The organism is Providencia sp. CIM-Carb-044, from assembly GCF_033901115.1.
Lineage (GTDB): Bacteria > Pseudomonadota > Gammaproteobacteria > Enterobacterales > Enterobacteriaceae > Providencia > Providencia hangzhouensis.
On sequence record NZ_JAXADV010000003.1, the window covers coordinates 364,453 to 422,123 of the forward strand.

General features: G+C 39.8%; 51 protein-coding genes (2 of these 51 only partly in view). 20 read left to right on the forward strand and 31 right to left on the reverse strand.

What is annotated here, in order from left to right; translation table 11 throughout:
* Positions 1-615, forward strand: the 3' portion of a protein-coding gene (locus tag SJ312_RS08170) for an FUSC family protein (RefSeq protein ID WP_004262118.1). The gene continues 354 nt to the left of window position 1, outside the view; only the last 615 of its 969 coding nucleotides appear in the window; its start codon lies off the left edge, out of view; it ends in the stop codon at positions 613-615.
* A 139-nt stretch (positions 616-754) separates the two neighbouring features.
* Positions 755-1,396, forward strand: coding sequence for an NAD(P)-dependent oxidoreductase (locus SJ312_RS08175; RefSeq protein WP_110592173.1), 642 nt, complete (start codon positions 755-757; stop codon positions 1,394-1,396).
* A 79-nt stretch (positions 1,397-1,475) separates the two neighbouring features.
* Here SJ312_RS08175 and iolB read toward each other — a convergent pair whose 3' ends face one another.
* The 9 genes from iolB to SJ312_RS08220 all read right to left on the reverse strand — a co-directional run bounded on the left by iolB (position 1,476) and on the right by SJ312_RS08220 (position 14,066).
* Complete coding sequence (gene iolB / locus SJ312_RS08180) at positions 1,476-2,306, reverse strand: 5-deoxy-glucuronate isomerase (RefSeq protein ID WP_110592174.1); 831 nt, start codon at positions 2,304-2,306, stop codon at positions 1,476-1,478.
* 143 nt (positions 2,307-2,449) lie between these two features.
* Complete coding sequence (gene iolE, locus SJ312_RS08185) at positions 2,450-3,343, reverse strand: myo-inosose-2 dehydratase (protein WP_004262122.1); 894 nt, start codon at positions 3,341-3,343, stop codon at positions 2,450-2,452.
* Positions 3,344-3,373: 30 nt separating this feature from the next.
* Positions 3,374-5,278 carry a bifunctional 5-dehydro-2-deoxygluconokinase/5-dehydro-2-deoxyphosphogluconate aldolase gene (locus tag SJ312_RS08190; protein WP_110592175.1) on the reverse strand — a complete coding sequence of 635 codons (1,905 nt, stop codon included), beginning with the start codon at positions 5,276-5,278 and terminating at the stop codon, positions 3,374-3,376.
* A 25-nt stretch (positions 5,279-5,303) separates the two neighbouring features.
* Positions 5,304-6,437, reverse strand: coding sequence for a Gfo/Idh/MocA family protein (locus SJ312_RS08195; RefSeq protein ID WP_110592176.1), 1,134 nt, complete (start codon positions 6,435-6,437; stop codon positions 5,304-5,306).
* Positions 6,438-6,751: 314 nt separating this feature from the next.
* A complete protein-coding gene (locus tag SJ312_RS08200) occupies positions 6,752-7,180 on the reverse strand; it encodes a PTS sugar transporter subunit IIA (protein ID WP_004262128.1) in 429 nt (142 codons plus the stop codon).
* A gap of 54 nt (positions 7,181-7,234) precedes the next feature.
* Positions 7,235-8,641 carry a sugar porter family MFS transporter gene (locus tag SJ312_RS08205; protein ID WP_004913304.1) on the reverse strand — a complete coding sequence of 469 codons (1,407 nt, stop codon included), beginning with the start codon at positions 8,639-8,641 and terminating at the stop codon, positions 7,235-7,237.
* A 393-nt stretch (positions 8,642-9,034) separates the two neighbouring features.
* On the reverse strand, positions 9,035-10,021 hold the full coding sequence (iolG, locus tag SJ312_RS08210) for an inositol 2-dehydrogenase (RefSeq protein ID WP_004262138.1): 987 nt from the start codon (positions 10,019-10,021) through the stop codon (positions 9,035-9,037).
* 583 nt (positions 10,022-10,604) lie between these two features.
* On the reverse strand, positions 10,605-12,542 hold the full coding sequence (iolD, locus tag SJ312_RS08215; protein ID WP_175427114.1) for a 3D-(3,5/4)-trihydroxycyclohexane-1,2-dione acylhydrolase (decyclizing): 1,938 nt from the start codon (positions 12,540-12,542) through the stop codon (positions 10,605-10,607).
* Between the two features lie 12 nt (positions 12,543-12,554).
* On the reverse strand, positions 12,555-14,066 hold the full coding sequence (locus SJ312_RS08220; RefSeq protein ID WP_165879851.1) for a CoA-acylating methylmalonate-semialdehyde dehydrogenase: 1,512 nt from the start codon (positions 14,064-14,066) through the stop codon (positions 12,555-12,557).
* Positions 14,067-14,459: 393 nt separating this feature from the next.
* Between SJ312_RS08220 and SJ312_RS08225 the strand changes: the two genes are divergently transcribed.
* Together SJ312_RS08225 and SJ312_RS08230 are read left to right on the forward strand one after the other, a co-directional pair.
* Positions 14,460-15,296, forward strand: coding sequence for a MurR/RpiR family transcriptional regulator (locus SJ312_RS08225; protein ID WP_036958475.1), 837 nt, complete (start codon positions 14,460-14,462; stop codon positions 15,294-15,296).
* Positions 15,297-15,733: 437 nt separating this feature from the next.
* Entirely contained in the window at positions 15,734-16,516 is a 783-nt protein-coding gene (locus SJ312_RS08230; RefSeq protein ID WP_319867390.1) for a hypothetical protein, read from the forward strand.
* A gap of 110 nt (positions 16,517-16,626) precedes the next feature.
* Here the strand turns inward: SJ312_RS08230 and SJ312_RS08235 are convergent, their stop codons facing one another.
* Positions 16,627-16,881, reverse strand: a complete 255-nt coding sequence (locus tag SJ312_RS08235) for a helix-turn-helix domain-containing protein (RefSeq protein ID WP_004262164.1) — start codon at positions 16,879-16,881, stop codon at positions 16,627-16,629.
* A gap of 899 nt (positions 16,882-17,780) precedes the next feature.
* Between SJ312_RS08235 and SJ312_RS08240 the strand changes: the two genes are divergently transcribed.
* Positions 17,781-18,665, forward strand: coding sequence for a helix-turn-helix domain-containing protein (locus SJ312_RS08240; protein WP_137018922.1), 885 nt, complete (start codon positions 17,781-17,783; stop codon positions 18,663-18,665).
* A gap of 49 nt (positions 18,666-18,714) precedes the next feature.
* Here SJ312_RS08240 and SJ312_RS08245 read toward each other — a convergent pair whose 3' ends face one another.
* The 16 genes from SJ312_RS08245 to napF form a co-directional block, all read right to left on the reverse strand.
* Entirely contained in the window at positions 18,715-20,748 is a 2,034-nt protein-coding gene (locus tag SJ312_RS08245; protein ID WP_319867394.1) for a TonB-dependent copper receptor, read from the reverse strand.
* Between the two features lie 182 nt (positions 20,749-20,930).
* Positions 20,931-21,356, reverse strand: a complete 426-nt coding sequence (locus SJ312_RS08250) for a DUF2946 domain-containing protein (RefSeq protein WP_110592179.1) — start codon at positions 21,354-21,356, stop codon at positions 20,931-20,933.
* Positions 21,357-21,593: 237 nt separating this feature from the next.
* Entirely contained in the window at positions 21,594-22,337 is a 744-nt protein-coding gene (locus tag SJ312_RS08255; protein ID WP_165880954.1) for a hypothetical protein, read from the reverse strand.
* A 154-nt stretch (positions 22,338-22,491) separates the two neighbouring features.
* The gene (locus SJ312_RS08260; RefSeq protein WP_094961338.1) at positions 22,492-23,562 is read right to left on the reverse strand and encodes a cytochrome c-type biogenesis protein CcmH; all 1,071 of its coding nucleotides are present in this window, start codon (positions 23,560-23,562) and stop codon (positions 22,492-22,494) included.
* Complete coding sequence (dsbE, locus tag SJ312_RS08265; RefSeq protein WP_004262204.1) at positions 23,559-24,116, reverse strand: thiol:disulfide interchange protein DsbE; 558 nt, start codon at positions 24,114-24,116, stop codon at positions 23,559-23,561. The genes SJ312_RS08260 and dsbE overlap by 4 nt, the downstream gene beginning before the upstream one ends.
* A complete protein-coding gene (locus tag SJ312_RS08270) occupies positions 24,113-26,044 on the reverse strand; it encodes a heme lyase CcmF/NrfE family subunit (protein ID WP_094961337.1) in 1,932 nt (643 codons plus the stop codon). The genes dsbE and SJ312_RS08270 overlap by 4 nt, the downstream gene beginning before the upstream one ends.
* Positions 26,041-26,532 (reverse strand): cytochrome c maturation protein CcmE, encoded by a 492-nt coding sequence (ccmE, locus tag SJ312_RS08275; RefSeq protein WP_036958480.1) that lies wholly within the window; start codon positions 26,530-26,532, stop codon positions 26,041-26,043. Before ccmE ends, SJ312_RS08270 begins: the two co-directional genes overlap by 4 nt.
* Positions 26,529-26,741 (reverse strand): heme exporter protein CcmD, encoded by a 213-nt coding sequence (gene ccmD, locus SJ312_RS08280; protein WP_004262214.1) that lies wholly within the window; start codon positions 26,739-26,741, stop codon positions 26,529-26,531. The genes ccmE and ccmD overlap by 4 nt, the downstream gene beginning before the upstream one ends.
* Positions 26,738-27,478 (reverse strand): heme ABC transporter permease, encoded by a 741-nt coding sequence (locus tag SJ312_RS08285; protein ID WP_004262222.1) that lies wholly within the window; start codon positions 27,476-27,478, stop codon positions 26,738-26,740. The genes ccmD and SJ312_RS08285 overlap by 4 nt, the downstream gene beginning before the upstream one ends.
* A 197-nt stretch (positions 27,479-27,675) precedes the next feature.
* Positions 27,676-28,314, reverse strand: coding sequence for a cytochrome c-type protein NapC (gene napC, locus SJ312_RS08290; protein WP_094961336.1), 639 nt, complete (start codon positions 28,312-28,314; stop codon positions 27,676-27,678).
* Positions 28,315-28,323: 9 nt separating this feature from the next.
* On the reverse strand, positions 28,324-28,773 hold the full coding sequence (napB, locus tag SJ312_RS08295) for a nitrate reductase cytochrome c-type subunit (RefSeq protein ID WP_094961335.1): 450 nt from the start codon (positions 28,771-28,773) through the stop codon (positions 28,324-28,326).
* Positions 28,770-29,633, reverse strand: a complete 864-nt coding sequence (gene napH, locus SJ312_RS08300) for a quinol dehydrogenase ferredoxin subunit NapH (RefSeq protein WP_004262229.1) — start codon at positions 29,631-29,633, stop codon at positions 28,770-28,772. Before napH ends, napB begins: the two co-directional genes overlap by 4 nt.
* Positions 29,620-30,330, reverse strand: coding sequence for a ferredoxin-type protein NapG (gene napG, locus SJ312_RS08305; protein ID WP_004262231.1), 711 nt, complete (start codon positions 30,328-30,330; stop codon positions 29,620-29,622). The genes napH and napG overlap by 14 nt, the downstream gene beginning before the upstream one ends.
* Positions 30,331-30,336: 6 nt before the next feature.
* Positions 30,337-32,823 (reverse strand): nitrate reductase catalytic subunit NapA, encoded by a 2,487-nt coding sequence (gene napA / locus SJ312_RS08310; protein WP_036958481.1) that lies wholly within the window; start codon positions 32,821-32,823, stop codon positions 30,337-30,339.
* Complete coding sequence (gene napD / locus SJ312_RS08315; RefSeq protein ID WP_036958482.1) at positions 32,804-33,082, reverse strand: chaperone NapD; 279 nt, start codon at positions 33,080-33,082, stop codon at positions 32,804-32,806. The genes napA and napD overlap by 20 nt, the downstream gene beginning before the upstream one ends.
* Positions 33,072-33,563 carry a ferredoxin-type protein NapF gene (gene napF, locus SJ312_RS08320; protein ID WP_319867401.1) on the reverse strand — a complete coding sequence of 164 codons (492 nt, stop codon included), beginning with the start codon at positions 33,561-33,563 and terminating at the stop codon, positions 33,072-33,074. The genes napD and napF overlap by 11 nt, the downstream gene beginning before the upstream one ends.
* Before the next feature lie 806 nt (positions 33,564-34,369).
* On the opposite strand from napF, the gene nrfA reads away from it, so the two are divergent.
* From nrfA to yegD, 8 genes are all read left to right on the forward strand, one after another.
* Positions 34,370-35,803, forward strand: a complete 1,434-nt coding sequence (gene nrfA / locus SJ312_RS08325) for an ammonia-forming nitrite reductase cytochrome c552 subunit (protein WP_004262239.1) — start codon at positions 34,370-34,372, stop codon at positions 35,801-35,803.
* A gap of 47 nt (positions 35,804-35,850) precedes the next feature.
* Positions 35,851-36,420, forward strand: a complete 570-nt coding sequence (gene nrfB, locus SJ312_RS08330) for a cytochrome c nitrite reductase pentaheme subunit (protein WP_004262246.1) — start codon at positions 35,851-35,853, stop codon at positions 36,418-36,420.
* Positions 36,417-37,088, forward strand: a complete 672-nt coding sequence (nrfC, locus tag SJ312_RS08335; protein WP_094961333.1) for a cytochrome c nitrite reductase Fe-S protein — start codon at positions 36,417-36,419, stop codon at positions 37,086-37,088. Before nrfB ends, nrfC begins: the two co-directional genes overlap by 4 nt.
* Positions 37,085-38,041: a cytochrome c nitrite reductase subunit NrfD gene (gene nrfD, locus SJ312_RS08340; RefSeq protein WP_110592182.1), complete on the forward strand. Its 957-nt coding sequence runs from the start codon at positions 37,085-37,087 to the stop codon at positions 38,039-38,041. Before nrfC ends, nrfD begins: the two co-directional genes overlap by 4 nt.
* A 24-nt stretch (positions 38,042-38,065) precedes the next feature.
* Positions 38,066-39,940, forward strand: coding sequence for a heme lyase CcmF/NrfE family subunit (locus tag SJ312_RS08345; protein WP_110592183.1), 1,875 nt, complete (start codon positions 38,066-38,068; stop codon positions 39,938-39,940).
* Positions 39,933-40,979: a heme lyase NrfEFG subunit NrfF gene (nrfF, locus tag SJ312_RS08350; protein ID WP_004262269.1), complete on the forward strand. Its 1,047-nt coding sequence runs from the start codon at positions 39,933-39,935 to the stop codon at positions 40,977-40,979. The genes SJ312_RS08345 and nrfF overlap by 8 nt, the downstream gene beginning before the upstream one ends.
* 329 nt (positions 40,980-41,308) lie before the next feature.
* A complete protein-coding gene (locus tag SJ312_RS08355; RefSeq protein WP_004262270.1) occupies positions 41,309-41,707 on the forward strand; it encodes a hypothetical protein in 399 nt (132 codons plus the stop codon).
* Positions 41,708-42,029: 322 nt separating this feature from the next.
* The gene (yegD, locus tag SJ312_RS08360; RefSeq protein WP_004262271.1) at positions 42,030-43,382 is read left to right on the forward strand and encodes a molecular chaperone; all 1,353 of its coding nucleotides are present in this window, start codon (positions 42,030-42,032) and stop codon (positions 43,380-43,382) included.
* Between the two features lie 68 nt (positions 43,383-43,450).
* On the opposite strand, the gene SJ312_RS08365 is transcribed toward yegD, so the two are convergent.
* On the reverse strand, positions 43,451-43,930 hold the full coding sequence (locus SJ312_RS08365) for a DUF4822 domain-containing protein (protein WP_319867402.1): 480 nt from the start codon (positions 43,928-43,930) through the stop codon (positions 43,451-43,453).
* 185 nt (positions 43,931-44,115) lie between these two features.
* Entirely contained in the window at positions 44,116-44,970 is an 855-nt protein-coding gene (locus tag SJ312_RS08370; protein WP_004262273.1) for a LysR family transcriptional regulator, read from the reverse strand.
* Between the two features lie 109 nt (positions 44,971-45,079).
* Between SJ312_RS08370 and SJ312_RS08375 the strand changes: the two genes are divergently transcribed.
* The 6 genes from SJ312_RS08375 to dmsD all read left to right on the forward strand — a co-directional run bounded on the left by SJ312_RS08375 (position 45,080) and on the right by dmsD (position 51,827).
* Positions 45,080-45,550 (forward strand): multidrug/biocide efflux PACE transporter, encoded by a 471-nt coding sequence (locus tag SJ312_RS08375; protein ID WP_004262274.1) that lies wholly within the window; start codon positions 45,080-45,082, stop codon positions 45,548-45,550.
* Positions 45,551-45,952: 402 nt separating this feature from the next.
* Positions 45,953-46,696 (forward strand): energy transducer TonB, encoded by a 744-nt coding sequence (locus SJ312_RS08380; protein WP_319867405.1) that lies wholly within the window; start codon positions 45,953-45,955, stop codon positions 46,694-46,696.
* A 476-nt stretch (positions 46,697-47,172) separates the two neighbouring features.
* Positions 47,173-49,599 carry a selenate/tellurate reductase subunit YnfF gene (ynfF, locus tag SJ312_RS08385; protein ID WP_413776547.1) on the forward strand — a complete coding sequence of 809 codons (2,427 nt, stop codon included), beginning with the start codon at positions 47,173-47,175 and terminating at the stop codon, positions 49,597-49,599.
* Positions 49,600-49,609: 10 nt separating this feature from the next.
* The gene (locus tag SJ312_RS08390; protein WP_096863216.1) at positions 49,610-50,227 is read left to right on the forward strand and encodes a DMSO/selenate family reductase complex B subunit; all 618 of its coding nucleotides are present in this window, start codon (positions 49,610-49,612) and stop codon (positions 50,225-50,227) included.
* A gap of 1 nt (position 50,228) precedes the next feature.
* Positions 50,229-51,086, forward strand: a complete 858-nt coding sequence (locus SJ312_RS08395; protein WP_096863217.1) for a DmsC/YnfH family molybdoenzyme membrane anchor subunit — start codon at positions 50,229-50,231, stop codon at positions 51,084-51,086.
* A gap of 123 nt (positions 51,087-51,209) precedes the next feature.
* The gene (dmsD, locus tag SJ312_RS08400; protein ID WP_164455248.1) at positions 51,210-51,827 is read left to right on the forward strand and encodes a Tat proofreading chaperone DmsD; all 618 of its coding nucleotides are present in this window, start codon (positions 51,210-51,212) and stop codon (positions 51,825-51,827) included.
* Between the two features lie 144 nt (positions 51,828-51,971).
* Here the strand turns inward: dmsD and SJ312_RS08405 are convergent, their stop codons facing one another.
* The 3 genes from SJ312_RS08405 to SJ312_RS08415 all read right to left on the reverse strand — a co-directional run bounded on the left by SJ312_RS08405 (position 51,972) and on the right by SJ312_RS08415 (position 55,935).
* A complete protein-coding gene (locus SJ312_RS08405) occupies positions 51,972-53,114 on the reverse strand; it encodes a PLP-dependent aspartate aminotransferase family protein (RefSeq protein ID WP_319867407.1) in 1,143 nt (380 codons plus the stop codon).
* A gap of 210 nt (positions 53,115-53,324) precedes the next feature.
* Positions 53,325-54,749 (reverse strand): Na+/H+ antiporter NhaC family protein, encoded by a 1,425-nt coding sequence (locus SJ312_RS08410; protein WP_319867409.1) that lies wholly within the window; start codon positions 54,747-54,749, stop codon positions 53,325-53,327.
* A gap of 40 nt (positions 54,750-54,789) precedes the next feature.
* Positions 54,790-55,935 carry a trans-sulfuration enzyme family protein gene (locus SJ312_RS08415; protein WP_319867410.1) on the reverse strand — a complete coding sequence of 382 codons (1,146 nt, stop codon included), beginning with the start codon at positions 55,933-55,935 and terminating at the stop codon, positions 54,790-54,792.
* A 1,185-nt stretch (positions 55,936-57,120) separates the two neighbouring features.
* On the opposite strand from SJ312_RS08415, the gene SJ312_RS08420 reads away from it, so the two are divergent.
* Positions 57,121-57,671: the start of a M20 family metallopeptidase gene (locus SJ312_RS08420; RefSeq protein ID WP_153673169.1), read on the forward strand. The gene runs 580 nt beyond the window's last position; the window shows 551 of its 1,131 coding nt (coding positions 1-551); it begins with the start codon at positions 57,121-57,123; its stop codon lies off the right edge, out of view.

The following is a 57,671-nucleotide window of genomic DNA, read 5'->3' on the forward strand; positions in this document are numbered from 1 at the left end:
ATTTTACCTGATATATCCAAAAGCTTAGCGTTAGGGTTTATTATTGGTAGTGGAGTAACGTTAATTACGTATTATGTCCTTAGCCATAAAATGACACGCCATAGTGTAATAACGAGCGCTTTAGTTGAACAAAATTTGTTTACGTTGAGAAAAAATATTATCCCACGCTCAATGATTTATGCTTTGGGGCTATTACTCGCGCTCGCTATTCCTCGCAGTATAGATCTAGGGCACTTTTATTGGACATTACTGACCTTCGTTTTTGTATTGCATCCAAAATCACAAAGTATCGTTAAAATTACTTTGCAGAGGGTCTTAGGCAGTCTTATTTCTGTCTTATTATTGTATTTTTTATTCAATTTACCCTTTATGCCGTATATCGGTTTAATTGCAGTCGTGGTGTTCGCCTTTTTAATGCCGATGAGCTTTCATCACGGATATACGTTTATGACGTTTGTCGTGACAAGCTTAATTTTGTCCATTCTTGAGCTCGTTATATATTGGCGTCACCCAACCTATGAATTATTGTTTGACCGCGTTCTTGAAACCGCCTTAGGAGGAACCATCGCCATTATGACGAGTATTATTTTAAAGTTATTTAGAGAAACGAAATAAAATTAAGCATATTCCCCAATAAGAACGTTTGTTCTATACTCAAAAAGAACACATTGGGAAAACAAGTCTTAGTCCTAAAGCCTAGCCCTATCAGTATCATTATTCTTGAGTGAGGCACTCAAGCAAAGAGGAACTGAAGATGAAAATATCGATTATTGGCGCAACGGGTTTTGTCGGCAGAGCATTAGTCGCTGAAGCGTTGCTTCGGCACCACCAAGTGACGGCTATTTCTCGTCATAGTAATCAATTATTTCAGCACGCTCTTTTAATCACCGCCGCTGGTGATATTACAGATATCCCATGGTTAACCTCTCGGCTTAAAGGACAGGATGTCATCATCAGCGCGTTTAATGGTGGCTGGCAAAATCCGAATTTGTATCAAGATACCGTGGCAGGAAACCAGGCCATTTTACAAGCAGTACAAAAATCGATGGTAAAACGATTTATTGTGGTCGGTGGTGCAGGAAGCCTAAAAATTGCTTCAGGTATTGATTTAATTGATTCCCCCGATTTTCCTGCCGAAATAAAACCAGGCGCTCAAGCAATGAGGGAATTTAAGAACCAATTACAATCCATTGATTCATTGGATTGGACCTACATTTCCCCAGCCGCAATACTCGAGGAAGGAGAAAGAACAGAAACCTTCCGTCTTGGAGGCGAACAATTGCTGATGAATGGCAACGTTCCTGCGAAAATATCAGTTGAAGATTTTGCGGTAGCTATACTTGATGAGGTAAATAATAGGCAGTTCATTCGCCAACAATTTACTGCAGCATATTAAGTTTAATCGAAAAAAAGCCGGTAAATATTTACCGGCAAAGATAGATAACAGAACTTAATTCACATATTTCTGCTTTAACTTACTTTTCACTATGTTTCGCTGCATAGATTTCACTATTCACCCAGTTATGGTCTTTTTCCCATGTAAATAACCACTTACGGGTTGGCCCTGCCATCACATTAAGGTAATAGTTATCATAACCAGCCACTGTCGCCATTGGGTGATACCCTTTTGGTACCATAACGACATCTTTGTTATACACCGCCATACATTCATCTAACTCGCGATCATCCGTGTAAACGCGCTGCATACAGAAACCTTGGGAAGGATTTAAACGATGATAATAGGTTTCTTCTAGATAAGTTTCATTGGGTTCATTATCGGTATCATGTTTATGGCTTGGATAAGAGCTAGTACAGCCTTCATCTGTAAAGACCTCCACGACTAATAAGCTATCAGCGGCTTTATCATCTGGCAAAATATTATGCACATAGCGTTTGTTATAACCATGGCCACGTTGTTCCGCACCAATATCATCAGGGCCAATTAAACGAGTTGGGTAAGTTCCTTTTCCTTTTGCCCTGCAAACTGCCAATTCAAGGTCGGTATCCGCCATGACCTCAGCAAACTCTTGCGCTGTAACATACACCGCATACGGCTTTTTACGCTCGAAAGGATCCATACGATCGCCAATATTTTCAAACGCTTGATTCGGTGTTTTAATTGTCGCTTTACCCGCCACCAGTACTAAGCACATTTCATTTTCAGAGGCAGGCAAGGAGACAGACTCGCCTTGTTTTAATTCATAAACATCAAAGTGAACATATCCCCAGTTAGCGATTTTCGGAGTGATATGCTGAGTTCGCTTATGTGCATCTGGAGCATGGTATTTCGACAATAATTTTGACATAACTTTCCTCTGACACTTTTTAGGTTCTAGATATGTAATTCTTTTCAGTTACTAACCGTTTCATCAATTAAACAGTTCAGTTTGTGGCTAGAGTCAGCAAACAAAGCTAACAATGCCACAGACTGAAATATGACGACGACGATTTAGATTAAGCCCGCATCCTTAGCAAATTTAGACAAATTGTTGTAACCCAATGTGGCATAAGTCAATGGATGTGCAATCGCAGGGTCTTGCTCTGCTTCGACCACTAACCAGCCATTTTCATATTGGCTATTTTTCAATACTTTAAACACTTCTGGATAGTTAACGCACCCATCACCGGGTACCGTGAACACCCCTGCTAATACTGCATTTAAGAAACTGGTTTTACGGTTTTTAACATCTTTTAGAACATCTGCACGGACATCTTTGCAATGCACATGATTGATACGTTTTGCCCAGCGTTTTGCCACTTCAACTGGGTCTGCACCGGCAAAGGTTAAATGCCCTGTATCCAGTAATAAACCGACCTCATCCCCTGTATGTTTCATTAAATTATCCACATCTTCTGCGGACTCGATCACTGTCCCCATATGATGATGATAGGCAATCTTAACCCCTTGAGATAAAGTATATTTTGCGAATTCGGTCAATTTTTTACCGTATTCTTCCCATTGATCAGCTGGGAACAATGGGCGCATATGAACAGGTTTGTTTTGATCGCCATGAATACAGTGAGTCACTTCCGCGAAAACCATCACTTTAGCGCCTAAATCACGTAGCAATGCTAAGTGCTCTTGTACCGCTTCAATTTCTTCTTCCACACTGCGAGATAATAATTCTCCCGAATACCAGCCTGAAACCAATTGTAAGTCATGCTGCTTTAAGATCGGCCCTAAGATTTCCGCTTTACGTGGAAATTTATTACCTAGCTCAAAACCAGCGAAACCCGCTTGACGACCTTCAGTTAAACATGTTTCTAGAGACGTTTCTGCCCCTAAAGTGGGTAAATCATCATTCGTCCATGTCAACGGGTTGATACCAAGTTGGATTGCCATGATGAAGCTCCTGTGTAGGTAAAAGTAATATTATTTACGCTGACGCCATAAGGCTATCAGGTTTAAGTAATTGGTTTTGATTTTCTGCACCAGCTCATCGTCATTGATTTCACCTTTCATCCACTCCAACGAAGGCTTACCAAATAAAGTGCGGCCAACAGCAAATCCTTTGACGATTGATTTCCCAGCGGCTGCGTTGAAGCCTGCTTGTAGCTCAGCTTGTGGTGCGTCAAGTCCTAAGAGCACGACACCGCGGCAATAAGGGTCACGTTCTTGAATTAATTGATCAACTGCATCCCAGTTTTGCGCTTGTAGTGGTGGTAATTTCCACCAATCTGGTTTTATACCTAAGTTATAGAAGCGTTTGATTGCGCGTAAATACAGCTCATCGTTGCGTTCCATATCTGCGGGCAATATCACCTCGAGCAACAATTCATGCCCTGATTGGCAGCAAGCGCTATACACTTCTTGAACCGTTTTTTCTTGCTCTAAGCGCAGTGGATGGTTGTCTTCTGGGTGAAAAAATACCAAACATTTGACAATATGCTCTTTTGGCCAGCTAATCAGCTGAGAGCCAATATTCCCATGCTCTAAGCATAATGGTCTTGACGCAGGTAGCTCAATTGGGCGGCCTATCCACCAACCACGGCCGGTTACATCATTCAATACGTCTTGGCCAAATGTACTATCACAGAGTAACCCTGCTTTCCCCTGCAGATTTGCCTCTTCGGCCACTTCACTACTAGCGCGGTAAATCAATTTTTTCAGGGTTGGAATGCAAGAGATATCAACCCCTGCGAGGCGTGCCATATCAACAAATTGAATGCGGTGGTCAAATGCCATAACACAAAGTTCATTCCATTGTGTGCTACGTGAAGTCACACGGTGCAAATGGTTAAGCATCGGGTCAAGATCTGGGCGTGGAACTGCAGCTGCACGCTCAAGGTAATTATCCAACTCGATTTTTGTTGGCATTGCAGGCGCACAGCCATGGCGCGAAACCACTAGAGCCCCACAAGCATTCGCATAAGCGCAGGCTTTTTCCCAACCATCGCCGTTTAGATAACCGCGAAGTAGGCCAGACATAAATGCATCACCGGCACCTAATACGTTGAGAACTTCAACTCTCACACCATGAACGGTGATCCCTTCGTCCAACGTTTCTGGGATCTCACCACTAAATACCGAGCAGCCAAGAGAGCCGCGTTTACACACCAGTTCCGCATCCGTTAATTGGCGAATGTTCTTAAGTGCTTGTACGGTATCCGTCGTCCCGCCTGCAATATGAAATTCTTCTTCTGTACCGACAATCAAATCGAACATCGATAATACGTCTTGCAGTTGTTGCGTGACACTATCGGAAGCAATAAAACGCGTTTCACCATCACCCAAAGAGGTCAGTCCCCATAAGACCGGGCGATAATCAATATCAATGGCTGTTTTGACATTATTACGTTTAGCATATTCCAACGCTTTTAGTACTGCCGCGCGAGTTTTCGGGTTAGATAAATGCGTTCCTGTAATTGCCAAGCAGCGTGCAGATGCAATATATTCTTCAGAGAAATCGTCTGGCGTAATCGCCATATCTGCGCAGTTATCACGATAGAAAATTAATGGGAAAGTATCCTGATCTTTAATCCCTAAGATAACTAAGGCCGTTAATCTGTCTTTGTCTGTAATAAGATGGCTAGTATCACAGCCTACACGCTGTAACTCCTCACGTAAAAAGCGCCCCATGTGTTCATCCCCCACACGGGCAAGCATTGATGATTTCAATCCTTGTATTGCAGTGCCGAATGCAACGTTTCCTGAAGAGCCGCCTAAATATTTGGCAAACGAGCTCACATCTTCTAAACGAGAACCTATCTGTTGTCCGTACAGGTCAACGGCAATACGGCCCATACAGATAACATCTAACTTCTTCTGCTTATCCATTAATTACCCCTTAACTACAACAGAATTAATTGATTTCTTTAACGTTAACCCAACGTTGTTCGTCATATGAACGTGCTATCGCGTCTAATATTCGTGATACTTTCCAGCCTTCTTCAAAATCAGGCCACATTGGCTGCCCTGTTGCAACGCCATCAATTAAATCACGCACTTCAACTGTTTTTTGGTCATTGAAGCCAATACCATGACCTGCAGCATTACAAAATGGTGCATAATCCGGGTGTTCTGGTCCAACAAAAATTGTTTTAAAACCTTGGCGGTTGCTAGGTTCATCATGGCGATAGAGCTTTAGCTCTGCCATTCTTTCTTGAGTGAAAGACAACGTTCCTTTGGTGCCGGTCACCACATAGGTTAGCCCCATTTTACGGCCAGCTGCGATTCGTGAAGTTTCAATGACGCCCATTGCGCCACCAGCAAAACGTACCATGGCATGCGCTTGGTCTTCATTTTCAACCGTAACCATAACGGTTGAACCCGTTTTTTCAGGGCGCTGTTTAATCACAATTTCCATATCACCACAGACGGTTTCAATATCCCCTACTAGGAATTGCGCCATATTAATAATGTGTGCAGACAAGTCCCCCAAAGCACCTAACCCTGCCTTTTCTTTAAAGCAATGCCAGTGAATTGGGGCGCTAGGCTCAGCCATATAATCTTCATTATGAGTGCCATAAAAATGGATAACTTCCCCGATTTCGCCATTTGCAATGATTTCTTTGGCTAGCTGCGAAGTTGGGTTTTTCATATAGTTAAAACCCACTAACGTTAAGACGCCGGCTTGTTTAGCCGCTTCGACCATTTCTTTGGCATCTTCAGAATTGAGTGCTAATGGTTTTTCACAATAAACATGTTTACCATGCTTAATTGCCTCCATTGCCATTTCTTTGTGCAGGAAATTAGGCGAGCAAATATCCACTACATCAATATTTGGATCTGCAACTAATTTGCGCCAGTCATCCGTTGCACGATTAAAACCCATTTCCTGAGCTCGGGTTTGTGCTAGCTCAGCGGTAATTTCTGCAATCATTTCGCGAACCAATTTCCCCTGCAATGGAAAAACGGTTGGTGCTTGTGCATAAGCAATGGCATGAGCTCGTCCTATATAGCCAGTACCTATCATCCCGATACGGATCTCTTTCATCTGTTCTACCTCTCGCTCATTTCTTGTAGTGCAATAGCTGGCCCAATATTCGTTCCAGATTTTATTTCAATAATGATGTTATACGGAACATTCGTTTCATTTTCAATATTATTAGAAACATTAATTTCATTATGTGATCTAACGTTAATTTTTAGTGTAATTAATTAATTTATAAGAAAATAAATATTAAATTTAAAGAAAGGAAAAATAATAGAGTCGTGATGAGATGGAATAAAATGAAATAGAATAACTAAAAATGAAATTTATTGAGTATGGGATCTGGCAAGATCCCATACTCTCTTCAGAACTAAAAATTAACGATGAAGAATACTTAAAAACTCTTCTTTACTTGAGGTCAGAGACAGTGCATTGGCAATAAATTCGTCACTAAAAATCAACGCAATTTCCCTAAGTACATCAATATGTTCCCTTGATTTTGCAATCACGCCTATGGCAATAAACATCACATTGGTTCTGTCCCAAATAACACCGTCAGGAAATTGAAAAATTTCAACACCGGTATGCAAGATAATATCATTGGCGGACTTAGGTAGATGTGGCAACGTGATGCCATTCCCCAAGAATGTTGATATCTGTTGCTCCCTTTCCGTTAAGAAATGTACACAATCCCTATCAACATAACCTTTATTTTTAAATTCCGTACCAACCATTTTGAGTACTTCAGCTTTATTTCTTGCCTGACAACCTAAATGCAAATTACTTGTGGTTAGTTGTTCTATCATATCCAACCCTCGATTAAGTTAATTAGGTATATTCACACCACCAATAAGTAATAATTACATTGATGAGAGCTCTTCTTCTAATTGCTCTAATGATTTGTTTGATGTTTCTGGCAATAACTTCACGACAAAAACGATAGCTAAGTAGTTTATTACCGCAAAAATTAAGAATACCGGACCTAAACCAAGTTCTGCTTGTAATACAGGGAATAAATAACTCACAATCGCATTCATAATCCACATAAAGAAGACCGAGATCCCCATGGATAACCCGCGAATTTTAAGTGGGAATAGCTCAGCAAGTACCACCCACGTTAAAAAGCCCATCGTTCCTTGCATAACCCCAACAAACACCGCGCCAAGTAACCAAATTAATGTTGCTTTAACATCCCCGGTTAAAAAGTAGTCTGTAGCTGCAATTAATAAGTGTAACGATGCCATTAGCGCAAAACCACCAACAATCAGTGTCTTACGTTTAAATCGGTCAACAAGGAATAACACCCCTATCACCATACCACCAACAGAAAAAACACCATTTAATACGTTGAAAACTAAAGATGTTTGCTCAGAAAAACCCGCTGTTTTGAGAATTTCTGTGCCATAATACATAATAACGTTAACCCCAGTTGTTTGCTGTAATGCCGCCCACACCATCCCAATTAAAACCAATTTAAAAATCCAAGGTGTATTAAAAATTAACGCTAAATTTTGTTTATTGGCATTCGGATGACGTTTAGCTTCCGCAGCTTCAACATCTAATAACGTCACGATATCTTCATATTCTTGAATTGCACGTTTTTCAGGACGAATTTGCTTCAGTATTTTCAAGGCTTCTTCACGACGGTTTTTACTCATTAACCAACGTGGGCTTTCAGGCGCTTTCCACATACCAAATAGCAAACACAACGCTGGCACGGCTTGTACTAACAGCATATAACGCCAAACATCAGGAAGATGGCCCCAAATTGAACCGATAATCGCATTAATAGCAAATGCTGCTAGCTGCCCGATAACAATAGCAACTTCATTTAACCCAGTGAGTTTCCCCCGCATTTCAGTCGGAGCCACTTCAGAAATAAATGTCGGTGCCGTCACAGAGGCACCACCCACCGCAAAGCCCAATATAAACCGAGCAATAAGAAGAACTTCAATATTTGGGGCTGCCGCAGATAAAAATGCCCCAAATAAAAACAGAAATGAGAGGTAAAGCAAATAAGTACGGCGCCCGACAAAGTCTGCTACACGTCCACCACAAACACTGCCTAGTGCTGCGCCCACTAATAGGACACTCATTACCAGCCCTTCTGTGGTTGGCGTTAAGCCCATGTTTTCTTTCAGTGATGAAAATGCACCGTTAATGACACCAGTATCATAACCAAATAGTAATCCACCAAAGGTTGCAACCAAGGTTATTTGGTGCAACCTTTTTCTCTGTTGTTGATTGAGATTCATGATTAATGACATATTATTACCTTATTATTTGAATCATTATGTCTTACCAAAAAAACAATTTTTCAATATTTAAATAAATGTTTAATGTTAAATATTAAATAATGAAATAAGTTTCTGGCACTCTGGTTTGAATCGCTACTTTGCTAGCTTTAGGCCTGATCGATAAACTCTTTGAAAATAGATTTCGCAAATTTAAAACGATGAATACATCAGTTAAATTAAAGAAAGTAAGATTATAAAAAGCCTCAATTAATCTCGGAATATTGAAAGCCTAAAGAGTATTAAATAAAATGTAATATCAGTATTTTATATACTCATTAATAAATGAATATATTTACTATTGCGGCCAAAAATTAATTTTTAACCGCAAGTCTATAATCAAGTTAAATAGTATTACCGCATTAATTACAATTTAACTTCTTTACCTGTTTTGAGTGACTCCAGTGCTTTGTCTGCAAGATATAAAGCCAATTCACCATCGGTCCCTGTCGTTTCAGATTCCGCACGGCCTGCTAAGATATCAACAAAATGCTGCCACTCTGCTTGGTATGCTTCGTGGTAACGTTGTAAGAAGAAATACTCTGGCTTGGCCGATAAGCACCCAACTTCACTTAACAGCGCAACACTATTCTCTTTAATATTACCAGCCGTTAATAATCCTTTTTCACCATGTAATTCAATGCGTTGGTCATAGCCATAACCTGAACGACGGCTGTTAGAGATGGTCGCCATTGCGCCTGATGGGAATTTTAAGATAATAAACGCGGTATCAATATCACCGGCTTGGCCGATCGCAGGGTCAACAACATTGCTGCCTTGTGCGTAGACAGAGCAAGGCTCCTCGCCAATCATAAAGCGCGCCATATCAAAGTCATGAATAGTCATATCTCTGAACATACCACCGGAGACTTTAACATATTCTGCAGGTGGTGGTGACGGGTCACGAGATGTGATAATTAAAGATTCTGCTTTACCAATCGCGCCTTGTTGGAATAAATTTTTCAAGTGGCGAAATTGAGGATCATAGCGACGGTTAAAACCAATAAACAGTGGAACGTTATGTTCTTTTACGCTTTTTAAACACTGCTTCACACGCTCAAGGTCGAGGTGAACAGGTTTTTCACAGAAAATCACTTTTTTATGTTTGGCTGCTAGTTCGATTAGATCAGCGTGAGTATCTGTGGCTGAAGCGATTAAAACACCCTGTATATTAGGGTCTTGCATTGCTTCTTCTGTTGTCTGAACTTTGGCTTGGTATTTTTCAGCCAAGGCAACCGCATTGGGTTGGTAAGGGTCGATGACAGAGTAAAGTTTGGTTTCTTTATGGCCGGCAATATTAACAGCATGAACCTGTCCGATACGTCCTGCGCCGAATAGTGCTATGTTGAACATTCAAATGCTCCTTGATACCTTAAATCCACTATTTGGATATTACGGAATATACCAAATAAAACGTTCATTTCAATTTATAATTTTTTGAAAATTATATTTTTGGGCTCTAGATAACAAATGTTATATTAAAGTGTATTTTTAGTGTTATTCAGATCACAAATTGACAATGCAAGCGAATAGCATTTAACAATAAAGTCTGTGTTTGTCGGCATATTAAATTTCCATAACTTCTTTTTTTGTTCTTTCCCTACCTCGCAATAAAACATATATTTCAATAAATAAATTTTTAAACTATAAAAACCATAAAAAAAACCCAGCCAAAGCTGGGTATATAATCCAAAATGATTCGAGTTGTATTGGCGATGAGCGTAACGCTATCCCCATTTAACTTGAAGTATGACGAATATAGAACGGCAAGTGATAACCACTATGCAAATAAAAACCAAAGCAATCCCTGCTAAGTTTCCAGTAACTACCCTACTTAGTTACACATCTGACTCATTAAGAAAACGAAAAACATTCCTCGACGGTAAAACACCGTCGAGTTATTTTGACACTATAAGGCACTAGCGCAATATGTTGATTAATAAAGACGAACTTTATTTTCAACCATCTGTTTAATTTTTTCAGCGGAAGCAACTATTTGAGGCTTTTTAGAAACTTGTGCCGTGCCTGTGCGCCACCAAGCTTCATAACCATCGGTCATTGTTTTCGGAAGTACTTTAATATCAATCAATACACAGCCCGAATGGGACTTCGCGTCTTTCAGTGCGGCAATCAATTGTTCCTCATCATGTACCCGATAACTTTTACAGCCATAGCTTTCTGCGTTTTTAGCAAAATCGACCTTCACTAACGGCCCATCCATCAACCCCGTCTGTGGGTTTCGATGTCGGTTCTCTGTACCAAAACTTCCCATGCCTTGGCTCATCTGCAGGTTATTAATACAACCAAATCCCGCGTTATCAAACAATAAGATGGTGATCTTAATGTTCTCTTGAATCGCGGTTTGTAATTCACTGTGTAGCATTAAATAAGAACCATCTCCGACCATCGCATAAACTGGTTGTTTCGGCGCTGCAATTTTAGCACCAACAGCGGCGGCAATTTCGTACCCCATGCATGAATAACCATATTCAAGATGATAAGTATCTCGCTGTTTTGGTAGCCAAATACGTTGTAAATCTCCCGGTAATGAACCTGCTGCCCCCACAATAATGGCATCGTCTTCCATGTATTGCTGCATCAAGCCTAGCACCCGTGTTTGTGCCAGTTCTGTACCTAGCGTTTTACGGTATTCTTCAAGTTTATCATCAAGATGGCCTGCAATTTCAGGGACAAAATCTAATGGCCGATACTGTATACTAAACAAGCGCTCCAGCTCATTTTTCCACTGTTGTTTAGACTGCTGAATTTCATCCCCCCACTGAGCTTCATAGTGAGAATCTTTCAGCTTTATATCCAGTGCTTGAAGTGCTTCTTTGGCATCTGCAACCACTTTCAAAGCATCTAACTTACTTGCATCGAATTCCGCAACATTGATATTTAAGAAGGTTACATTTGGATGACTAAATAAAGATTTAGATGCGGTGGTAAAATCCGTAAAGCGGGTGCCAACACCAATAACTAAATCAGCCTCTTTAGCTAACAAGTTTGCGGCTAACCCACCTGTAGTGCCAATTCCACCCATATTCAAGGGATGACTAGCAACGACGGCACTTTTACCCGCTTGGGTTTCGCCAAATGGAATACGGTAATCTTCAGCAAACTGTAAAAATGCCTCGTGAGCTTCGGAATAACGTACCCCACCACCACAGATGAGTAATGGTTTTTTCTTACTGCGGATCAGATGAACGGCTTCTTCGATACTCACCGTTGTCGGTGGTCTACGTTCAATACGATGGATGCGTTTTTGGAAAAAATAATCGGGGTAATCCCACGCCTCGCCTTGAACATCTTGAGGTAGGCAAATGGTTACCGCGCCAGTATCCGCAGGATCCGTTAACACCCGCATTGCATTAACCATGGCTGCCATTAGCTGTTCAGGCCGTGAAATCCTATCCCAATAGCGTGAGACAGGTCGAAAACAATCATTCGTGCTTATTGTTCCGTCGCCATACTGTTCAACTTGCTGCAAAACGGGATCTGGCTGACGTGTTGCAAAAGTATCGCCAGGTAGTAATAACAGTGGGATGCGATTCGCCGTAGCTGTTGCGGCAGCTGTGATCATATTCGCAGCACCTGGGCCAACAGAGGACGTAACCGCAAAAATTTGTTTACGTTTTTTTTGTTTGGCAAAGCCTGTCGCAATATGTGCCATGCCTTGCTCGTTGCAACCTTGATAAACACGTAGATGCCCAGGCGCCTCTTCGAGCGCCTGACCTAAACCCACAACGTTACCATGGCCAAAAATCGTAAATACTCCCTGAATAAACGGATACTGCTCACCATCAACATCAACATATTGTTGGTTTAGAAATTTAACCAACGCTTGAGCTGTCGTCATTTTCTGCTTATTCATACGGGTCTCCATTTATTCCATGGTAGGCATTGTGAAACTACTTTCATGGTGTTCTAAGCGAACACTTGCAGGCCAACGGCTAGTGACTGTTTTCATGCGAGTATAGAAGCGAACACCATCATTTCCATGTACATTTAATGGACCAAAAATAGAACGTTTCCAACCACCAAAACTGTGGAATGCCATCGGTACTGGAATCGGTATGTTGATCCCAACCATTCCAGCTTGGACATTTTCTTGGAATTCACGAGCCGTTTCACCATCACGGGTGAAAATAGCCGTTCCATTTCCATATTCATGTTGGTTAATTAGTTTCAAACCCGTTTCGAAGTCTGGAACACGCACTACGGCTAAGACAGGCCCAAAAATTTCTTCTTTATAAATGTCCATCTCAGGAGTGACATTATCAAATAATGTTGGTCCTACAAAATAACCATTTTCGAAGCCTTTCACTTTAAAATCACGGCCATCAACTAATAACGTCGCACCTTGTTTTTCACCGCTAGTAATATAGTCACAGATTTTAGCTTTGTGCTGTACTGAAATGACGGGACCCATATCATTTTCTTTGCCTTGCGTAATACCTGGCCCGACGGACATTTTAGCAATTTGACCTTTCAGGTTAGCAATGAGCGCATCTGCTGTTTCATCACCGACGGCTAAGACTACAGATAATGCCATACAACGTTCGCCCGCTGCACCAAATGCCGCGCCCATAATGGCATTAGCCGCCTGCCCCATGTCCGCATCCGGCATTAAGATACAATGGTTTTTAGCACCACCGAGTGCTTGACAGCGTTTGCCATGAGCAGATGCCGTCGTGTAAATATATTCAGCAATAGGTGTTGAGCCAACAAAACTAACGGCTTGGACTTCTGGCGCAGTTAAGAGCACATCGACAGATTCTTTGTCCCCTTGAACAACGTTAAATACGCCATCAGGTAAACCTGCTTCTTTTAATAATTTAGCTAATCCTAATGCTAAAGAAGGGTCTTTTTCTGATGGTTTTAAAACAAAGGTATTGCCTGTTGCAATAGCCACTGGGAACATCCACATCGGTACCATTGCTGGGAAATTAAATGGTGTAATTCCCGCACATACCCCCAGAGGTTGCATTAATGAGTGGCTATCAACACCGGTAGCAACATTGGCTGAGTGCTCACCTTTTTGTAAGTGAGGGATACCACATGCAAATTCAACGACTTCCAAACCACGAGTTAATTCACCTACCGCATCAGAAAAAACTTTACCATGTTCTCTTGAAATTAAACGAGCCAGTTCATCCATATTCTCTTCCAGCAATGCTTTAAATTTGAATAAGATCCGGGAACGTTTCAAAGGGGAAAGTTTTGACCATTTAGGGAATGCTTTATTCGCAATCTCAATTGCTTTTTTTGTTTCATCGGCACTGCTAAGTACAACCTGAGCAATTTGCTCACCCGTTGCTGGGTTGAATACCGGTGCAAAACGCCCACTTTTGCTGGATACTATCTCACCACCAATGAAATTATGAATCTGTTCCATGTTGCCTCTCTTTAGCTGACAGAGTTACCTTGTTACTCAATGTATATGAAATATTTGTTTCATTTACAACTAAATTTGAAATAACATTCAATTTATGTGATCTAGACAAAGTTTTTATGAAATTTTTAATCGCGGCTAAAAAACACCTATTTTAAACTTATGTCCATCACTTATTTATTGGCTATTTTTCCTTTGTATTGGGCTAAACATGGCTTTCTTTCCATCAAGAAAATAAGAGAACAAATTGATGTAAGCTGTTCAATTTATTATCCCAAATTCAAATTATTTTAAGATCCTAAAAAAAGAAAATTTTTAAATATGAACTAAGTGTTTCAAAAAGATTCGACTAACGCCGTAAAACAACTACAATTAGAGCCAAATTCTGGAGGTTATATGTCAAGTGCATCAAATTTAAATGAGTTTCAAGAGCAAGTTCGCTCAAGGTATGACGAATTAAGTAAACGGCTACAGCAAGTAGCACGCTATGTGTTAGATAATACGAATAGTGTCGCATTTGATACAGTTGCCGTCATTGCGAAAGAGGCTAAGGTTCCGCCTTCGACTCTAATCCGCTTTGCAAATGCGTTTAATTTCAGTGGGTTTAATGAAATGAAACAATTGTTTCGTATGAACCTCGTTGAAGAAACGGCCAGCTACACAGATAGAGCCCGCATGTTTCGTGAAATGGACGGCTCCCAAGAACTGGGAGATGACCCTTCCCAAATTTTGAAGGAGTTCGCTCATTCTAACGCCCAAGCTTTACAACAAATGGCAGCCAGAACCCCTGCTGAAGATATCGAAAAAGCCGTATCGTTATTAGCAAATGCACAAAATATCTATATTATCGGTTTGCGTCGCTCATTCAGCGTTGCAACGTATTTAAGTTACGCTCTTAGCCATTTAGAATGTCGCCCAGTACTTATTGATGGGCTTGGCGGAATGTTCAAGGAACAGATCAGCAGGATCAGTGAAAATGACGTCGTTATTTCAATCAGTTTCACGCCTTACGCTTCGGAAACTGTCATGGTAAGTGAGAAGGCGGCCCAAGCAGGTGCGCAGCAAATCGTTATTACTGACAGCCAAATTAGCCCTTTGGCAAGTTTTAGCGATGTTTGTTTTGTTATCAAAGAAGCCCAAGTAGATGCATTTCGTTCGCAATCAGCCACCTTATGTTTAGCACAATCACTGACCGTTGCATTAGCCTACCGTCAGGGCAGCAGCTTAGTCTAAGATATATGGCTCTGTAATTAAACACCTCCATTAATTCAGAGCCTCTTCCAGTCCTTTCTCTAATTAACGTAGACGTCATTATTAAAAACTAATTAAGTTTCATTTTTTTCTTTAATTTGTGAGTCTCATCAGAAAATACAAATTCTAAAAAGACAATGAAATGAAATTATTATTTCACCCTGCTATGTTGGGATTATATCTCGTGTTAGATAAAACCAAGAATAAGGGCAAATACACACTTTCTTTATTTACTCGGCCACCTTCGTTTACTTGAAGAGCAGCATTCTGTCACGTCACTTAATCGCTCTGGTATTGGTTTAATCGGCACTGCACCTTATAACCAACTTTATATAAATGCGATAAAATGCTGCGCTCATCATAGTGAGCTAAAGTCAATTTGCCATTTGTCTCCATATCTACCTTCTATGACTTACTTTATGTGTCAAAAGAAAAAGATAGAAGAGTTGATCAATAATGATGGCGTTGACTGCATTATAATGACATCCACTTGCAGTGATGAGTTACTAAGATTTGCAATTCAGACTGCGGTATCTGCCGGAAAAGATATCCTATTGAATGATATCCCCAACTTTAGTGAAAACGAATTGAAGGAGGTATTAAAGCAAGCAATGCGCCATGATGTATTGATTGATTATAACCAACCTCTTAGCTTTGATAACCAGTTCAATCAAATAAAAGCGTCTTTAATGTCTAAACGTGGTACCGAAACAGGGTTATTGCGTATCACAGCGCACCGAATAATAGAAACTGAAAATCAATTACCATTCAATATACTACGAAACACCATCACAAAAAACATAGAATTATTGTTATCCTTGATGCCTGATTTTGTCCTTTCATCCCCCGCTATTCAATACTCACATCCCTTTACTAAAAGAACCGATGGCGATGTATTGATGATTAATTTACGCCAAGAAAACGGTTTATTGGTTTCATTTGAAATCTTTTTCAATACGGGGAAGATTTTAGACAAACTGTCATTAAAACAATATAATAACCGATATGAGATAAAGGAAAAACTCTCTTTTAATGAAACATATCAAGAGATTAATCAAAATAATTTTATTGTAGAGCAACTCGACCAATTTGTTTTAAGACTCGGTAGCAACACAAAACTAGCCAAAATTAATCAATGGAGTCGCGCCAATAAACTAACAGCTATAGTAATAAAACAGCTAAATACTTATGGATATATTTGATTATTACGAAATATAAAGATAATTCTGATAGTAACAGTTAATATTATTATGCTCACGAATGATATAACAATACTATACCGCTTAATGTTACATTCTAAAATTACTTATAATCAGTGTATTGAACTACATGTACCACTATTCACATTGACAACGCCATATAAAAAAGAAGCGGGATCAACATTAAAAAGATAAGCAAATTGAAATAGTGAATCGACATCAATACAACTTTCTCCAGTCTCAAATCGACTCATTTCTTCTTCTGTTACACCAATTAAACTCGCCATTCGTTCTATCGATATCTTATGGTTTTCTCGTTGTTTTCGGATTTTTATCCCTAGCATTTTAGCAATGTTTTCCTTCCCCATAATAACCTCTATTAAATATTAAAATGAATATTATTAACCGGTGCGTAAACTATCACCAACCATAAATTTATAAATTGACTTATAATAATAAAACTCTAACTAAACAAGTCATTTAAAGACAATCCATTAATGAATTAAAAAATCAACAACCATATAAAATACTGATATGTATGGCTATATCGCTTTCTTTTTAACTGTGATTCTGATCACGTTATTTTTATAACCTAAATAGGTATAGAAAACTACACTGTAATAAGCCAACGACTTCAAAATTACATTTTCAATTTAACCAAAATTCTAACTTACATTTTCAATTTAATAAAATTATCTTGACTGATTTAATGTTATAACCTTAAGAAATTCGTGACAATTTGTATTCATGCGTATCAATAAGTTTCCAGAACATAATTATAATAAAGAAATTTTTTTTCAATCATAAAAAAAGGCGCTTTTTTTTATTTATTAGTCGAATAACAACATTAAATTTAGGTATTAAATATAAAAATTTTCATATTAGTCTATAAAGCTAAATCACCTTTTCATATTAGTGCCTTACATTAACCTGCTCTTATTCTGAATATCTAAAATTAATTATCACACCTGGCTATTTTCGGTAAAAAAATTCACTCCACTGCATTTATGCCATGTTCATTACCTTCAGTCTATACCACAATACGTAAAAATTAGACAAATTATGTAAACGCTAGATAGGTGTACTCAAGCAATCTACCTATGTTTCCACCGCCCAATACTTACTTAACTTCACATCTTTTTAATAAAATTGTCAGTTAGCATGGTATCCTATTACGAGCACCTATGAGTACTTACAATTCATAACATTGCTATATTATATGGCTTGCTATTTTGTTGGTAAGTAAAAGAGACCTGAAAGGATAATCATGCTACAAGAAATTGTTATCAGGGAAATCATTCTCTGGATAGAACAAAATTTAGAATCTCGCCTATCCCTAGATACTGTTGCCGATAAATCAGGATACACCAAATGGCACTTTCAGCGCCTGTTTAAGAACCAAACAGGGCTCGCACTTGGTTCCTATATCCGAGCAAGGCGCCTTTCTTGTTCTGCTGTCGCACTACGGCTAACAAATGACAGCATAATGGATATTTCTCTGAGGTACCGTTTTGACTCACAACAAACTTTTTGCCGTGCGTTTAAAAAACAATTTAATCTGACCCCTTCTGAATACAGAAAACGACAGGGTTGGAAAATTGAAGGGTTTTGCTTACCTCTACGAGAGAATAAAGAGCTCAGTGTTCAAGTTAAATTGACTCAATTGCCAGCCATCAATTTACTCGGAACTAAACATCGTTACACTAAAGATATTAATGAGTGGAACCTAAAAACGGATGAGCTACGCCGACACTATTGGATGGATTTCTTCAATAAAAACCATTATGTCACACAGCATTTATACGCCATTCACGGTGTTGATCAAAGTACTAATGCAGAAGGCCATTTCCTATATACCACGGCTCTAGATGAACAAGATGTTGATATTGCACTTCCGCAAACAACCAACTTACAGTTACCCGCAGGAAATTATTTAGAAATCAAGATCACCAGTAGCCTTCATGGTATAGATTACAATGATATTATTTATACTGCTTATGGGAAAGTACTTGCTGAAATGGATATCGTCCGTGGTAAAGGGCCTGATATAGAGCAATATGTCCTAAAATCCAAACCCACTTATGAAGCATTCATTAATGATTCACGCAATTTCATCCAAGAGCTAAATTACTATATTCCTGTTATTATTTAACGACTAGCAGCACCCCATACGAATACTGTATGGGATGCTAGCCTAACAATTAAAAACTCACATTAATTTTTGCCCAGAAATTTCTCCCTGGTTCATTCACTGGTACATTGGATGAATAACCAAAACCGCTATTTCCAGCTAAATTAAGGTGCTCGCTATAGGTTTTATCAAAAAGGTTATCAACGCCTGCGCTTAATTTCATATTTTCATTAATTTTATACGCTGTATTTAATGAAAATATTGTGAAACCTGCACTCTTGCTAAAATCTTTCCCCACCACATTACCATCATTAATCGCAACACGATTTTGACGGCTAACAACGCGTACTAAACCTGTCGTAGTCCAATCACCTTTTTCCCACGATAAGCCAAATCGGCTTTCCAATGGTGGCATTTGCGGTAACGCTTTGCCATCTGTACGATTTTCTCCCCAAGAGTAAGCAAGACTTGCATCGGCTTTCCATTCATCACTGAGTTTCTGTGCTATACCGAGCTCTCCGCCCATAATTAATGCGTCAACATTTTCAACTTGGCTCATTCGCGGGTTTGTCGCGCTATAACGGAAGAGAATAAAATCATCAACACGTCCCACATACGCAGAAACCCATGCATTGGTGTCTTCATGGCTATATTTAGCACCAATATCTAACTGAGTCGTTTTTTCTGTTTTTAGCTTATCAAACACATTATTGCTACCATCTGGTCCGAGTTTAGGCGAAAACAACTCCCAATAATCAGGAAAACGTTCTGTATAGCCGACACCAGCATATACCATAACAGGTGTACCAGATAAAGAATGCTCATAACGCGCAAAGCCCGCTGGCATCACCGTATTACGCCCTGAAGAGCCTACGCCTGTACTATTTTCAACTATCACACGATCTAAACGAGTCCCGCTAACAACTTTACCTTGCTCAGTCGCATGCCAAGTTAGCTCACTAAAAACACCATAATCTTGGAATTGTGCATCTTTTTTCCAGCTATTATTATTGTTTTTACGATGTTTATTGGTCTGCATGTCAGCCCCTGCACGCAGTTCATAGTCTTTCCATAACCATGTTCCCATGGTACGGCCGCCCATGGTTTCACGGTCAACTCGCATTTTCATTGGCATATTCATCATACCGTGGCCTCTATGCCCCATATGCCCGCCCCCCATTCCACCGCCTGATGGAGTACGAAGCGAGTAATTATCCATAATATGATCGGCGTAATTGTAGTAAACATTTGCTTCAACTTTATCTAAAACATCACCGATATTACTCTTTTCAAAGCGTAAGCCTAAGCTTTCACGTTTAAACTGAGAGCCATCCATTCCCCTCCCTGCATAACGAGCTTCGCCGTCGCCTTTACCAGCGGTTAATTCTAATAATGTATATTCATCTGGCGTCCAGCCGATAGCAATATCAGCGTTCCACTTATCCCATTTAGAGGGAACCTTATCACCATTGCCATCTTTATAATCATTTGAACGTGATTTATTACCAATAACACGAACATAACCCGTTTCATTACCTAAGCTAATATCAGCATTACCATCCCAGCGCTCATTAGATGCCGTTAAGGCACTTGCGTTGCCTTTAATACCTGCTTCAGTAAATAGCGGTTTTTCGCGCTCAAACCGGATTGTTCCTGCTGAATTCCCAGGCCCCCATAAAACAGTTTGTGGCCCTTTAATCATATTTAATACATCAAAGTTTTCCGGTGAAATATAAGAAGTCGGTGCATCCATACGAGAAGGGCATGCACCCAACATTTCACTATCATTGGTTAAAATACGCAAACGAGACCCAAACATGCCACGAAAAACCGGATCTCCGTTAGTTCCACCGTTACGTATCTGTGAAAAGCCTGGGATCGTTTTAAGGTAATCAGAACCATCACTCGCAGGGACGGGCTGCCTTGGTGTTTTAGGGGATGTCGTAATAGTCAATGGTGAATCGACTGGCGCAGTAACAATCATCACTGAGCTATTTGAGATTGGACTTTGGTTGATTTCAGTTTTAGCGACTGTAGGTGCTGTAAAAATCGCACTAATAACCAGCGTTGCAATAGGAGCCACTTTAAAAACGTGTGTGTTCATTTTTTACCTGTTTCTTAGAATATAGGTACGCTGCTTTCGCCTCTTAGCTTGCAAATGCATTTTCAGCCCCCGTGGGTGAACCTCTTAAAAATCAAAGAAATTCAAGATGAACGAAAACGCTTTACACAATAAAGGCAAAAATAGCAATTAAATTAATTTGTAAGATTTATCATGCTAAGACATCAGTAAATAGGCGGGGCTCTAGCGAGATGTAATGACCATGGTCTAAATAACCAAATGTGAACGTAGCGCTCAAAAGGAACAAATAGAGTCAGCGTGGCGAGTTGTCGAATAACCGCAGCAATAAATAAGATAAGAAATGGAAAGTGGACCAATAACTGACAGTAACCACATGCAATGTCTTCCATCGGAGACTGCCCCATCCCCGTCATTAACATATGATTCATTGGTGTAGAAACGTCACAATTTTCAGGCATTGGCATACTATGATGCGAATGCATCGATTGGTCCGACATCTCACTTTGTATATTTGCACAAGTGTTCATATGCACCATGGATTTAGAAACCAGTGGAGCAATAAACAGCATAACAATGGCAAGCAAAGCAAGATAAGCGGATAGCTGTTTGATAAAAGGGCGCAGGTGCAACGTTTTTCCGTTATCTCAGTACGAATTGTATAGCGCGAAATTGTATCTTATTTGGAGGGTAGATGTTATTAATTTTCACCATTAATGTTAAGCAGGACCTACCTCTACATGTAATGAACTAAAAAACAAACAATTACCAATAAAAATCAATCTATTGATTAAATCCCTACCCTTGCGACAATAGACTGAAATTAAAGCAAATAATAAGCTAATTATTTATCTATAAACCATCTAGACCTAACGATTTAGGTGAGACCATTTTGTGTTAGCCACTATTTTAATTATCTCTTCTTTAATTGGAATTAATATGAGTTTATCCAATTCAATCCAAACCGTTTTGGTAAATTGAAATCGGTTATCTGGTGTAAAACCGCTCAATTTGTTCTGTTGATATTTCTCCTTTTCTTTATCGCTGACGCCTTGTCTGAACTCTTCATAGGCAACCATGAATTGTTTTGTTTCCTTACCATCTAGCCCTTTTTTGAAGGTTACCAAAATTTTATAGCTGAGTTTTTCTCTGAGAAAACTTTTAGTCGTATCGGATAGTGATTGATATGCAGCAATTTTGTCGTCTTTTGCTTTTTGAATATATTGTAGACTTCTTGGTGTCTGATTTATTTGGTAATTTGGTTGAGTTCTCGCTAACACACCCTTTTTAACTGGCGTTCTGTGGACGCGATCTAGATTGCTTGGTTCCGAATTCGAACGATTTAATACCAATGCCCCTGATATATTTTTTTGATGAATCTTTGAAGGTTCTGAATAGGCATGCCTTAACGTAGGTAGCCGAATGGGAATTTTTGACCCTGTCAGGTCAATCTGTTTTTTTTGTTTAATATTATCAACAAATCGACCTAGTTTTTGCTGCTGATTCACAAGCTCAGCTTTAACTTCCTTATCTAATGTGAGTCGATTCAAATTTGAAATGATTGGATGAGGGATATTCGTTAGATGAGAATTACGCATTATTTGAGTTGACATATTGCTTCTTTTTATCTAGTTATAAACTCAAACTATATTAAAAGAATTGATATCAGCTATCTTTAACAAACCGAAGTAATCAAAATCGTGGATTGTAATATGAAAGGGAGTGTTATACAGGCGAACACCAGTATAACACTATCAGTGAAAAAACTTACTTATCGGAAGGCTGCCCTTTCTTTTCGTGTACCATCATCAGAGCCTGTTCAACACTACGCTCGATAATAGGACGACGTTGGTCATTCTCAGGCAGTAGTTTTAACATCATTTGCCAAGCCGAGATGGCCTCTGCATAACGCTCTTGCTCAAATGCATTGAATGCAAAAATGCTTAATGCTTTCACATTGGTACGGTCTTCAGCAATCAGCTTTTTAAGTAGCTCTGCACCTTGACGGTTATCTTCTGGGTCAGAAGAGCGTGTCAAAACTTCCGCATACCCCATCACTACATTTTCATTTTTAGGGGCTAGGCGATAAGCACGGCCATAGGCATCGGTTGCCATAGTCGCATTCCCCAACACCATACCAATACGGCCTAGCATTTCCCACGCTTCTACATTTTGCGGGTCTTCCTGGAGGCGAGTACGTAGACCTAAAGCGAGGTGTTCCATTTCCGCATTATTGAGTGGTGGCTCAGACGGGTCTAGCGCTCTGTCTAACAAAGCGGGAGCTTGTTGATAGGCATTATTCCAATCTGCCACTTTCTCGTAGCTACCTACCTGATAATAAGCCCCCCCCGCAACACCTAATGCAATGATAAACCCGGGTAAATAAACCCAGTTGCTAGTGCGAGAGGCCTCAGGTAATGCTTCCTCATCGCCCTGCTCAACCTGTTTTAATCTAACGCGTTTTTTAGAACGGGCAAAGATGATCCAGCCGCCTACCGCTATCGCAACAAACGGTAACCCCCACAGTACAATCGTTAGCGGCGTCAGTGGTGGGTTATAAGTGACGAAGTAACCATAACGTGCAACCATGTAATCAACGATTTCATCACGGTTTTTGCCTTCTTTCATTAACTCATACACTTTTTGGCGCAAGTCCAGTGCAATCATTGAATTAGAATCCGCAATGCTGTTGTTCTGGCATTTAGGGCAACGTAGCTCTTCGGTTAATTTACGAAATTGCTGCTCTTGCTGTTCATTATCGAAAGTAAAGACTTCTGTCGATGCATATGTCACCGTTGCACTTAACGCTAACATCAATAAACCCAATAAATACCTCATTGGTTCGCCTCCTGATTATAGCGCTCCCAAAGGGGTTTAAATTCTTTTTCCCAGACGCGCTCGTCCATTGCCCCTGCGTGACGATAACGGATCACACCATTACCATCAATTAAGAACGTTTCAGGTGCACCATATACCCCTAAATCAAGGCCTAACATACCTTCACCATCAAATAAGCTTAAGGCATAAGGGTTGCCTAACTCACGCAACCACACAATGGCTTTATCCCGTTTATCTTTATAGTTCAACCCAACCACACGAACACCCTGTGCAGACAACTTATTCAAATATTGATGTTCTGCACGGCATGTAGGGCACCATGTTGCCCAAACATTCAACAAGATAGGTTGCCCTTGTGTTAATACATCGGATTCGTAGTGCTGACCGGGGTTTTCTAGCGATTCAAGGCGAAAAACGGGCACTGGCTTACCAATTAAAGCGGATTCTAATAAACGAGGATCATCCCCTTCTGCATTACGCATCAATTGCCATAACAGGACCGCAGCGATTCCTGCAAAAATAATAAAAGGAATTAAGAAGACTTTGCGGTTCATGCTGTTTCCCCTTGTAATTTACGGCGACGATAACGTGGGTCAAACAAGCAAAATAACGCACCAATAGCCATTAATACGCCACCAGACCAGATCCAACGAACAAATGGTTTATAATACAAACGCATAGTCCACGTATCTTTAGCGACTTCCTCACCCAATGCAGCATATAAATCGCGAGTAAAACCACCATCAATCGCCGCTTCGGTCATAACAGCTCGGCTAACGCTATAAAAACGTTTTTCTGGCATTAAAACACCGATGACTTTGTCTTTCTCTTTCACTGAAATACTGCCAATGACACCTTGGTAGTTAGGGCCATCAGCCTCTCGTACGCCATTAAATACAAAGGTATAAGCACGAATTGAAATGCTATCACCCGGCTTCATTTTCACATCACGCTCAATACTGTAATTTTGGCTAAAGGCAATACCGACGATGGTTACCGCCAAACCTAAATGCGCCAGTACCATTCCCCAGTAACTTGGCGTGAGCTTGATTTTCTTACTGATGCGGACTCGCATTTCTGCGAAGGCAAGAATTGCTATCCAGCACGCCATCATTAAGCCGACAACCGTCAACGCTTCTACCCTATCTTCCATCAGTAATGGTAGGGCAAAAGAAAGAATAACGGTTAATACCGTTGCAATGATTAATAACTTTTTGATAGCCGCAGGGCGGTCACGTCCCCAACGCACAAGTGGCCCAATTCCTAGTAACAAGGCAAATGGCACCATCAACGCGATAAACATGGTATTAAAGAACGGTTCACCAATGGAAATCGTACCCAGGCCAATTTGTTTATGGACTAACGGTAGCAATGTACCGAGTAACACAACTAGCATCGCTGCTGTTAGGATAACGTTATTACCCAATAACATGGATTCACGCGACCATAAGGCATTGTTAACCCTTGAGCGTACCTTGTGCCCACGCAGTGCAAACACCAGTAAAGAGCCGCCAATCACTATCACCATGAAGGCTAAGATAAATAACCCTCGAGATGGGTCTGAGGCAAAGGCGTGTACCGAAACCAGTACCCCTGAGCGAACTAAGAAAGTCCCGAGTAAACACAATGAGAAAGCAAAAATCGACAATAATAGTGACCATGCTTTAAAAGTGGCTCGCTGTTCAGTAACGGAAAGTGAGTGGATCAATGCCGTTCCCACTAACCATGGCATAAAGGAGGCATTCTCTACCGGGTCCCAGAACCACCAGCCCCCCCAGCCTAATTCATAATAAGCCCATGCGGAACCTAACATGATCCCTAACGTTAAAAAGAACCAGGCTGCCATCGTCCAAGGGCGAGCAAAACGTGTGAAAGAGCTGTCTAACCGGCCACTTAACAATGCCGCAATCGCAAAAGCAAATGCCACAGAGAAGCCGACATAGCCCATGTATAACAATGGTGGGTGGAAAATCAGCCCTGGGTCTTGTAGTAATGGGTTGAGGTCACGCCCTTCAATCGGAAAGGCGGGCAGCGTGCGCGAAAATGGGTTTGAAGTAAAGATGATGAACAGCAAAAAACCAACGCTTACCATCCCCATAACAGCTAAAACACGGGCAACAATGTCGAGAGGCATACGGTAACTGCAAATTGCCACCGCAAATGTCCAGCCACTCATTAATAATACCCATAGTAATAATGAGCCTTCGTGAGCTCCCCATGTTGCCGCAACACGATACCAAATAGGTAATTGCGTATTAGAGTTATTGGCAACATACGTGACTGAAAAATCATTAACAACAAAGGCATTCACTAATACTAGGAATGCCCCTGTTACACAGAGAAAAAGTAACCATGCTAATGGACGTGATGATGCCATCAAGCGTGCATCATTGCGTGCCACCCCCCATAGCGGGTAAAAAGACAGCAAAACGGCAAGACCTAATGCCAAGCACAGTAAAACGCTACCAATTTCAGGGATCATGATGCATTGTCCTTATAGGCAGCAGCTGGCCTGCGATGGTTTTCTTGCATCGCCTTTTCAACCTCTGGTGGCGTATAGTTTTCATCATGTTTAGCAAGCACTTCTTTCGCTAAAATATGATTATTCTCCTGTAACTCCCCTTGAACAACGACACCTTGCCCTTCTTTGAATAAGTCAGGCAAAATTCCATGATAACTTACGTCTACTTCACCTTCGGCATCATAAACAGTGAAAGTGATATTGACGGCATTAGAGACAGGGTCAGAGTCACGTACTACACTACCGGGCATCACCATGCCGCCAACGCGCAAACGTTGCCCAACTTCAGGGATTTGCTGAGTTTCCCGCTTACCATAGATGATTTCACCGGGGGTATAAAACAAGTCAATACTTGAGCGCAATGCGTAGAGAATCAATGCGAGGGTTAACCCCACGCCAACCAATATGGAACAGATCAACCAAAGTCGGTTACGACGACGAATATTCACACTCCCTCCCTACGCGCTCTTGCTGCTTTTTGTCTTACTTCACGAGCTTGCTGTTGAATAATTGCATTTATTATCATTTTTCTTTGTATGTATGTATGCAAACAGAGTAACAAAATAGGTATTAATGTCAGCGCAACCGCCAGCCATACATAAAAACCATAGCCGCCCATCGCCCAAAATTCACTCCAAGATGCAAATGCGCTAGTCATGATTGACGTCCTTTTTTATTCACAATATCTAATACCCATGGACGGTTACGTTCTAACAACAATAATTGACTACGTAAACGAATTAACGTTAATGAGATAAAGAGAAATAGGTAACCAAGGATAGCTAAACGTAGTGGCGTACGCATAGCTGGGTTGATACTTTCTTGCATACGCGTCGAAGGTTGATGCAAAGTTTGCCACCATTCAACTGAATAATGAATGATAGGTAAGTTAATCACACCAATTAATACTAAAATCGCAGCGGCCTTTCCTGCTGTACGGCGGTCATCAAAAGCATGCCATAAAGCAATAATCCCCACATACAGAAAAAATAGAATTAGTTCAGAGGTTAAACGTGCATCCCATACCCACCATGCACCCCACATTGGTTTACCCCATGTCGCACCTGTCACCAAAGCAATAAAAGTAAATACCGCCCCTATCGGTGCCATTGCCGCTATCGCCAATTCAGAGACTTTCATTTGCCAGACAAGACCAACAAAAGCAGTAATTGCCATTGTGGCATAAATGCCCATCGACCACATCGCGGCAGGAACATGGATATACATAATACGATAACTTTGGCTTTGGACTTTATCGGTTGGCGCAAAGCCAAATCCCCAAATCCACCCCACCGCTAAACAAATTACACTCAATATAATAAACCACGGTATTAGACGCCCACATAACCGGTAAAGGTTAACTGGGATGGCAAGTTGATGAAGCTTTTTCCACATAGTTTAATTACCCTGATTTATTATATTGTTAGTAAATGCTGCGTGACAGAAACATACAATACACATTAAAAAAGCAAATATATTGATTTAACACAAATATAACTTAGGCTGATCATACTCAAACGCATAACCAGCCTATTTATTGATCATTACTTATAATTTATCGGTATAACTCATCATAAAATGATTACCTTAAATTAAAAGCCAGGTTCAACTTCACGCATGTCCGGCAACTTATGGGCAATTCCTTTGTGACAGTCAATGCAAGTTTTACCATCCGTGATGGCTTGGTCATGCATTTTAGCTGCAACCCCTTTTTGTGCTGTGAAATCCATATACTCAAAATTGTGGCAGTTACGACACTCTTGTGAGTCGTTATTTTTCATCCGTCGCCACTCACTTTGCGCCATCGCTAACCGATGGTCTTCAAATTTTTGAGGTGTGTCGATGATGCCAAAAATTTTCCCGTATAGCTCCTTACTCGCTTGAATTTTACGCACCATTTTTGGGCCAAACTCATGCGGTACGTGACAATCTGGGCAAGTTGCGCGAACACCACTACGGTTAGTATAGTGAATAGTATCCATATATTCTTCATAGACATTCTCACGCATTTCATGGCAACTAATACAGAACTCTTCCGTATTGGCCATTTCCATACCCGTATTGAAGCCGCCCCAGAAGATAACACCACTCACAAAACCAATCAGCAATAAGGTTCCTAATGCTAAACGGCTTGGCCTACGCCACCACCGCCATACTCGGCCGAGTAACCCAAACAAGCCCTTTTTCTTCGGCTTGTCATCATTTATTTGCTTATCATTGTTATTTGACATAATTCCCCCTTATTTCCCAAAACCTTTGGATGGGGTAAATGTGTTATCAACAATCGGTGCCGTGTCTGATTGTGGCACGTGGCACTGTAGACAGAAGTAGCGGTTTGGCGCGACTTCGCCAAGAACTTTGCCTGTTGCATCCATAAAGTGCGTTGGGCTAACTCTTGGTGCCCCTGTGGTGCGATAATTTTCCACACCATGGCATTGCAAACAACGATTAGTATTAGTGGTAATTTGATAACCTTCAACACTATGTGGGATCATTGGCGGTTGATTCACATAGTTTAATGCCATTCTTTCTTGCTCTTTCGGAATATGAATGCTTCCTTCTGACGTACCGGATACTTCTGGTGATTGGGTCAGGTCTACACCATTAGCAGCCCAAACAAGACTGCTTACAACAAAGGCCATTCCAGCCACCCAACGGCTGAGCGTCTTTTTCAGGACAGGATTTTTCATGATTTTGCTCCCGAACTCCATCTTAGTGTTATTTTAAAAACATCCTCAGAACAAACATCAATGCAACGACCGCAAGTGATACAATCTTTATCTGATATCTGTGCTGGAGCTTGTTTATCTAGGACCGGTGCACGCAGAACTTGCGGCTCCGGACAAATGTGGAAACAGTCCATACAACGGCTACAGTTTTCTTTATTTTCCGCTGTAACAACTAGTGCGCCCTTACACCCTGCCACGCCATATAGCGCACCTAATGGGCAAAGGTGACCGCACCAACCATGTTCCACAACTAATAAATCGAATAAAAACAGTGCAACTAAAACCAATGCACCGCTGCCAAAACCAAAAATTAAGCTGCGCCCCATTAATGAAACTGGATTAAGCCATTCCCAAAGTAAGGTTCCTGTAATAGCAGAACCGATCAGGATAACCACCAGCAATACATAACGAATATTGCGTGGTATCGTTGCGGACTGGTTAAAATCAAACTTACGTCTTAACCACGCCGCGGCATCCGTCACTGGGTTTACAGGACAAACCCAACTGCAGAAAATACGCTTACCCAACAGTGCATAAACCCCGAATACGATAGCAGCCCCAACTAATGCTGAGATCCCCGGTAAGTAACCACTTGCTAAGCTCTCTAAGGTGATTAATGGGTCAGTCAAAGGTACGGTATCTAACAATAAGCTACTGCTGTAGTTACCATGTAAAATCCACACCCCAAACCATGGCCCACTCAAGAACATCGCTAACACCAGCAATTGGCTTATGCGTCTAAATACCAACCACTTGTGGCTCTGCCACCAACCTTTTTTTGCCTGAGCTTCACGTCCGGCATCACGTTTACGATTCGCCATTGTTACCCTCCAGCCAACCAAAGCGGTAATGGTGTCCTAACTCACCTTTTGCTAACGACCTTGGTAATACCTTGATAGCCGCCTCTTCCAATACACAAGCCTGTTCACATTTACCGCATCCCGTGCAGTAGTTGCTATTGACTGTGGGTAAGAAGCGCGCGTGCTTACCTGTTCGGTGGTTTTGTTCAAGTTCCAATGTGATGGCTTCATCTATCAGCGGACATACGCGGTAACATACATCACACCTTAGCCCTTGAAAGTTCAGGCAGTTTTCCTGATCGAGTAAAACGGCTAACCCCATGCGTGCATCATTAATTGACTCAATGTCTTTATCCAATGCACCACTTGGGCAAACTTTGGCGCAAGGAATATCCTCACACATTTCACACGGGTTTTCTCGAGCGATGAAGTACGGCGTTCCTGAAGCCAAGCCTGATGCCAATGTCGCTAATTTCAACATGTCATACGGACAGGCTTGAACGCATTGCCCACAACGGACACATGCACTGGCAAATGCTTTTTCATCAAGAGCTCCCGGCGGGCGAAGCTTAACACCACTCGCACGGGAAGTTTGTTGCTGAAGCCCCAGCACCACACCAACAGCCGCCAACCCACCCGCAGTGCGGGCGACATCGCGTAAAAAGCGACGACGACTGTTCTGGGACTTAGCCTGTTGAGACTTAGCTTTCTGGGGCATGAGTAATTACACCTTTTCCAGTTTAACGGCACATTTTTTGTAATCCGTTTCTTTTGAAAGCGGATCGGTTGCATCCAGTGTTAAGTTATTCACTAGCTGCGCAGCATCGAAGAACGCCATGTAAACTAAGCCTTTTGGTGGTCTATTACGGCCACGAGTTTCAACAATCGTGGTCACATCACCACGGCGTGAAACTACTTTGACTTTATCACCACGGCGTAAACCTCTCTCTTTCGCATCGATTGGATGTATAAACACAAGAGATTCAGGGAAAGCACGGTGTAGTTCAGGAACACGGCGTGTCATACTACCGGTATGCCAATGTTCTAATACACGGCCTGTTGATAACCATAAGTCATATTCTTTATCTGGCGATTCCGCAGCAGGTTCAAATGGCAGTGCAAAAATGACCGCTTTACCATCAGGTTTACCGTAGAATTGATAACCCGCGCCAGCCTTAACGTAAGGGTCATTTCCTTCGCTATAACGCCACTGCGTTTCTTTGCCATCAACCACTGGCCAACGGATACCGCGCGCTTTGTGGTAATCATCAAAATCAGCCAAGTCATGACCATGACCGCGACCAAAGCCAGCGTATTCTTCGAACAGCCCTTTTTGTAAGTAGAAGCCTAATTCACGTGATTCATCGTTAAGTTGGTCTTCGGCTAACTCGCTTACAGGGAACTTCGTTACCGCTTGGTTAGCGAATAACACGTCATACAACGTTTTACCGCGTAATTCAGGTTTTTTCGCGAGTAACTCTTCAGGCCACACTTCATCCGTTGTAAAGCGTTTAGAGAACAACACCATCTGCATTAAGTCAGATTTCGCTTCGCCTGGTGCTTTAACTTGCTGACGCCAAAACTGAGTACGACGTTCCGCATTACCGTAAGCGCCTTCTTTTTCTACCCACATTGCTGTTGGTAAAATCAAGTCAGCAGCTAACGCACTTACTGTTGGATAGGGGTCAGAAACCACAATAAAGTTGCGAGGGTCACGCCAACCTGGCATACGCTCTTGGTTGATATTCGGGCCCGCTTGCATATTGTTGTTACACATTACCCAGTAAAAATTCAATTTACCGTCTTTTAAAGCGCGGTCTTGGGCAACAGCGTGTAAACCGACTTTTTCAGGGATCGTCCCAGCAGGCAACCCCCACACACCTTCCACTTTCTCACGGTGTTTTTCATTAGTAACCACCATGTCCGCTGGTAAACGGTGTGAGAACGTACCAACTTCACGAGCGGTACCACACGCTGATGGCTGACCGGTTAATGAGAACGGCCCACAGCCAGGTTGAGAAATTTTCCCTGTCAGTAAGTGCAGGTTATACACTAAGTTATTTGCCCAAACACCGCGAGTGTGCTGGTTAAAGCCCATGGTCCAATAAGAAACCACTTTAGTTTTAGGGTCTGCGTAAAGTTTAGCGAGTTCTTCTAACTGATCTTTTGGAACCCCTGTCATTTCTACAGTTTTGTCTAAAGTATATTCCGCAACAAAGGCTTTATATTCATCCCACGTCATTGGCTCAGATGCATCAGAACCTGCATTTTTCGCTTTTTGTTCGAGTGGATGAGTTGGGCGTAATCCATAACCGATATCTGTTGCACCACGACGTAAATTCACGTGTTTATCAAGGAATTCCTGATTAACTGCATTATTTTGAATAATATAATTCGCAATATAGTTCAGGATCACTAAGTCAGATTGTGGTGTAAAAACGATACCGTTATCCGCTAATTCAAAGCTACGGTGTTTAAAAGTCGATAACACGGCAACACGCACGTCAGGGTTAGACAGACGGCGGTTGGTGATACGAGACCACAAGATTGGGTGCATTTCTGCCATGTTTGAGCCCCAAAGGACAAACGCGTCAGCATGCTCAATGTCATCATAACAACCCATTGGCTCATCCATACCGAAAGTACGCATGAAGCCCACTACCGCAGAAGCCATACAGTGGCGTGCATTAGGGTCTAAGTTATTAGAACGGAATCCACCTTTGAACAGTTTTGATGCTGCATAGCCTTCCCAAACTGTCCACTGACCCGAACCGAACATACCGATCCCTTCAGGGCCTTTTTCTTTTAATGTGGTTTTGACTTTTTCTTCCATAACATCAAAGGCTTGTTCCCACGTGATCGGTGTGAACTCCCCATTTTTGTCATATTCACCGTCTTTCATACGCAACATTGGCTGCGTTAAACGGTCTTTTCCGTACATGATTTTAGGTAAGAAATACCCTTTGATACAGTTTAGACCACGGTTTACAGGCGCTTCTGGGTCACCTTGGCTGGCCACGATGCGACCATTTTGAGTTCCCACCAATACCCCACAGCCTGTACCACAAAAACGGCAAGGGGCTTTGTCCCATTTAATACTTTCTTGTTGGCCAACCACTGCTTTCGCAATGCTTGGTGCGCCAATACCTGCCGCCGCAGCAGCGGCCGCTATCGCATTGGCTTTCATAAAGCTACGACGACTGAGTTTCATAATCTTCCTCACCTTGCTCTTCCTGCTGGTGGTAAACCAGCGAAACATCTAGTACGCCGTCAATATCGCGTACTAAATCAATAGTATCTAACAACGTTCTACTACCTTGCCCTTCAACAACCACAATCAGTTTTCCGTTTTCTGGGGCGCTTAACGCCACCTCACAATTAGAAAGTTGATTAATTTCTTCGGCCACAGTAGACAGTCGTTCACTTTTTACTTGTACTATTAAACTGCACACTTGATAGTTACTGTGCATGTTCATGCTCCACGGTAATGGCTGAAACTAGGCAACCTGCGACACAAGCACCACAGCCTGTACAACCTGGTGTTTCTACTTTTGGCTGGTATATACCGGCCATTGACGGACGAAAAGAGATGACTTCAGGCTCACAACTGTCTTGGCAACGTCGACATTCAATCGAAAGATAAGCAAGACAATTTTGGCCAATCGAAATTGAGATATCCCAAGGTTGGGAATGTTTTGGAAGGAAAATAGGTTCTGGACATGCTGTTGCACATGCATAGCAAAATGTACATTCACCACGCTTAAAATCAACAACAGGGTAGCCCCCTGCTCCCGGTTGGATAATTGCCGTTTCGCAACTCTCAACGCAGGCATTGCAACGGGTACACAATTCAATAAATTGCGTTTCACTACCACTCCATGGCGGCCGAACCACTGGGGCTGCACTACGCCACGCACCAGTTAATACTCCCCGACGGGTGAGATCAACCATGTTTTTTTCCTTTACATTGCCAACAAAAAAACTAAAACGTATTGATAAACCGCATTTTTTATATGTGTATTTATGAGAAATATTAACGATAGAGGTTATAAAAATACATACTACCAAGTGGGTAAAAGAGGTAATTCCCCGTATACGACTAGAAATGACAACATTTACGTTATTTACTCGCTATTAGCTAAAAATAGCATCAAAATGATAAACAAACAGGCCTTTTTAATTATTTGTTAACATTTTTTTAATATGAGTTATTAATTTAAACTCAAGTTTTAATTTTTTAAATTATAACACCAACCAAAAACTACCACTAAAGTGGTATGCGCAATGTCATTTAGAAAAAAAATATCTGTGTTTTTTTTGATATTAAACAAATTTCATTTCTAACTTTATTTTAAAAACAACCATTAAATATTAAACATAAAAAAATTATTTTAAAATCAATAAAATAGAATTGGATAACGCTAAGCATCAGAATAAGAATCATTACTAATTAATTATTGAAACTAACAATTTAAAACTATTGAAAAATAACTATATCAATTTCAATAATACCTATTTTTTATTATTTCTTCACATTCTATTTCCTTATTACAAATTAACTTTTGATCAAAAACAATATTTTTAGTGTGGTTTTTTGTTACACATATAAATTGGCAATGTCTTGGTAGTATCTGTGCGCTTACTATCAAACCTAAATAACAAAAAGATACCCAAAATAGTTCGAGTCATAGGTCACAATACAAACACAACTCGAAAAATGAAGGGATGACTGGCTAAAATTACTCGAGGCCCTTTTTATGGCAAACATAAGAAATAATGCACTATGCTTATTGAGTCTGGTTGCAGGAATATTTCTCTTTACCTCTGTTCATGCTCAAACTCCTACTAAAGATAGTACATCTACCATCAATGCTCGAAATGAAACTTTCGAAGCCGCTCACCCTGACCAGTACCACTCTTGGCGAGCAACATCCGAGCAATCAAACCGTGAAGATGCATTAGCGGAAGACCCTCGCTTAGTCGTACTGTGGGCTGGATACCCATTCTCACGCGACTACAACAAACCTCGTGGTCACGCCTATGCGGTCATCGACGTCCGTGAAACCTTACGAACCGGTGCTCCTAAAGACGCCCAAGATGGTCCACTTCCGATGGCATGTTGGAGCTGTAAAAGCCCCGATGTGGCGAGGCTAATCCAAGAACATGGCGAAGACGGCTATTTCGAAGGTAAGTGGGCAAAAGGTGGCCCCGAAGTGGTTAATGTCTTAGGCTGTGCAGATTGTCATAAAACAGACTCTGCGGATTTTGCAAAAGGTAAACCAGAGCTAACGCTTTCACGCCCTTATGCAGAGCGTGCAATGGAAGCGATTGGCAAACCGTTTGATAAAGCCAGTCGGTTCGATCAGCAATCCATGGTGTGTGGACAATGTCACGTGGAATACTATTTCTCTGGCGATAAAAAATCAGTGAAATTCCCATGGGATAACGGTACCAAAGTCGAAGATATGGAAGTCTACTACGACAACATTGGTTTCTCTGACTGGACCAACTCATTGTCGAAAGCGCCTATGCTAAAAGCCCAACACCCTGAATATGAAACTTGGAGTGCGGGTATTCATGGCAAAAATAACGTGACCTGTATTGACTGCCATATGCCAAAACTGCAAAACGAAAAAGGCGAACTGTACACCAGCCATAAAATTGGTAATCCATTCGATAATTTCGAACAAACTTGTAGCACTTGCCATACCCAAAGCAAACAACAACTGCAAGATGTGGTTGCTGAACGTAAAGTCGCTATCCAAGAGATGAAAATCAAAGCGGAAGATCAATTAGTTCGTGCTCACTTTGAAGCAAAAGCTGCATGGGATGCAGGCGCAACAGAAGATGAAATGAAGCCAATTTTGACTGATATTCGTCATGCACAATGGCGTTGGGATTTAGCTATCGCCTCCCACGGTATTCATATGCACGCACCGGATGAAGGCCTGCGTATGTTAGGTGGTTCGATGGATAAAGCGGCAGATGCACGAACCAAGCTCGCTCGCCTGTTAGGCTCAAAAGGCATCACCCATGAAATTGCCATTCCAGATATTTCAACCAAGGAAAAAGCGCAACAAGCCATTGGTTTAGATATGCAAAAAATCAATGCGGAAAAACAAGAGTTCTTAAAAACTGTGGTTCCGCAATGGGATGACCAAGCTCGTAAAAATGACCTATTAGCCAAATAACCATGATTTGCCCCAAATAATGGGGCAATACAACCAATGGAGTGAATATGAGCGTACTACGTTCGTTATTAACTGCTGGGGTGCTGGCAACAGGCTTATTATGGGCAACAGCCGCATCCGCAACCCCACAAATGGCCCAAGAAAATGCAGAAGGCCGTTGGGTTGTCACGCAGCAACGCAGCGCTGACAAAGCCTGCTTAGACTGCCATAAACCTGACCAAGAAGGCATGCATGGCACTCACGCAGAAGTGGTTAACCCTAACAATAATTTACCCGTGACTTGTACCAACTGCCACGGTAACCCAGGGCCTGATCACCGTGAAGGCGTCAAAGATGTCATGCGCTTTAACAACCCAATGTATACCGTTGAGCAACAAAACAGTGTCTGTCTATCATGTCACTTACCGGAGCAGCTGCAAAAAGCGTTCTGGCCTCATGATGTTCACGTCACCAAAGTAGCCTGCGCGAGTTGCCATGACCTTCATCCGAAACAAGATACGATGAAGGTGCTGACTGATAAGGGCAAAGTAAAAATATGTGTCGACTGCCACTCAGATCAACGCAATAACCCTGATTTCAACCCAGCAGCGGTGAAATTGCGTAAGGAGCAGCCATGAGTTGTTCTCGTCGTCAATTCATTATCTACTCAGGAGCACTGGCGGCGGTAGGAGGAGTTGCTAGCCATACGCTAGCTAACACCATGAAAATAGATGGCGTTCGCTACGGCATGGTGCACGATGAAAATCTGTGCATCGGCTGTACGGCGTGTATGGATGCATGCCGAGAGGTTAACCAAGTCCCAGAAGGTGTTTCGCGGTTAACTATCATCCGTAGTGAGCCTATTGGCCAGTTTCCTGATGTTAAATACCGTTTTTTTCGCCACTCCTGTCAACATTGTGAAAGTGCACCTTGTGTCGATGTTTGCCCTACTGGTGCCTCTTTTATTGATAAAACGACAGGGATTGTTGATGTCAACCCTGACTTATGTGTCGGCTGCCAATACTGTATTGCTGCCTGCCCTTATCGCGTCAGGTTTATTCACCCCATCAATAAAACCGCGGATAAATGTGATTTCTGCCGTAAAACGAATCTAAAAAAGGGCAAGCAGCCGGCTTGCGTCGAATCTTGCCCAACCAAAGCATTAACCTTTGGTAATTTAGATGACCCTAAGAGCGATATTTCGTTGATGCTAAAAGAAAAACCGACTTATCGATTCAAAATTGCACTCGGTACTCACCCCAAAATGTATCGGGTTCCGTTCAAATATGGGGAGGTTAGCCAATGACAACAGCTTCTGCTTTCCATTTTGAATCCTTAGTGTGGGACTGGCCCATTGCGGTTTACTTATTCTTAATTGGTATTTCGGCTGGGCTTGTGGTACTTGCGGTACTTATGCGCCAGTATTATCCCACTTCGGCTGGCAGTGATAGCACTCTAATGCGCACAACACTGATTTTAGCTCCGACGACGATCATCTTTGGGTTATTGATCTTAATTCTTCATTTGACGCGTCCATGGACGTTCTGGAAATTAATGTTTCATTACAGCCCGACCTCAGTTATGTCGATGGGTGTGATGTTATTCCAAGTGTATATGGCAGTGCTTGTTATTTGGCTAGCTAAAATCTATGAAAAAGAACTCATTGTTTTACAGCAAAAATGGCTGCCCAAATTTACTATCATCCCAAGAGTATTAACCCTGCTAAACCGTGCAATGCGTTTTCTGGATATTGTGATGCTCGTATTGGCCATTTTGCTTGGGGCTTATACCGGTTTTTTACTTTCAGCATTAAAATCTTATCCATTCTTAAACAACCCATTATTACCAGCTTTATTCCTATTTTCAGGAATATCTTCAGGTATTGCGGTATCACTCATAGCAATCGCATTGCGCTACCGCAAAAATATTCATAACGGCGAAACCGCATTTTTGCACCGTATCGAAAGCTTTGTTATTTGGTTGGAGATATTCCTATTAGCGGCCTTTTTTGTCGGGTTAGCTTTAGGAGACGATGGGAAAATCCGTTCATTAATTGCTGCATTAGGCGGTGGTTTCTGGACTTGGTGGTTTTGGATTGGTGTTGTCGGGTTTGGTTTTATTATTCCACTTCTATTCAAGAAATGGATGGATAAAGGACAAGGCGCAGCAAGAGTATTGATTATCAGTGGTGCAAGCTTACTGGGTGTCTTCTGCTTACGCTTCTTTGTGTTATACGCAGGGCAGTTGACCGTCGCATAACTCACTAAATAATAAGGGTAATCATTGGAACTCATACTCCCAGAAATTGGCTTTCTCTGCCTTGCATTGGCACTGTGTATTGCCTGTTTTCAAGTATCATTCGGAGTTATTGGTTTCTTCCGCCATATTCCGAGGCAAATGCCTCGGAATATTCTTTGGACCTACTTACAATTTCTTTTCTTGCTCGTTGCTTATATTTGTTTAACTATCAGTTTTATTCAAAGTGACTTTTCGGTCGTATATGTGGCGCAACATAGCCATCGGCTATCGCCGCTATATATTAAAATTGCGGCAGTATGGGGAGGCCATGAAGGGTCAATATTTCTTTGGCTGCTGTTTATCTCAGCTTGGAGTTGTCTATTTGCATGGCGTTATCGCCAGCAAACTCATCTCGTGTTTCCTCTCACACTAACGCTTCTTGCCATTATCAGTGCGGCATTATTACTGTTTATCGTATTTTATTCTGACCCCTTTGTTCGCATTTTTCCTCCCGCTATTGAAGGGAGAGATCTCAACCCAATGCTGCAACATTGGGGATTAATATTACATCCCCCTCTACTTTATTTAGGCTATAGCGGGTTAATGGTCGTAACCGCCTTAGCGCTTGCATCTACACTTTGCGGGCAATTTAACCAAACTATCGCCGGGCTCTGTTGGCGCTTTGTCGTTCCTAGTTGGTGCATACTCACTTTGGGTATCACTCTTGGGTCATGGTGGGCATACAGTGAACTTGGTTGGGGTGGTTGGTGGTTTTGGGACCCTGTTGAAAATGCGTCATTATTGCCATGGCTAAGTGCAACTGCCCTATTTCATAGCTTAACAGTCTCACGCAAAACTGGGCACTATCGCCACTGGTCTATATTGCTGGCAATTCTTACGTTTATTTTATCTTTATTAGGCACATTAATTGTACGCTCAGGGATTTTAATGTCTGTCCATGCGTTTGCTTTGGATAACGTTAGGGCTGCTCCCCTCTTTTTATTGTTCAGTTTTCTGAGTTTCGGGGCTTTATGTATATATGGTTGGAAAGCTAAAAATATCGATAATTTACCAACTAATATTAATCGCCGTCAGCTTTACTTATTACTCACTTTAATCCTATTTTCTACTGTATTATTTATTGTCCTGACGGGCACGCTTTACCCAATGATTTATACGTTATTTGGTTGGGGGAAAATATCGGTTGGGGCGCCTTATTTTAACCAAGCGTTATTACCATTTGGTATTTTAATGCTAATCATAATGGCTGTAAGTGCCATTTATCCTCTTAGCAAAACTCGCATTAAACCCCAATGGCGTATTCTTTTAATTATACTTCTCAGTGTGTTATTAAGCTTATCTCTTTGGTCTAAAGGGCTTATTATCGCCATTTCTTGTGGTTTTTTATTTGCAATTTTGCTTATCTTTTGGCTACGTCCTATCGATGCTATTCGGCAACATTTCCCTTCCCTTATCGCTCATACAGGAGTTGTAATTTTTGCTACTGGTATTGCCTTGTCAATTGGTAGCCACCACGAAACGAGTGTTAATCTTTCTGTTGGGCAATCTATTTCACTCGCCGGTTATCAATTCCAATTCAACGAACTGCAACTTGAAGCTAAATCTAATTACACGACCGAAAAGGCTATTATACAAATTAGCAAAGCTGGCCAGCCATTACACCAGTTAATCACCGAGCGCCGCCTTTATACCGCTCGCCAGCAATTAATGATTGAACCTGGTATATATTGGGGATGGTTACGCAATTGGTATGCGGTATTAGGTGAGAAAACCGGAACAAATAGCTACGCGATACGCCTTTACGTGCAAGATGGCATTCAATGGATTTGGGGCGGTGCATTTGTGATGTGTTTTGGCCTATTAATAAGCTGGGTAAAAGGGAGAATAAAAAATGCTTAGAATCCTATTAGCACTATTTTTCCTATTTTTCTCTTTTATATCCAATGCTCAAATCGTTGATGTGTGGGAATTTAATTCCATTGAAGAACAAGAGTATTCTTTGCAGATCGCCTCACAGCTACGTTGCCCGCAATGCCAAAACCAAAATTTACTCGAATCCAATGCCCCCACAGCAGTAAGTATGCGCCACCAAGTTTTTAAAATGGTTGCAGAAGGAAAAGATAAAGCGCAAATCATGCACTATATGACCGAACGATATGGTGATTTCGTGCTGTATAACCCACCGCTAACGATTGGAACTGCCCTGCTTTGGGGATTGCCTGCTATTGCTCTGATTGGCATTTTTTATTTCATTTTCAAATTTACTCGGTCACAAAAACAGCAACTTATAGAGAACAATTTTAGCCATCGACAAATATCCGAGCAATTATTACCCCCAGATATAACAACACCCTCGACTATCCTGCAATGGCATTTTAATAAATTACTTGCCATATTAATTGTGTTGGTTGTTATTGGTTACTTCTTCTCACCTCGATTTGAATTAGCTTATCAGGAATATCAACGTATATCCGATCCACTGCTCTCATTCACACCATTGCAGCAAGAACAAAAGGATTTATTACGCTTACAAAATGATATTCGTCAATCGCCTAAAAATAGTGAACTTTGGGCTATACTGGGTGAATATTATCTTTATCAAAACAGTTATGATAATGCGTTGATTGCTTATCAAAGAGCACTAAAATATGGCGGCGAAAATGCTCAAATATACTCTGCTATTGCAACCGTTTTATATTACCAAGCAGGTCAACAGCTAACCGAAGATATCAGAGCGGTAATCAATAAAGCATTAAGCCTTGACAATCAAGAGGTTACCGCATTAATGCTAGTTGCTTCTGATGCCTTTATGAATGCAAATTATGAGCAAGCGATTGATATTTGGCAAAAGTTATTAGATAGTAATAGTTCTCGTATTAATCGCTCTCAGCTCATTGAAGCTATTCATATGGCAAAAATAATGAAGAATAAAAAATAATAATCTTATCTTTATTATTAATTTTATTACGCTAGGGATTAATACATACTAAATTATCACAGTAGTGATAAAATATTCTTTTATGAATGTCTATTTATTTAAATGTGTAATTTTTCGTTTCTTATTGATTACCATTGTGTCCCCCCTATATTACTTCAAATAATCTTATGTTAGATTGGCAACAGTAAATTATCCCAAATGTAATCCAAGTATATCTCCGTAAGTGAAATTATCAATTAAAATTTAGCTTATGGTGATAAATTTTATTTACTTTTATATTATGGCATTCATTGGGAGGTTCAAAAATAATAACATAAGAAATAAACACTATGAAAAATAAAATATTTTCATTTTTAGTTATTGGCCTAATTGCAGGCGCGTCCTTTATAGGAGGCGTTGTAAGTAACTATACACCTGATTTAGACATTGTAGAAAAATCTCAAAAAGCGGTTGAAGATTTTTTAGCATTTCCCAAAACAGCCGAGTATAAAAATGTTAAATATCATGAGATAAGAGAAACCTTAGACCATGGTATGCTAGGCTATGTATGCGGTGAAGTACTTATTTTTACTAGCCAAAATTCATATTCATTTAAACGTTTTGTGGTCAAAACTTATCTTCATAATGATGGACGTAATGTTGTTTCCATTCCATTAATCGATAGAGATGATAAAGAATTTCCTGATAATGACTTTAATGTTATTTGGAATAAGTATTGTAATAATTAAGTAAATATAAAACCCAACTGTTTAAATAAGATATTTCCGAGCCCTTTAAAATTTCATTAATATATCAAAGGGCTCAAATTAAATATTACATAAAAAACTATATTCTCTTTAGATATCTGTCATTCCGTAAATCAATCTTTTAATGATGATTACATTTTATCGTGGAGACTCTGTACTAACAGAGCATCTAGGCAAAATGCGATCAATTCAGACTATCTCCTTTTGAGCTATCCCTCATATAGAATTATTTTTCAATAGTAATTCATCCCTGCTTGATATAAAGTCTCAGCCTTTTTTCAAAATAGTTACTCTTGGAGGCGAAATGTTTATCGGTTTTGATTACGGTACATCTAACTGCGCTGTTGCGGTCATGAAGAACGGGATCCCCACATTATTACCATTAGAAGGCGATAACGTTTATATCCCATCAACCTTATGCGCACCGACAAGAGAATCCGTCTCTGAGCATTTATTTCGCCATTGTAAAATCGCTCCCTCGAATGAAATCGGGCAGCAAATTTTAAAAAGATCTATCGCATTTAACCGTGATGAAGGGATCGATTTAATGCCTGAAGACATCGTATTTGGGCAAGCCGCTTTAGATTTATATTTAAGTGATCCTAGAGATGTATATTATGTGAAGTCCCCTAAATCATTTTTGGGAGCATCTGGCTTACATGAGACTCAAATTAGTTTTTTTGAAGACCTTGTCTGCGCCATGATGAAAAATATAAAGAATACCGCAGAAAATAATTTACAACAGATTATTGATGATACTGTGATTGGACGCCCTATTAACTTTCATGGTCGTGGAGGGGAACTCTCGAACCAACAAGCAGAATCAATACTCTATCGCGCGGCAAAACGCGCAGGATTTAATCATATTACTTTTCAATTCGAACCCGTAGCCGCAGGGCTTGAATATGAATCAACATTAAATAAAGACCAGATTATCCTAGTCGTTGATATTGGTGGTGGAACAACGGATTGTTCATTAATCCAAATGGGGCCCACTTATAGAAATGCACAAGACAGAACACAATCCTTACTTGCTCATAGTGGACAACGGGTGGGTGGAAATGACCTTGATATTTACCTTGCATTAAAACAATTGATGCCGCTTTTTGGGATGGAAAGCCAATCTTTATCAGGCATTAAAATGCCATTCCTTCAATTTTGGAACCCTATTGCTATCAATAATGTTGAAGCACAAAAAGAGTTTTATTCAAGACAAAATTTGACAGCGTTAACACGCTTAAAACAAGATGCAAAAGAACCTCAAATAATATCTCGATTACTAGAAGTTTATAATGAAACATTAGGTTATAGCTTAGTACGTAAAGCTGAAGAAGCTAAAATTGCTTTATCAGACGCCTCAAGCTATTTAGCACAAATTAAATTAATTTCTGAAAAATTAGAAGTGAATATTCCCCATGAACAAATGGTGGAATCAATTGAATCACCAAAAAGTAAAATGATTGAATTGGTTAAAGAAGCAGTCAACCAAGGCGGGGTCAAACCTGATGCTATTTACGTTACAGGTGGGAGTGCTCGTTCCCCAATATTACACCAAGCTATTAGCCAAGAATTACCTAATATTCCGATAGTACGTGGGGATGATTTTGGTTCCGTTACTGCAGGGTTAACGCGTTGGGCTGAGACTTGTTTTAAATAAGCGACAGAAACACTAATAGCGCAGAATAAATAAGATTCATATTTAGACTGCGCTATTAGTACAAAATATTATTTCTTAACTTTATGAACAATATCAAAGTACTTATCTTTATTATCTTGTTCTGGATAAATACGATATGTGTATTCTTCTGGGGTTACTGTGACATTTTCAACAATACGAGTAAACAAGACTTTACCCTCGTCATCTTTCGCTGTTAATGAGCGAGTTTTGCCATTTTCATCAAATGACCAGTCACCTTTCATTTTAGGTTTTCCATCAAACGTGGTCATATTAAATGTACCGTCTGGATAATACTCAGCTAAACCAAAAAAGTTAGCGACTTGTTTATCATCTGCATTAACTTCTTTTTTATCTTGATCTAAAGCTTCTGTCGTTGTCCAAACTTTGCCTACCATAATTTCTTCGTAAGCATTTAATTTATGTTCCGCATTCTGTGATTGGCTTGCTGCTGGAGTTGTAGCTGCTTGAACAGCAAATGACATAGTAGATACAACAGCAAAGAGTGTAGGTACTAATAATTTTTTCATTTTTATCCTCTAATAAATTAACTCAAACAACAATTTGATTAAGTTAAGATTAGCGATATAAAACCAATTTTGAAAATTATATTACGTTTATTTACAAGATAATATCTTATTACAATTAGTAAATACTATTTTACAATAAAAAATATATCGAAAATTCATGAATTTTAAAATTAATACTCTTAATTTTAGCTATCAAGCAATTTATTAATCAACCAGTACCCCGCTTTTCCGGGTGGATTATTCTTAGACCAAACTAAATCCACATCAATTTTACGTGGCCATAAATCATAATTAATACTCACTAAACGGTTATGTCCAAATTGCTTAACTAACCATGTTGGTAATATTGCCCATCCAGCCCCTTGTTCTGCCATTTCTAATAATAATAAATAATTAGGTGCAAACCAGTTCTTTTCACTATTAATAATAATTTGGCTGCTACTGCTTAGCCGTAATTGACGAGTCATCGTTAAATGTTGATAAGTTATTTTTTTCTCTTTAGCTAATGGATGACTATCTAATACATATAAACCTAATTCACCTTGAATAGGTAAACGAGAAAAAGAAATATCCGCAGGATATTCTGTACGAGACTCCATCATACCAACATGGGCTTGTTGGTTCTGGATCATTTCGATAACAGCATTATTTTCTGCAATTAAAAACTCAAACTCAAGATGCGGAAATTGCCTATCTAATGTTGTTACAATATGCTCAGCATGAGGTGGCTGATAGGTATCTGAAAAAGCACAACTTAACCTGGGCTCAATATCAGGGAGCAACTCAACTCTAAGCGCTTGAAGACGCTCATCTGCTGATAAAATATCCTCAACTAAGCTCAAAACTTTTCTACCTGCAAAAGTCAATGTTGATTCACGCCCCTGCCTATCAAATAACGCAAACCCCAAATCGTCTTCAAAACCACTGATTGTCGTACTGACAGTTGATTGGCTTTTATTTAATTTACGTGCCGCAGCAGAGAATGACTTTAAGGATGCCGCTTCCACAAAGGTACGCAATGTTTCTATAGAATAGTTCATAAGGTATCGCTTTTTTCGATGGCTGCCATTTTGTATATATATAAAAAATAGCAAATAATTGCACCCGATTTTTACCTAAAAATTAATTTTCTATATCTTTGAGGTAGTTATGAGCAAGTATACAAAAACATTAACTGAGCGAATTTTTCATGCAGTTTCATTTGAGGTCATCGCAATTGCGATAACTGCACCGGTCAGTGCGTGGCTTTTAGGACGCTCAATTTTCCAAATGGGAACAGTAGCTATTGTCTTATCGACGCTGGCAATGCTATTAAACTTATTTTATAACATGGCCTTTGACCGTTATTGGCCTTTATCCAAGGGGTCTCGCCCAGCCAAAGTGCGTGTTTTTCATGCTGTTGGTTTTGAATTAAGCTTTGTGATCATGGGTGTCCCAATGCTGGCGTTTTTACTTCAAATGTCATTCTTAGATGCATTCTTACTTGAAATCGGCTTTTTTGTCTTTTTCTTATTTTATACTTATGCGTTTAATCTTGGATATGACCTTTTACGTGTCCGTTGGTTTGCAAATAGAGAGAACGCTGTAAGTATCTCTGAAGCGGTAGCTAAACGCTCTTAATTTTACTATTAATAAATATTCGAACACCGTGTTGCTTATCTTCACGGTGTTCTTTGTATATTAAAACCCCTATAAACACGCCGAAATAATCCTCTTTTTTTGCAAAAAATAAAATAGAGAATGATATTTAACTAATTTATCACACAATTAACCTCATTAAGGCTTGGCTACTCACCAAGCCTTTTTACTTATAAATAATATTTCATTAAAAATCAAAATATTAACAAATTATAATATGCACCCACCAAAGTTGATAATAACTATCATTTGCAATTGATAATTATTAACATATAATTCGAATCGTTATTTTACCTTATGAGTCATAACTCAAACATAACTACTTAATACCTGTACTGGTCTCCCCTCTTTAGGTTCAACGAGAAAGAATATTGAGGTTTTATGATGAGTCGAAAATTAATCACTTTTATGCTATCCATAACACTTCATGTTCTTGTTATTGGGTACTTAACCTATGTTACGGCTCAATCATTATCCTTAAAAAACCAAGCACAACAGGATGCGCCTATTATATCGATCGCATTGACTCAAGCTGTCAACGTTGCAGAACCTGAAGAGATCCCCCTTCCTATAGACACACCTAATGAGGTAAAAATTGCTCCCAGCCCAATAGTTGAACACGCCACCATTGTTGCGCCTAAAAAACAAAAAAAGGTGATCAAAACCCCAAAAGAACCTACGAAGCCCAAAGAACTCACTAAAAGAACTGAAAACGCTCACAAACCAGCTAATACAAAAATTAAAAATGATTTGCCAATCGCACAACAACAAAAGGCTGGAGCCCTTGTATCGTCTCAATCTGCAGGAATAAAAGGCCCCAAAAACCAACATGCGACTAGTGATACTAATAGCCAATTAATTAATGCTTACCGTGAAAAACTACGCCAAGAAGTTGAGAGAAATAAACAATACCCTCGCCGCGCGAAAAAAATGAAAAACCGTGGTATTGCAACAATACAATTTCAATTAAGCCAAAACGGGGAAATTAGCTTAATTCGCTTAGCAAGTAGCTCAGGAAATGATTTATTAGATCAAGCTGCTTTGCTTGCAGTACAAAAAAGCCGCTCTGTAGGTAAACCACCTGCAGGTTTTGCTCAATCTATAACACTTAATATTGAATTTAATTAACCTCAGTTGAAAATAAATATTATTCCCACTAAGAAGTTACGCCTTAATTAGGTATTAGATATTCATCTAATAGACAGTTATTCCGCATTTGCTTTTTATTTCAAAAAATAATGATAATCTTTATTAATTTTTTAGAACAATTAATGACTCTAGAGAAATTTATTATTATTTTCCAACTATACTGCTAGAAATATTCTCCCTATTTTTTGAAAACTCCTCACCTAGAGAAATATTTTCTCTACAAAACCAAATATTAACATTTCTAAATTTTCAACCTCCAGCAAGGGAAACAAAAAATTCTTTATATTCATGATATTAAGATGATATTGATTATCAATATAATTTATTTATTATAGAAAAGTTACCAGTTTTGCAAATATAACTTCATTGATATGGCGCAAAAAAAACTAAACATGTCAGAGTAAGATAACCCTTGAATAACATTATATTTAATATGGTCATAAAGGCTCATATCAATGAATACAAAAAATAAATTATTAAATAGCCCTATCTCAAGGCGCAATGTCGTGAAATCTGGCGCTGCAGGCGGTTTATTTGCTGCAGTAGGCGGTTTATCACTTCCTTTCAATGCAAAAGCAATCGATAACACTCAAAACTCAACATCCGCTGAAGAAAAAGCCGTTTGGAGCTCATGTACCGTTAACTGTGGTAGCCGTTGCCTATTACGTCTCCATGTTCGTGACGATGAAGTATATTGGGTTGAATCTGATACCACGGGAAAAGATGAATATGGCAATCATCAAGTAAGAGCTTGCCTGCGTGGCCGCTCAATCCGTAGAAGAATGAACCACCCAGATAGATTAAAGTACCCGATGAAACGTGTGGGTAAACGTGGTGAAGGCAAATTTGTCCGAATTTCATGGGAAGAGGCCCTAGATACCGTTGGTAATAGTTTGCGCGATATTTTGCAAAATTACGGCAATGAAGCGGTGCATGTTCTCTATGGCACTGGCGTTGATGGCGGTAATATCACCAATTCGAATGTTCCCTACCGTTTAATGAATTCATGTGGTGGCTTCCTGAGCCGCTATGGCAGTTATAGTACTGCGCAAATTCGTGCGGGTATGAATTATCTGTATGGTTCTCAAGAAGCCAATAGCCCCGACGATATCGCAAATACAAAACTAGTTGTGATGTTTGGTAATAACCCAGCCGAAACTCGTATGAGTGGTGGAGGTGTGACTTATTATGTCGAACAAGCACGTGAGCGTTCGAATGCGCGCATGATAGTTATTGACCCTCGTTATAATGACACAGCTTCTGGTAGAGAAGATGAATGGTTACCTATTCGCCCTGGTACTGATGGCGCACTTGCAGCTGCATTAGCTTATGTGATTATCACTGAGGATATGGTTGACCAAGAGTTTGTGGATAAATACTGTATTGGCTATGACGAAAAAACTTTACCGGCTTCTGCTCCTCAAAACGGTCACTATAAGGCCTATATTTTAGGCCAAGGTGCTGATGGTGTGGCTAAAACACCACAGTGGGCCGCAAAAATTACAGGTATTCCAGCAGATAAAATCATTAAGTTAGCTCGTGAAATAGGCCAAGCGAAACCCGCTTATATTGTTCAAGGTTGGGGCCCTCAACGTCATTCAAATGGTGAACAAACCGTTCGAGCAATTGCCATGTTAGCCATTATCACAGGTAATGTTGGTATTAGTGGCGGAAATTCAGGCTGTCGTGAAGGCACCTATGATTCAGGTGTTGAATGGTTCCCAATGCTCGATAACCCAGTCAAAACACAAATTTCCGTTTTCACATGGACTGATGCTATTGAACGCGGCACAGAAATGACCGCCATTCACGATGGCATAAAAGGGAAAGATAAATTAGATGTTCCCATTAAGTTCTTATGGTGCTATGCCAGTAACACATTGATAAATCAGCACAGTGATATCGCCCGTACCCATGAAATTTTGCAAGATGACAGCAAATGCGAAATGATTGTTGGTATCGACCATTTCATGACGGCATCAGCAAAATATTGCGATATTTTATTACCTGATTTAATGCCTACCGAGCAAGAAGACCTTATTCCTAGCGAGTCCGCAGGAAACATGTCTTACATGATCTTAGGCCAACCAGCGACTAGCGCTAAATTTGAGCGTAAACCCATCTATGAAATTTTGTCGGAAATTGCTAAACGCTTAGGCCCTGATGTCGAACAGAAATTCACCGAAGGCCGCAGCCAGCACGAATGGGTTAAATATTTATGTGAAAAAAGTCGCGAACGCTACCCTGATATGCCAACTTATGAAGAAATGAAAACCGTGGGTATTTTCAAGCACAAATGCCCAGATGAGCATGTCATTGGATTTAAAGCCTTCCGAGATAACCCTCAAGCTAATCCACTGAAAACGCCTTCAGGAAAAATAGAAATTTACTCTGAAAGCCTAGCTGAGATAGCGAAAACATGGCAATTAGCACCAGATGATGTGATTGATCCGTTACCAATTTACACAGAAGGCTTTGAAAGCCATACCGATAGCCTTAATAAAAAATACCCATTACAAATGACAGGGTTTCATTATAAAGCCAGAACACACTCAAGTTATGGCAACATTGATATCTTAAAACAAGCCTGCCGCCAAGAAATATGGATTAACCCAATAGATGCCAAAGCGCGTGGTATTAATCAGGGTGATATGGTAAAAGTTTTCAATGACCGAGGTGAAGTTCATATTCCAGCTAAAGTGACTCCGCGGATCATGCCTGGGGTGACGGCTATGGGCCAAGGGGCTTGGTTAGATGCCGATATGTTTGGCAAAAAAGTAGACCAAGGCGGGTGTATTAATGTCCTCACAACTCAACGCCCTTCACCGCTTGCTAAGGGAAACCCTCAGCATACTAACTTAGTTGAAATTGCAAAACTATAAGGAGCCCGGTATGTCACAACAATATGGTTTTTATATTGATACACAACGTTGTACGGGCTGCAAAACGTGTGAACTCGCCTGTAAAGATTTTAAAAACTTATCCGCTGATGTTCATTTTCGTCGTATTTATGAATATGCAGGCGGCGACTGGACAGAGCAAGATGGCGCATGGCATCAAAATGTATTTTCTTATTACCTCTCTATTTCATGCAACCATTGTGAAGACCCTGCTTGCGTTAAAGTTTGCCCAAGTGGCGCAATGCATAAACGTGAAGATGGCTTTGTCGTTGTTGACGAAAGTGTCTGTATTGGTTGCCGTTATTGCCATATGGCATGCCCTTATAGTGCACCACAGTTTGATGCAGTCAAAGGGCATATGACTAAATGTGATGGCTGCTATGAACGTGTGGCTGAAGGTAAAAAACCCATTTGTGTTGAATCTTGCCCGCTACGTGCATTAGATTTTGGGCCCATTGAAGAGTTACGTGAGAAATACGGAACAATCAATGAAATAGCACCGCTACCAGCAGCACATTATACCAAACCCAATATTGTATTAAATCTCAATGCAAATTGCCGTCCTGTGGGCGACACCACAGGTTATTTAGCTAATCCGGAGGAAGTTTAAAATGGGCGCAGGCTTACATGAATATCCGTTAATCTTCTTCACCGTTATAGGTCAAAGTGTTGCTGGCGCATTTATTCTCATGGCTCTGGTATTGTTAATGAAACCCATGCAAGAACAGCATCATAAAATAGTGATGAGCATGTTTGGTTTATGGGTGTTAATGGGAGTTGGCTTTTTACTCTCCATGCTACATATGGGCTCACCGATGCGTGCCTTTAATTCGATGATACGTGTTGGGCATTCAGCGCTCAGTAACGAAATAGTCAGTGGCTCAATATTCTTTGCCTTAGGTGGGATATATTGGTTATTGTCATTATTAAAGAAGATGCCCAAGTCTGTCGGCAATATTTGGTTAATCGTCACTATCATTTGTGCGGCAATATTTATTTATGCCATATCTCGCGTTTACCAAATTGATACCGTCCCAACTTGGTTTAATCACTATGGTAGTTTGCAATTTATCTTAACCAGCTTTATTGCGGGGCCTGTTCTTGCCGCATTTTTATTGCGCATAGCTAGCTATGATATCAATAACGTCCGCTTCTTTACATTAATCAGTATTGTTGCAGTGATTGCGAGTAGTATCTTGGTGACAGCGCAGGGGTTTGAATTAGGCTCTATCCAAAGTTCGGTACAAAAAGCATCGGAGCTTGTTCCTGATTATGCCTCACTGATGGGATGGCGTACTGTTTGCTTAACATTGGGGCTAGCTTTCTGGATTTACCCGCATGTTAAAATGAAAAACCCTTCAATTATTGGGCTACTAGTCGCCGTATTATTGGTGATTTTTGGTGAATTGATTGGTAGAGGCATTTTCTACGGGCTGCATATGACGGTGGGTATGGCTGTTGCAGGCTAACGACTAATTCATTGTTTTTTACGATGATAAGAAGGTTAATGACTTTCTTATCATCGACAACAATCTCATGTTTCGCTACGATCACACCAAAGAGTCATCATCAACATAGCAATGTGGACAAATATGGAACAAAAATTATTGGCAGATTTTTCGCTTTGCGCGCAAACTTTAGGGGCATTATTTTATTATGACCCTTCTGATGCACGCGTAAATAAGTTAATTGATTTATTTACGACGAGCGAATGGTTAACTGAATGGCCATTTACTCAGGATTATGATTGCCAACGTATTGATAAACTCTTTCAAGATAGTCTTTCTGAATCAGAAACATTACAAGAAGCCTACCAACGCTTATTTATAGGCCCTTATGCATTACCAGCACCACCTTGGGGTTCTGTTTATCTTGATAAAGAAAATGTTATTTTTGGTATTTCGACACTTGAGTTAAGAGCATGGCTCCGTAATAACCAAATCAATATTGAATTAAACCAAAAAGAGCCAGAAGATCATGTAGGGTTATTATTTCTTCTCACCGCCTGGGTGATTGAAAATAAACCAGAACTACTACGCGAATTGCTAGAATTACATTTTCTACCTTGGGTCTATCGCTATTTAGAGAAAATGCAACTGCAAAGCGGAAATGCATTTTATGAAGCTTCCGCACTATTGGCCACTGAAACTTTAAGACATATCCAACAAGCCGCTAAATTAAATCCAGCGAATAAAGAGCTTTGTCTTTAGTTTTATATCGTTCAAATAACTATTTTGTGAAGTAAAAGCCCTCTAAATAATCTGATTATTTAGAGGGCTTGAATATATTATTGGTACTTTCTTGGGATGTGATTAGTGCCACTGAGGAATTAAAATACGTTGATAATCGCCTAATTACTGTATTTGCGATAAAGCAGAACCGACGTCAGCAAGTAAATCATCAATATCTTCACAGCCCAGTGAGAAACGCAATAACCCATCCGTTACGCCTTGCAGTAGTCTCTCTTCTTCAGGGATACAAGCATGGGACATCATTTTAGGATAGGAAATAATTGATTCAATTCCCCCTAAACTGACTGCAACGAGTGGAATACGAACCGCGTCTAAAAATCGTTTTACCTTTTCATAGCTACCCAAATCAAAGGAAACCACCATTCCGCCATTTTTAGATTGCTGCATATGAATGATATGATTTGGGTGCGAAGCTAACCCAGGATAAAAAACGTGTTGTACTTTTGGATGCTCATTCAGATATTCTGCAAGCTTTTGCGCATTTTCACTTGCTCGTTCAACCCGCATTGCCATTGATTTTAAACCTCGCATTGTCAGCCAGCTATCAAATGGTGCAGCAATACTGCCAATAGCAACTGCAGACTTATGTAACCACCTCGCATATTCAGGGTTATTCGTTGCTACCGTCCCCAAGATCACATCACTATGGCCATTAATAAATTTAGTTGCGCTATTAATAGAAAAATCAATTCCAAGAGAAATAACATCTGATAACAACGGCGTCATAAAGGTATTGTCACAGATAGTAATAATATTATGCTGCTGCGCAATCCCAATAACAGATTTTAAATCCGTCACTTGTAACGTTGGATTAGATGGCGTTTCAATGTAAAACGCTTTGGTGTTTTCCATTATTGCTTGCTGATAATTCATTGGATTAGTCGCATCAACAAATGTGACTGAAATACCGTAGCGTGGCAAAAATTCAGTCATTAATTGGAAAGAGCCACCATATATATTTTTGCAGGCAACAATATGGTCGCCCTGACTAAAATTAAGCAATACGGCACTTATTGCTGCCATTCCTGAGGAAAAAACTTCAGCAAATTTTGCGTTTTCAATCGGGCAAATTGCCTCACTTAATGCATCTCTTGTTGGATTGGAAAAACGCGAATAAATATGGTCGTAACTTTCCTCAATATTGGCTTGTGAAAATGTGGATGATTGATATAACGGAATAGAAGAACTTCCGGTATATTTATCTGTCATGGGGTAACCATGAATAACCTTGGTATTAATTTTCATAATAAAATCGCATTATCAGAAGTCTATTTTAATTGTTGCTATATTGATTTCAGAATAAGCAAAAATAACAAGAGCACCATCAGTGTAAATATCACGACCTAAATATTCTGAATGATTATTTAGTTTTGCTAGTGGTGCTACTCCTTGAAATAAATCTATTTTATTTATTGCAGCTAATTTTGCCTAATCTTTATTATTTTATTCACTTTATTAATATGTGAAACCTAAATACAGATAAACCATCAGCGCAAACGCGGCCGTGACTGTTGCATAAGGCATTTGGGTACGAATATGCTCAATATGGTCACAATCTGTTGCCATAGAAGCCACAATTGCATCACTGGAAATTGGTGATGTCATGTCTCCGTAAATTGAACCTGCAATGGCTGCACCAATCATATATTCAACAGGCATTCCGACTGAAAGTCCTAATTGCACACCAATTGGGATCATAATGGCAAATGTTCCCCACGATGTTCCTGTTGCTAATGACATCACCGCACTAATTAAGAAGATAAAACCTATTGAGAAAGCTGGCGAAATAACACCCGAGGTGATTTCTGCTATATAGGCACCGGTATTTAAATCTGAAGAAACGGTTCCCATTAAAAAAGCGAGGATCATCACCGAGCTAATTTTTACCATGCTGGCATAGCCGATATATAATTCTTTAAAGAAAGTCTCAATATTAAGTACACGACGTGCTAAGAACCACACAAAAGAGACTAAAGTTCCAAACATGCCTCCCCAATATACCGATGTTGAACCGCTACCTTTACTAAAATCGCCATTACCGGTGATATAAAGCGCAACAGGTACCATTAATACCGTTGATAAAATTGGAATAAAGAAATTAAGAGAAGTATGGCAATTAGGGTGCTCAATAATATCTTCGTCATCCTGCTCAGCTTCTTCCGCGGATAATAAAGTTAAAGCCTGCTGCTCTGCGCGTAAATCCGCCTTTTTCATTGGCCCCCAAGAAACATTGGAGAAAATATAAAACAGCACTGAAGCGAGGGAAAACCACGCCATGATATTAAATACCATAGAGCCAGCTAAAATTTCAAAAGGCTCTCCAGTAATTAAACCTTTAGATATTTGTACGCCAATAACCCCCATCATTGCCGCTCCCCATCCGTTAATCATGGCTGATGAACACACTGATACACAGGAAGTCTGCACAATGTAGGACATTTTTTCTGGCGAAACTCCGTATTTCTTCGCTAATGTTTTTGTTGATGCTCCAGCAATTAATTGGTTAATAGAGCTTTCAATAAAAATTAACGATGTAATAATCATCGCCATTAATTGAACAGCTTTTTTATTTTTAATTAACTTTGTTTTATTTGTTAATAATTTAACCAATGAACGCACACCACCAGTAACAACGACGAGCCGCATAATTCCGCCAATCATTACCATAAATAGAATTGTTTTTGTGTTTCCCGGTGATGCAAACGTATTAATAATGCCATCGAGCGTTCCGTTTATACCTAATAATATATTGTGATCATATATAACGGTAAAACCAACTAATATCCCCAGTAATAATGATAATATAACTTGTCGTGTAAAAATGGCTAAAAGTATCGTCACCATTGGCGTGACAATGGTCCAAATCCCATAATCATTCATTAGATGCTCTCTTATTATATTTTATTTTGATTTTAATAAATTAAGATAGTGCGTTTTCTAAATCATTTAATAAGTCTGTGATATCTTCAATACCTACGGATAAACGTAATGTGGTGTCAAATACTTGGATACTTTCTCTTTCTTCTTTTGTCATCGACCCGTGTGACATGGTTGCCGAATGATTCACCATACTTTCAACACCCCCCAATGATTCCGCTAAAACAAAATATTTAACTTTAGATAAAAAGACTTTGGTGTCTTCAATATCCCCTGCTAATTTAATCGTCACAACCGCTCCTCCTGTACGCATTTGTTTTTTGCATAATTCATATTGAGGATGCGAAGGTAATCCAGGGTAATAAACCTGCTCAACTTTCGGGTGTGTTGATAAATATTTCGCAACTTGTGCGGCATTACTGCATTGTGCTGCCATACGTAATGCTAATGTTTTTAATCCACGTAAAGCAAGGTAGGCGTCAAAAGGAGAAGCAATTGCTCCGAGGGTGGTTTTTAGAAAATCAAGGCGGCTGGCTAAGTCTTCTCTTTGGGTGATCACCGCACCACCAATTAAATCGGAATGGCCGCCAATATATTTACTTGCCGATAACATCACTAAATCGGCACCTAATTCTAATGGTTTTTGGTTCCAAGCTGTTGCAAATGTATTATCAACGCAAGTTAAAATATTATGCTCTTTGGCTAGTGAACAAATAGCATTAATATAAACTAATTCTAATAATGGATTAGTTGGGCTTTCAATCCAAATTAAGCGTGTGTTATCTTTTATTTTTGTTTTAACTTCATCAAGATTATTCAAATCAACATAGTCTATTTGGTGACCGCTATTAATGGTTGAAACTCGTTCAAATAACCGAAAAGTTCCTCCATAAACACCCTTCATTGCAATAATATGTGAATCTTTTGGTAATAAATTTAAAACTAAACTTGAAGCAGCCACACCGGATGCAGTCGCTGTTGCATAGCTTCCACCTTCAATTTCAGCTAATAAGGTTTCATATGCATAACGTGTTGGGTTGCTGCAACGTGAATAACAATATTCACCATGCTCTGTTAAGCTTTGTTGGACGAAAGTACTGGCTGTTGTAATAGCAGGAAAAATAGCATGATTAACAGTATCTTGCTGCTTTCCACCATGAATTAAAATTGTAGCAATATTCTTAGTCATTATCTAAAACCCAATATAGTAAAGTAAAAATGATATCTTTATATTTGTTGCTAAAAGAAATATGCCACAGGGAAATAGAAAATTTTTCTATTCAAGAATAAATAGCCTTTAAATTCATGCTGTTGGTTAAGTTTTGATAAATGAGCTAGCCGTCACAATATCATTATTTTGTTTATTCTTCACAATCAATTACCCAGTAAAAACCACATAAACCACTAAAATAAAACAACAAATGTTCCATGCAAGTTAAATTCTTCATCACGTAATGTAATTATTTGGTAGGTATTTTGTCGTTAATTTAACATACACCTTAGTATTTACGCCTAATTGGCTTCTTTTCATGCTGCATAATAGTCATATAAGAGAAACTTATTCTCTTTCACCTTATTTCTTGCAATGAGCTATATCGCTTAGAAGACAGAAAAAGTCGATGAATAAAAATACAATTAATACGTCAAAGAGTGGCTATCAAGCAATAATATGCTCAAAGGCTATTTATAAGAAAAGCACAGAGACTAAATTTGACTGAGTTGTTTTTAATTTAATCACTCTGACTTTTTTGTTTAAAAAAAACACAGTTAAATATTACAAACTATGAAAAATGAATTGCTATCGTTATTTAAATTATTAGAAAAACGCATAACCACTATATATTTTATAAATTATTCTAATCACACTCTCTTAAAGAATCTCAATTTAGCCTAATACAGAATTTTTCATTAGAAACTCAAACTTGCTCGAACAATATCAGCAATGTATTCCATCTTATATATCCCCATAAAATTACTCTCTAAATGGGTTTATATTTTTAGTGAATAATCATCTTGTATACAAATTATTTATTATGATACAGTCAAAAAATGCCTATGATTCAACTATCAAGTATTGGTACTTCTTATATCCTTTACTGTGGTACGACTCACTAGAGCATAAAAATTTATGGTATTTATTTCCCATAATACAAACAGTGAGAATCAAAAAAAATCGCAATTATTATTAGCAAATTTTAACACTGCCTTTTTCTTTTGTTTTTTTACCTTTAATAAAAGCAGCATTTAATTTAGTGAAAATCTGAATCAGATAAATTTAACTTAATATACACCCTGTTTTGATATCACCTAAAATTAAATTTACCACAATAAAAACAACTTAATTTTGTAGTAGATACAATATAAGGAAACAACCATGAATAATAACTTTTTAACGCATGAAGACAGTATGCTTAAGCTACTTGAAAAAGTAGTCAATATCGAATCAGGCTCTTATGACAAAGAAGGTGTAGATAACCATGCTGCTGTCTGGTGTGAAAAATATCGCGAAATGGGGTTCGAAGTCGAAATCATTGAAAATGAATCACTCGGCAATAATTATCGAATATATCACCCTTCAATAAAGGCTGATATATTAATTTTATTGCATTTAGATACCGTTTTTCCTAAAGGCACCGTTGCTGAACGTCCTTTTAGTATTGAAGGTGATCGAGCTTATGGCCCTGGCGTGATTGATATGAAAGGCAGCCATGTCATGGTATATCAAGTCATGAAGCAACTTTATGATAATCAAGATATTCGCTACAAAAATATTGAAATCCTCCTCAATTGTGATGAAGAAATTGGTTCTATTTCATCTCGCGGTGTCATCGAACAATGTGCATTAGGAAAGCGCTACGCACTTGTGATGGAGCCTGCTCGTGCCAATGGCGCTATAGTGAGCGCTCGCCGCGGTGTTGGAACTTA

Bases quoted from the DNA above. Each gene is read 5' to 3' on its own strand.
- SJ312_RS08175 (WP_110592173.1), top strand. From the start codon at position 755: ATGAAAATATCGATTATTGGCGCAACGGGTTTTGTCGGCAGAGCATTA.
- iolB (WP_110592174.1), bottom strand. From the start codon at position 2,306: ATGTCAAAATTATTGTCGAAATACCATGCTCCAGATGCACATAAGCGA.
- iolE (WP_004262122.1), bottom strand. From the start codon at position 3,343: ATGGCAATCCAACTTGGTATCAACCCGTTGACATGGACGAATGATGAT.
- SJ312_RS08190 (WP_110592175.1), bottom strand. From the start codon at position 5,278: ATGGATAAGCAGAAGAAGTTAGATGTTATCTGTATGGGCCGTATTGCC.
- SJ312_RS08195 (WP_110592176.1), bottom strand. From the start codon at position 6,437: ATGAAAGAGATCCGTATCGGGATGATAGGTACTGGCTATATAGGACGA.
- SJ312_RS08200 (WP_004262128.1), bottom strand. From the start codon at position 7,180: ATGATAGAACAACTAACCACAAGTAATTTGCATTTAGGTTGTCAGGCA.
- SJ312_RS08205 (WP_004913304.1), bottom strand. From the start codon at position 8,641: ATGTCATTAATCATGAATCTCAATCAACAACAGAGAAAAAGGTTGCAC.
- iolG (WP_004262138.1), bottom strand. From the start codon at position 10,021: ATGTTCAACATAGCACTATTCGGCGCAGGACGTATCGGACAGGTTCAT.
- iolD (WP_175427114.1), bottom strand. From the start codon at position 12,542: ATGAATAAGCAGAAAATGACGACAGCTCAAGCGTTGGTTAAATTTCTA.
- SJ312_RS08220 (WP_165879851.1), bottom strand. From the start codon at position 14,066: ATGGAACAGATTCATAATTTCATTGGTGGTGAGATAGTATCCAGCAAA.
- SJ312_RS08225 (WP_036958475.1), top strand. From the start codon at position 14,460: ATGTCAAGTGCATCAAATTTAAATGAGTTTCAAGAGCAAGTTCGCTCA.
- SJ312_RS08230 (WP_319867390.1), top strand. From the start codon at position 15,734: ATGTGTCAAAAGAAAAAGATAGAAGAGTTGATCAATAATGATGGCGTT.
- SJ312_RS08235 (WP_004262164.1), bottom strand. From the start codon at position 16,881: ATGGGGAAGGAAAACATTGCTAAAATGCTAGGGATAAAAATCCGAAAA.
- SJ312_RS08240 (WP_137018922.1), top strand. From the start codon at position 17,781: ATGCTACAAGAAATTGTTATCAGGGAAATCATTCTCTGGATAGAACAA.
- SJ312_RS08245 (WP_319867394.1), bottom strand. From the start codon at position 20,748: ATGAACACACACGTTTTTAAAGTGGCTCCTATTGCAACGCTGGTTATT.
- SJ312_RS08255 (WP_165880954.1), bottom strand. From the start codon at position 22,337: ATGTCAACTCAAATAATGCGTAATTCTCATCTAACGAATATCCCTCAT.
- SJ312_RS08260 (WP_094961338.1), bottom strand. From the start codon at position 23,562: ATGAGGTATTTATTGGGTTTATTGATGTTAGCGTTAAGTGCAACGGTG.
- dsbE (WP_004262204.1), bottom strand. From the start codon at position 24,116: ATGAACCGCAAAGTCTTCTTAATTCCTTTTATTATTTTTGCAGGAATC.
- SJ312_RS08270 (WP_094961337.1), bottom strand. From the start codon at position 26,044: ATGATCCCTGAAATTGGTAGCGTTTTACTGTGCTTGGCATTAGGTCTT.
- ccmD (WP_004262214.1), bottom strand. From the start codon at position 26,741: ATGACTAGCGCATTTGCATCTTGGAGTGAATTTTGGGCGATGGGCGGC.
- SJ312_RS08285 (WP_004262222.1), bottom strand. From the start codon at position 27,478: ATGTGGAAAAAGCTTCATCAACTTGCCATCCCAGTTAACCTTTACCGG.
- napC (WP_094961336.1), bottom strand. From the start codon at position 28,314: ATGTCAAATAACAATGATAAGCAAATAAATGATGACAAGCCGAAGAAA.
- napB (WP_094961335.1), bottom strand. From the start codon at position 28,773: ATGAAAAATCCTGTCCTGAAAAAGACGCTCAGCCGTTGGGTGGCTGGA.
- napH (WP_004262229.1), bottom strand. From the start codon at position 29,633: ATGGCGAATCGTAAACGTGATGCCGGACGTGAAGCTCAGGCAAAAAAA.
- napG (WP_004262231.1), bottom strand. From the start codon at position 30,330: ATGCCCCAGAAAGCTAAGTCTCAACAGGCTAAGTCCCAGAACAGTCGT.
- napA (WP_036958481.1), bottom strand. From the start codon at position 32,823: ATGAAACTCAGTCGTCGTAGCTTTATGAAAGCCAATGCGATAGCGGCC.
- napD (WP_036958482.1), bottom strand. From the start codon at position 33,082: ATGCACAGTAACTATCAAGTGTGCAGTTTAATAGTACAAGTAAAAAGT.
- napF (WP_319867401.1), bottom strand. From the start codon at position 33,563: ATGGTTGATCTCACCCGTCGGGGAGTATTAACTGGTGCGTGGCGTAGT.
- nrfA (WP_004262239.1), top strand. From the start codon at position 34,370: ATGGCAAACATAAGAAATAATGCACTATGCTTATTGAGTCTGGTTGCA.
- nrfB (WP_004262246.1), top strand. From the start codon at position 35,851: ATGAGCGTACTACGTTCGTTATTAACTGCTGGGGTGCTGGCAACAGGC.
- nrfC (WP_094961333.1), top strand. From the start codon at position 36,417: ATGAGTTGTTCTCGTCGTCAATTCATTATCTACTCAGGAGCACTGGCG.
- nrfD (WP_110592182.1), top strand. From the start codon at position 37,085: ATGACAACAGCTTCTGCTTTCCATTTTGAATCCTTAGTGTGGGACTGG.
- nrfF (WP_004262269.1), top strand. From the start codon at position 39,933: ATGCTTAGAATCCTATTAGCACTATTTTTCCTATTTTTCTCTTTTATA.
- SJ312_RS08355 (WP_004262270.1), top strand. From the start codon at position 41,309: ATGAAAAATAAAATATTTTCATTTTTAGTTATTGGCCTAATTGCAGGC.
- yegD (WP_004262271.1), top strand. From the start codon at position 42,030: ATGTTTATCGGTTTTGATTACGGTACATCTAACTGCGCTGTTGCGGTC.
- SJ312_RS08365 (WP_319867402.1), bottom strand. From the start codon at position 43,930: ATGAAAAAATTATTAGTACCTACACTCTTTGCTGTTGTATCTACTATG.
- SJ312_RS08370 (WP_004262273.1), bottom strand. From the start codon at position 44,970: ATGAACTATTCTATAGAAACATTGCGTACCTTTGTGGAAGCGGCATCC.
- SJ312_RS08375 (WP_004262274.1), top strand. From the start codon at position 45,080: ATGAGCAAGTATACAAAAACATTAACTGAGCGAATTTTTCATGCAGTT.
- SJ312_RS08380 (WP_319867405.1), top strand. From the start codon at position 45,953: ATGAGTCGAAAATTAATCACTTTTATGCTATCCATAACACTTCATGTT.
- ynfF (WP_413776547.1), top strand. From the start codon at position 47,173: ATGAATACAAAAAATAAATTATTAAATAGCCCTATCTCAAGGCGCAAT.
- SJ312_RS08390 (WP_096863216.1), top strand. From the start codon at position 49,610: ATGTCACAACAATATGGTTTTTATATTGATACACAACGTTGTACGGGC.
- SJ312_RS08395 (WP_096863217.1), top strand. From the start codon at position 50,229: ATGGGCGCAGGCTTACATGAATATCCGTTAATCTTCTTCACCGTTATA.
- dmsD (WP_164455248.1), top strand. From the start codon at position 51,210: ATGGAACAAAAATTATTGGCAGATTTTTCGCTTTGCGCGCAAACTTTA.
- SJ312_RS08405 (WP_319867407.1), bottom strand. From the start codon at position 53,114: ATGAAAATTAATACCAAGGTTATTCATGGTTACCCCATGACAGATAAA.
- SJ312_RS08410 (WP_319867409.1), bottom strand. From the start codon at position 54,749: ATGAATGATTATGGGATTTGGACCATTGTCACGCCAATGGTGACGATA.
- SJ312_RS08415 (WP_319867410.1), bottom strand. From the start codon at position 55,935: ATGACTAAGAATATTGCTACAATTTTAATTCATGGTGGAAAGCAGCAA.